Origin of the sequence: Mycobacterium pseudoshottsii JCM 15466, assembly GCF_003584745.1 — a bacterium.
Classification (GTDB): domain Bacteria; phylum Actinomycetota; class Actinomycetes; order Mycobacteriales; family Mycobacteriaceae; genus Mycobacterium; species Mycobacterium marinum.
In genome coordinates this window covers 5,990,926-6,048,596 of the sequence record NZ_AP018410.1, presented here as the reverse complement: position 1 = coordinate 6,048,596, position 57,671 = coordinate 5,990,926, and the positions used below count along the sequence as shown (strand labels likewise).

Here is a 57,671-nt window from a genome sequence, read left to right as displayed (position 1 = left end):
CCTGTCGATCCAGGGCGGTATCGAGTGCCTGCCAGAACTGCAACGGCGGGATAACGCCGTGGAAGACGAGCAGCCGGTAGCGGCCGTTGGCGATGCGGGCACCCGGGACTAGATTGACATCGTCTTGCGGCGTCGAGGGTTCCGCACTGCACTCGCGTGGAGCGTCGAACGGAATGGGTCCGCGGGTGTATCCGACGGAATCGCCGTTGGACTGATCCGAGGGGCGTTGACTCGCGCCACGGCCCCGGTCTGGGCCGGCCGGAATGTCGGGTTGAAAATCGTCGGCGACTGGCCGCGGCAGATCGATATCCGACGCGGAACTCGATGAGGCGGTGCTATCCGATGGGCGGTCGGTCACCGACGGTCCTTTCGCTATCCCGGCCCTGATCACCGGGGGTTTGCGCCGGATCAGCTCCTGGACCACATTTTCCCCCGGCAGGGACGACTTCCTTTGCTCAGGGTACGTGACGTCGTGATCGCCAGACGATGCATCCAGCACAGCTACGCTGCGTGGACCCGGTTTGCCAAGGCGCGTTCCGATCCGGTTGCGGACCACGTTGAGAGCCGCCTGTGCCTCGGGCACCTGCCCGGCGAGCAGCACCGCAATCACGATGGGCGCCATGATCACGCCCAGGATGAGTAGCCGCAGCAGCGAACCGATTCCGCCATCGAACACGGTCAACTGGCCCAGCCCGGCAAGCCGATCCACCACATAGGCCAGCAGTCCGGCCAGCAGCGACGCGGCGATGGTCACCAGGATGGTGTGCACCTCACGGGTGCCGACCAGTTGGCCGCCACCGGGGCGCAGCGCGTGTCGCAGCAGGTAGTAGCCGACGATCGCGCCGGCCAGGAATCCGAGCCCGTTGGCCAGTCCCAGATAACCGGCGACCATGTCGGGGTCATTGGTGAGGTGCGGCGCCAACACCGAGGCGCCGATCTTGACGCTGGTGATGATGATGATGATCAGGATCGGAGTCCAGGGTTGCTCGCGGGCGTAGAACACCCGCAGTCCCAGCAGCACCAGCGCATAGGGGATCAGCGTGAAGGCCGACAGTGCGATCGCCGCGCCCAGATATCCGGCGTCGACCTTGCCGAAGTTTCCGTAGGCGAACAGCGCGCTTCCCATTGCCGACCCGCCCACGGTCATGAATGCGACCGTGGGGATGAGGGTGATCATCGTCAGACGGGTGGCCAGCGACAGGTCGGCGAGCACGGCCGGGATGTCCTCGGCGGCGGCGTTGCGACTCAGCCGCGGCATCACCACCGTCAGCACGGTTACCCCGATCATGCCGAACGGCAGCATCAGCACCAGCCAGGTGTAGTTGTAGATGGCCGGCCCCGAAGCCGCGGCCCCGCTGGCGATCTGGTTGCCGACAATCAGCCCGAGCTGGCTGACCAGCACATACAGCACCATGGCGGCGGCCATGGCGCCGAACCGCTTGAGCCGGTCATCGATTCGCCACAGCGGCCGCAGGCTGATGTGCTGGCGCCCAATCGCGACCAGCAGCACCGCGGCCTGCGCGAACACGCCTAGCGTGGTGCCGACTCCAAGCACGAGCAGCTTGGCATTGCCCATCTTCACCGGATCGACGGCCAGCTCGCCGGGGACTGCCAGGTACACCAACAAGGTCGCGATGGCGACGACGTTGTTGATGACGGGCGCCCAGGCCGGCGGCCCGAACACGTTTCGGGTGTTCAGGATCGCCATGAACACCGACGACAGCCCATAGACCAGCACCTGAGGCAGCAGCAGGTAGGCAAAGGCGGTGGTCAACGGCTCGTTGACCTGTGGGTCGCGGCCCAGCATCAACCGCACCAGCAGTGGCGCGGCCAGCACCGACAGCGTGGTTGCCACGATCAGCAGCGTGGTTGTCAACGTCACGAGCCGCCGCACGAAGGCGGCCCCACCGTCGGGATCGTCCTGCTCGGCGCGAGCCAGGACCGGCACGAAGATCGCGGTGAACGTCGCCTCCAGCACTAGCGCGGCGACCAGGTTCGGCAGCTGATTGGCCACCGAGAAGGAACTCGACAGCGCCGCGCCCAAAATGGCGGCCAGCAGCACGATCCTGGCGAAACCCGTGATCCGGCTGACCAACGTCGCCAAGGCCATGCCCCACGACCGCGATACCAGCGCGGCATCGGAGAGTTCAGCGCGCTTCGGTGGCCCCGCAGCCGCCTGGCCGTAGGGCACCGGGAGCCGCTCGGGAAGCCGTCGAGGGTCCGGCGCTGAAACCGGACCCCGTGGTGCGGGCGGTCGCGCCGGAGGGCTTTCCTGCGGCGCTGGTGGGATTCGCCGCGGAGCCGGTTTCATACTCGGTGCTCTTCATCGACCCGATGGTCGGACGCGGCGTGCCGGGCGGCGGGAGGATCGGGCCGGTCCAGGTCGGCACGGTCGGGCTGACCGCGGAAGCGATGCCAAAGCCGCCGTCCCGCCAGCGCCACCAGCACAGCGGCGGCCGTCAGCGTGATCGCGAACAGCACCTTGCCGTAGGCGTTGGAATGCACGGACAACCGCACGGGTTCGCCGAGCGCCATGCCGTCGGGAGTCTTGAGCGTCACGTCGATAGCGACGCGCTGGGTGAAATTCACTTCGATCGGTACCCGAATGGGCAGGTACCCCGGCGGCAGCTCGATCTCACCGAGATCGGTGACCGTCATGCCGGGCGGCGCGTCGACCTGAAGCCTGACTCGGATGGGCACCGCCAAGCCGTTGTGCAGGGCCAGGGGCAGGGGGCTGTGTTCGGTGGCCAGGGTGTAGGAGCCACCCGGAATGACGATGGTGACCGCACCAAAGAAGTCGTTGATCGTGTTGCCGACCACCGCCAGCCGTTGCTGAGCCAAGCCGTTGCGGGTATCGGGCGGTACCGACTGGCTCAAAGCGCGCAGCATGTCCTCGCGAAGTGGTGTGGTGTACTGCGCCCCGGTCAGTCCGGTGCGGTCGTCGGTGGTCATGGCCGACGTCAGTTTCCACAGGCGACCACTCTGATCGGAGATCTGGGCGGTGACGTCATCGTCGAATCGGCCCCGTGCCGAAGGGTAGGGACCGGGCGGCTCCGGCGGCTCGGTGTGCGCCGCCGCCTCGGAGATCAGGGCCGACAGCGGCCGCGGCACCGCCAGGCCGGAGTGAATGGTGGTGGCCAATGCGGTCAGGATCAGCTGTGCGTCATCGCTGTGCAGGTCCCAGGTGGTGGGCGGGACCAGGATCTGGGTGCGTGGTGCCGCCTCCCCCCACAAGCTGCGCCACAGCATGGCACCTAGGGCGTCTTGGCGGCGTGCGGTTGGCGAGTCGTGGGCGATGTGTACCGACAGCGAGGAGTCCAGGTAGGTGGGAACGGTCGGGTTACTCCCGGCGGCCGCCAGGGCGGCGCCGACGGTCGGGTCGAACGGGGCGGCGACCACCTCAGCCGACAACCGTCGGGGTGCGGTATCGGCGGTGGCCCGGCCGCCTTCGGCGGCGACGTGCGCGGAGAAGTCGGCGGCCGCGATGGTGACCATTCCGCCGTCGGCGTTGAGGAGGTCGACCGCGCGGCTGGTCAGCGGTCCGTCCGGCAGCACCGCCGCGCCCCGTACCGACTTGACGTCGAGGATCCGATCGACGATGTCGGCGGCGCTGATGACGGCAATGTTGCTCAACCGGGGATCGTTGACGCGCTGCAAGGCGTCCAGGTCGGCCTGGGCGTAAGCCAGTGTCACCACGCATGTCCGCCGGGCCAGCGTGCGCAGGCGGTCCAGCCAGATGTTTGCGGCCGCCTGGCCGGTTCCCGGATGTGTCGGGGTGCCGGGCAATTGAGCGGGGCCGTCAGGGGAATCGGATACGACGTAGCCCGCGGTCATCGCGTTGACGGTGACGAGCAGGTCGGGGTCCACGGCCAGACAGATAGAGCGGGTGACGGTGCCCTCCGGGTCGACGTCGCGGCTGGTGGCCAGTTCGGCGGCGGAGAGCAGGGTATCCAGCCTGCCCCCGCTGGCCAGCGAGTTGGCCAGGTCGTCATCGATCAGCCGTACCGGAATGGTCCCGCCGGCAACGCCGGGGGCCAATCGAGGCCGATCGGCCAATGGCCACAGCATGGTGATCCAAACCGGCTTGTCGGTCTCGGGCGTGACGGGAGCGTCGAAGTCGGCGTCACGGTCGGGGGGCACCCCGACGACGGGCAGCAGGAAGCGCGCGTTGTCCAGACGGGCCGGCGCACCGTAGTCGGGCGTCCCGTTGACGTTGACCAGCACCGGGAAGATTCCGGGACCATCGATGGACAGCGATGGTTTGGTCAGCGAGCGCAACGGCGCCGACAGGGTGAAGCCGACTTGTTGGCCTCGCCGCAGTTCCGAGGACACCGTGAGGAAGTCCGCGGCCGGCTGGTACTGGTCCGTGCTGCCGTCCAGCGACGTGCGTAGCGCCGACGACGACGTGACCGCGGCGGCGTGTTCTAGCCGGACCATGACATCGCGAACCGGGCGGTCGCCGATGTTGGTCACCATGCCGCTGACCGTGATTACCGGGTCGCTTGTGGTGGTGACCAGGTCTGGGGTCACTTGATCGATTCGGACCTGCACGAACGGCGTCGCACCGGGCTCGCCCGCCGATGCGCGGGGCGCGGCGGGAGCAGTGAGCACTACCGCGAACCCGGCAACGATGCCGATCACGGCGGCGAGGCGCCACATCCCGGACCAAGGGAGTCGCAACGCGGTCACGGCCCCGGTCCGTGACCGTTCTTGCGTCCGGGTGGGGATCCTTCGGCTGCGTGACGAGTGCGTGAGTGAGTTTGGGGCCGTCGGCGGGGCGCGCTGGGCGGCAACGGCGGGAGCGCGGTGGGACCGTCGGTCTGCAGCTTGTCGATCAACTCGTCGGCGACTTCGGCCAGCCGACGTTCATCGGCGTAGGCCAGCCGGGACGGGAGTTCCGGAATCGGCACCCACGCGACCTCGGTGACCTCGAGATCATTGTCGGAGAGTTCTCCGCCCAAGAACCGCATCAAGTAGTGGTGCACGGTCTTGTGTACACGCCGGCCGTCGGTGACGAACCAATAGTCGATGCGACCCAGCGCGGCGAGCACGCCGCCGCGAATGCCGGTTTCCTCGGCGACCTCGCGGATCGCGGTCTGCTCGGCGGTTTCACCCATCTCGATGTGGCCCTTGGGCAGTGACCACAGCATGCGTCCGCGCCGGTCTATCCGACCGATCAGCGCCGCGACCTGCGCGTCGCGCGGTCCATCGATTCCGTCGATGACCAGGCCACCGGCCGATGTTTCGTGCACGGTCCGCAACCGGTCCGGACGGCCGCGACGGGGTAGGCGGGGTCTGCGACCCTTGGTGGGTGCTGGGTTCGGGTCGGTGGACCCGGCGTTGTCCGTATGATTCTCGGCTGAGCGTGCAGCGCCACGTCCGCGACGCCGGCCTCGGCGTCGACGTGGTTTGGCTTGTTCGCCCTCCGACACCCAAGCGATATTAGCTGGCGGGAGCGGGTCTTCAGGACGCACTCGCCGTCGCCGGCCGCATCGACGGCATTGCGGCCGGATTTCGGTGCCGGATCCGAGGGCGGCGGGCACCCGTTACCGGCCGTCTGGTCGCGCGGTGGAGTCTGGTGACTAGGCTGATCGAACGTGCCTGAAACCGTCCAGGATGCCGACCTGCTGACCGCTGCCGCGGTAGCCCTCAATCGGCACGCCGCCGTGCTTCGTGAACTCGGATCGGCCTTCGCCGATGCGGGTCACGACTTGTATCTGGTCGGTGGTTCGGTTCGCGATGCCCTGCTGGGCCGGTTGAAGTCCCCCGACCTGGACTTCACCACCGACGCCCGCCCGCAACAGATACTGAAGATCGTGCGCCCCTGGGCTGATGCCGTGTGGGACACGGGCATCGAATTCGGGACGATTGGCATCGCCAAGAACGACTACCGCCTGGAGATCACGACCTTCCGGGCCGACAGCTACGACCAGGTTTCACGGCACCCCGAGGTCCGTTTCGGCGAGCGCCTCGAAGACGACCTGGTGCGCCGCGATTTCACCGTGAATGCGATGGCCGTGCGGATCACGGCCAGTGGCCCGGGCGAGTTCCTCGATCCGTTGGGCGGTTTGTCGGTGCTGCGCGACAAGGTGCTCGACACGCCGGCCGCGCCTTCGGTGTCCTTCGGTGACGACCCGCTGCGAATGCTGCGGGCCGCGAGGTTCGTCTCCCAGCTCGGCTTCGCCGTGGCACCGCGGGTGCGGGACGCGATCGAGGAAATGGCCCCGCAACTGGCACGCATCAGCGCCGAACGGGTCGCCGCGGAGCTGGACAAGCTGCTGCTGGGCGAGGATCCGGTGGCCGGCATCGACCTGATGGTGCACACCGGAATGGGCGAGGTGGTGCTCCCCGAGATCGGTGGCATGCAGATGGCCATCGACGAACACCACCAGCACAAGGATGTCTACCAGCACTCGCTGACCGTGCTGCGCCAAGCGATCGAACTGGAAGACGAAGGACCGGACCTGGCGCTGCGGTGGGCGGCGCTGCTGCATGACATCGGCAAGCCGGCCACCCGACGCCACGAGGCCAACGGCGGCGTGAGTTTTCACCACCACGAGGTGGTGGGCGCCAAGATGGTGCGCAAACGGATGCGGGCCCTCAAGTACTCCAAGCAGATGGTCGACGACGTCTCGCAGCTGGTGTATCTACACCTGCGATTCCACGGCTACGGCGATGGGAAGTGGACGGACTCGGCGGTGCGGCGCTATGTCACCGATGCGGGACCGCTGCTGGCGCGACTACACAAGCTGGTACGCGCTGACTGCACCACGCGCAACAAGCGTCGGGCCGCGCGCCTGCAATCCAGCTATGATCGGCTCGAGGAGCGGATCACCGAACTGGCCGCCCAGGAGGACCTGGACCGGGTGCGGCCGGATCTGGATGGCAACCAGATCATGACGCTGCTCGACATTCCGGCCGGCCCTCAAGTCGGTGAGGCGTGGCGCTATCTCAAAGAGCTGCGGCTCGAGCGTGGACCGTTGACCATCGAGGAAGCCAAGGCCGAACTGCTGTCCTGGTGGCAATCGCGGGGGAACCCCTAGCGGCGGTGTGGCGTCCAAGTAGGAGTGGACTACTGCATCGGTGGCGAGGACGGAACGGCGGCCATCTGGCAGCGCCTGCCCGATCTCGACTTGGACGGTGACGGCATGCGCGATGACGCATTGGCGGACTTCGACGGTGACGGCATGGCCGACCATGGCATCTTCGACTTCGACAACGACGGAACCCCCGAAGCCGTCTTTACCGACGACGGCTCGGGGACGTGGGCGGTCGGCGCTGAGCGCGGCGGGCAACTTCGTTGGTTCGGTCTCGATGGTGTCGAGCACACCGGTGGCCCCTTGGTTGACTTCGACGGGCTCGGGCAAGCCGACGATCAGCTGATAGATACCGACGGCAACGGGGTTGCCGACCGGGCGCTGTGTCCGGAAGAGGAGGGGATCACCGGGTACGTCGATACCGATGGCGACGGCGAATGGGATGTGCGGATCACCGATTCCGACGGTGATGGGACCGCCGATGGTGCCAGCGCATTGTGAGGACTTGATCAAGGTGAATTGACCACCAAAGGTGGGCGTCACTAGCGTGGCGGCCTGGATGAGAGGGACGGCGACGCTTCGGGGACCGCGACAGGGCGTTGCCGGGCGACTTGGACGAGACAAGGCTGGCCATGTTTGTTGACACCGGACTGCTGCACCTGGGGGGCAACGAATCTCACCGAGCCGGGGGACACGCCCAAGAAGGCGCCGATCGTCTCGCGCTGGGGCCGCTCATGTCAGGAATGTTCGCCGACTTCGCCGCCGCCGATGCGTTTCACAACTCCGTGCACTCGGCGCATGCGCAACACGTGCGGAACCTGCAGGCCCATCAGGAAGCACTGACGGCGGTCGGCAGCAACGCACACTTGGCCGCCAAGGGATTCACCGCCATGGATGGGCACAACGCCCAAGCGCTGCAAGCGGTGCGGTGGGGTGCGGGTACATAGGTATCCCGAGCATCGCGAACGAACTGCAGATCCGCCGTCCAGGGACGATATCCGTTCTGGGACAAACCCTTTACCGGACCTTCGCTATTTCAGCGGCGGCCGACCCGCCCCCGGCCCTTGCGCCACTCATTGCCATAGGCCGTAGCGTCCGCAAGGTGACTTGACCGGCGATTTCTCGGTAGTAATCTTTCTGCCGGCGCGGGAGGGTTCACGATGTTGGTCGACACCGGTTTGCTGGAGAGCGATGGATGTCGCCGGACGCACGGGCATATCCAAAGTAGTGCGCCTCAGTTCGGGTGTCGAGCGCTGATGCCGGGTATCGTCCTCGATTTGCCGCCGCAGCGGGCGCGACTCAGCGCATGTCGCACGCCGCGCGCATCAACCACCTCAAGAGGCTCGAGTCACGCCACGACGCTGTGGACGGTGCGATGCAACTCCGGTACATAAGCATCCCGCTTCTGATTGCCGAGGCCGGCGGTGGCCCGTGGGCGATCAATCAGAGTCTGCAGCTTGGTCGCCCGGCCCAGATATCAGACTTAGCAACGGCATTTCACGATGCGGGCAGATCGACCACCGAGGCGGACACGGCCTTCGAGCAAGCACGACGCCGTTTCGAGACGTCCTGGAATCGGGAGAACGGCGCTCACCCGATCAACGATTCGCCCCAGGTCCAGGAGCTTACCACTTCGTTGAGATCGCAGGCTGCCAGGCTGCCGGAAATCGGGCTCCAACTGGACAACATTGCCGGCGGTCTGGCCGGGGCGCAGCGGTCAGCGACTGGCTAGATTGTGGGCCTGGAGGCGCAGCTGTGCGACATCGACAGTGAAATTGGCGAGGTGCTGGCGCTGGAACACGGCGCCCAACTGACAACTGCGGACAGGCTGGCCCTCGAGGCGATTGTTTGCGCACTTGAAGATCAAGCCGTCGGCGACACGCAATCGGCAGTGAGTAAATTGCATTCGATACGAGCGGGATACGCGGGCCTGCTGCACCAAGCCCTGACCAGTCTGAGCGCCGACGGCTTCGATCCGGCGGCTATCCAGGCCTTGGACGCCCCGCAGTCTCCGGCTGAACCCGCTGAGGTGATTGCGATCCCGGCGCCTACCGCGAGTGCCGAGGAGGTCAAGAAGTGGTGGGATTCGTTGAGTCCGCAACAGCGAGGGCGATTGATCGACGAACATCCACCAGAACTGGGCAATCTCAACGGCATCAACGCCATCACTCGTGATTTGGTGAACCAGGCCGTGATGGACGACGACATCACCCGGGTGGAAAGCGTGGCAATGCAACGCGGCGTCTCGGCTGACGACATCGTGAACAACCCGCAGAAGTATGGGCTTTCGGGCTCGGATGTCACGCGCTATCGAAATGCCATCAGGACCCGCGACGGTCTCATCTATGACCGGGAGCACGCGACCGATGACCCGAGGCCCGTCATGCTATGGGCATACGACCCGTTGGCCTTCAACGGCGAGGGCAAAGCGGCGATCGCCATCGGCAACCCGGACTATGCACGCAATACCGCCGTGATCGTGCCGGGAACCGGCAGCAGCGTGGCGCAGGGCTGGATGTCAGACCACGACGATGCAACCAACCTTTATGATCAGGCCCTCGCCGCAGACCCTGAGCACCACTACACAGCGGTGATCGCCTGGATGGGATATGACGCCCCCAACGGATTTTCCGACGTGAGAGTCACAGAGCCAGGGCTCGCGCGCAGCGGCGGTGCACTGCTGGCCAACGATGTGAACGGGCTTTGGGTTACCCACAACAGCCTGACGCCCCAACATGTCACCGTAATTGGACACTCCTACGGATCGACAACGGTAGCCGATGCGTTTGCCGGCAGCGGCATGCACGCGAACGACGCAATCCTCATAGGATGTCCTGGAACCGATCTCGCACGCAGTGCAGCCGACTTCCATCTCGACGGAGGACAGGTCTACGTCGGGTCGGCCTCTACGGACCCGGTCAGCTGGATCGGCGAATCCAGCGGTGTACCTGGCGAATTACTCAAAGGCAAACTCAGGGAGTATGGGGTGCCGATTCCGTTGGATGCCGGCTTGGGTCGTGATCCGGCCGGCGACGGCTTTGGATCAGTCCGCTTTCACGCGGAAGTACCTGGCTCTGGAACGATGGACCGACACGACCATTCGCACTACTACGTGATGGGCAGCGAGTCGCTGCGCAGCATTACCGATATCTCCAGCGGCCATCCAGACCGACTTGCGAGCGACGACCTGATTGCCGAGGGGCGGCGGCAGCCGCACGTCGGACCGTTCCGGGTCCCCGGCGTTCCGGCATACATCGATCCAGAAAGCGACCGTCCACGAGACACCGTCCATGATGACCACCACTATCCCGCTTACCAACCGCCCCGCTGATCACCGCGCCCGATACCGCACTGCACTGCGGCATATCGGGGTGGCGATGGCTGTGCTCGTCTTGGGAGGATGTTCACTGATGAGACCGCACCGTCCCGAGATCGATCAGCCGGCTCATCCGCTGTCGGACCAACAGGCCCGCGATCAAGTCATCGAACCGGCCAAACAGATCGCCAGCTTTGCAGGCCTGCAGGATCCAACCGGACGCTTCGACTTCTCGTCATGCAATGACCAAGGCGATCCGCCATATCGCGGCCTGGTCTCCATGAGCTTCGCGTGGCCCACTGACGACACCGGGGGCTATCCCGCTGCAGCCGAACCGAATACGGTCTTTCAACAGATCGCGACCGACATGGTTGCTCACGGCTGGAGTGATGGCCCTCCGCCTGATTGGCACTCCTTTGGCCGCGTCCTGAACAAGAACGGGGTGGTGGCGGTGCTGACCCAAAGCTCCGCTAGCGGAAAGGGCGGCATCCAGCTCTACGGCGAATGCCGCAATATGACCAACCATCGCCTCGAGCGCACGACGATGGGCTCCCGCATTGACGAGCAGCTCCGCGGAAAGTAACAAGCCATGTGGCATTGAGCTGGACATGGCTGTCCAGGTGCGCTGGGTGGGCCCAGGGCGGGGCGGCCAGGTGAATTGCGGACGCGCCTCCGGGTGGCTAGGTTGCCGACATGGATGCTGACGGCACGCTAGGTGCGAATGCCGCTGCGATGCTTGGCTTCGCGGAATCGCTGCATGGTGCTGCCGAACATCTTCAAGGCGAACTGGCTGAGCTCGAAGGACAGGTTGGCGACATGTTGGGCGGGTGGCGCGGCGCGGCGGGGAGTGCATTTGCCTCGGCATGGGAATTGTGGCGCCGTGGTGCCGGAGAGGTGCAGTTGGGGCTGTCGATGCTGGCGGAGTCGGTAGGCCAAGCGGGCGCGGGCTATCAGGCCAACGAGGCGGCGTCGGCGCGGGCTCTACGTGAATTGGGCCATGGCTGATCCCTTCCGGGTGGATCCCGCCTCGCTGTCCGATGCGGTAGCGCAGATGGCGGAGTTTGGTCGTCACGCGGAGGCCATGATTGCTGAAATCGAATCCCTGGTAACCAGATTGCACGTGACATGGACGGGCGAGGCCGCGGCAGCCCATGCCGAGGCGCATCGGCATTGGGCCGGTGGCGAAGCGATGATGCGCGAAGCGTTTGCTCAGTTGCGGTCCGCGGGACACAGCGCGCACACCAACTACACCGCGGTCATGTCAGCGAATCAGAGCATGTGGTCATGAGCTGATGGCGCCGCTGGCCGTGGATCCCGCGGCCCTCGATGGCGCTGGCGCCGCGGTGTTGGCTGCCGACGAGGGGCTGGAGCCGGTGATCGCATCCTCTGGTCGTGCTTCTGATGGGGCGGCAGCAAAGGTCCTGGCAGCTATGGAGCTAGCCGAAACAGGCTGTGCGGCAGTGGAGATGAGATTGGACTGTCGCTTCTACGTTTCCAACTGAATGAGAACTCACCAAGGCCGCTTCCACGGACTGTTGTGTGGTAGATGAATTGGTCGATCCGTGCAGGAATGATGAACGAACGGAGTTATCGGGTGAGTGCAGGATTTACGGGCAAGATTTTCCGCACAGCCGAGGAAGCGGAGCGTGAGGGCTTCACAGCGCCGATGGCCGATGAGATTGCACGCGCACAACGTCTTTTCGAAGAGTTTCAAGCGAAAGTAGATGCGGTAGGTCCTGATCGGGTGAAAGAAGTATCGCCCAAATTCTGGGGCGATACATCAGGTCGGGAAACCGGCATCAGCATGGATGGCTAGTTGTAGGATCCGCTGGTAACCGTGCTCAACGAACTTGTCCTCTAATCCGCGAACCGAGGTGTGGTTGGCGACTACCCAGTTGAGCACTTGGGAATTGCATAGCTGATCACAGTGCTCCTGCTGCGGGCCAGCCGGGAAATGGTGGCAGGGTGGGAAAGTCTCAGGGCTCCGGCGTTGTTGATTAGCAGGCTTGTGAGCTGGGGGATTGTGGATTGAGGAGGTCTAGGCGGCGGTTGGCGGTCAAAGCGGTGATCCGGCAGGCTTCGGCGATGTTGTCGGCGCCGTTGAGGCGGTGCAGATTGATCGCGGTGTTGCGTAGCGTTGCTAGGACCTGTGCGCCGTTTCCGGTATGTGCCCTTTGACGGTCTTCGTCGAAGGTGACGTCGCGTATCCAGTGCAGGCTGTTCTCGATTCCCCAGTGTTGACGCATCCAGGTCATGATCGCGGTAGGGCGGGCGTGCTCGAACGGCAGGCTGCAGATGGCATAGACCACCTCCACGCTGCGCTGGTCGGTGGCGGTGATCAAGCGTTCACGAGTGATCCGGATGATTTGTTTTGCGTAGGGGAAGCCGATTCCTCGTGCAGCGGTGATGATTTGCGGGGTGCGGGTCTCGACACGGCCGTGGCCGCGGGAGTCGTCGGTAGCGGCTGCGGGCACCTCGGCCCAGGGCAGCGCGGTGATACGCGCAAATATTTTGGCTTGGTTGGACTTGACGATCATCAGGTAGTGCGACTTCAAGGTGGCGCAGATCAACTTCGCGGTGACGACCTGGGTATGCATCGCATCCACGGTGACCAGCCACCGCAAGCTACCCGGCAGCAGCGTGAGCAGGGCACGTACGCAGGGAATTTCATTGCTTTTCTCGGCGACAGCGAGTTGACCGAGCACCAATCGGGCACGGTGGGCGAACACCGACACGAGATGCGTGGCTGTCGCTTTGGCGCGTAAAGCACCACGCAGCATCTTGCCGTCCAACGCGATCGGCACCAATCCACTGGGGTCGCTGCTGGCCACGTGTGCAGTGAAGTAACTGCCCATCCTGGCGTTGAGGTCGGCGGGGTCTAGCCGAGACAAAACAGCGCGGAAGGTCTTCTCACTGGGCCGCCGGAACCGGACCCCTAATTGGGCCAACACATCATCGGGAGCGGTGGCCGCCCATGTGGCAAAACCAGCATAGCCGCGCATCCCCGCGGCAGTGGCCAGAACCGCGATCGCCAACAAAGCCATCAGCGAATACCTCCGACCGCGTGGGTCCCTCGGGTCTGGCACCGAGGCCAACACATCGAGAAACTCCGATCCGATGAGCTCGCTGCGCTCACCAGGACTCCAGCGGTCGAACACCTCTGGAACCGACGACACAGGCAATACTGAAACGGTAGGCACGGGCAACTCCAGACCAACGACGAACAGTAACCAACTCGATCGTTCTCCAAATAGCCCGTGCCTACACTCCGGCCCCAATAGCGCGGCACCAAAGATCATCAACCCAGCTCACAAGCCTGCTAATCAACAACGCCGGAGCCCTGACCACGTCAGTGTCACGAGTTGTCACAACCCGGTTCAAGGTCGCTCCCGCTGCCTTCAATGCGTCGTCCTGAGAGTGCGCGTACAGCTTCATCGTGAGAGTGGCATCCTTGTGCCCAATCCACGCGGCAATCACCGCTGCTGGGACCCCTTGCAGATGCATCAAAGTCGCGCAGGTGTGCCGCGCTGCGTGCAACTTGATGTGGCGGGCACCTGCGGCTTTAACCGTGTCGCGCCAGTACCGCGACAGGACGCCCGGCGCATACGGCTCCCCGACCTCGTTGCTCACGACGTACGTCCATTCGCCAACGTTAGCGCCCAACGCCAGGCGTTCGGCTGCCTGCTGCACCTTCGCCGACCGCAGCACGTTGACGAGCCGCTCCGGCAATCGGAGGGTGCGTCGCGACGCCGCCGACTTGGGATCGTTCTCAACGGTGCGTCCAGCGGCAGACACCCAATTGTTCGTAATCGCAAGCGTTTTGGCGTCGAAGTCGATATCAGACCAGTATAGACCAACTACTTCTCCACGGCGCAAGCCGGAAAGCGCCAGCTCCCAAGCGTGAGCGAGGCGGTGACCGTCGATAGCCCCAAGAAGGTCACTGACCTCAGCTTCTGTGTACGTATCAACATCTTTGTGGGGAACCGATACACGATTCACCACCTCTGCGACGTTTCGCGGAACTATGCCCTGAACCTTAGCGTCGGCGAGTACCTGCCCGATTGTCGCGATCACCTTGTTAACCGAGTCCGGTGACCATGGCCGCCCCGTCCGTCCATTTATTGTGGTTGCGCCGCCCGCGACGAGGTCTGCGACCAGGCTGTCGACGTGGGCCTTGGCCAGGCGCTGCACAGGGACCGGCCCATAACGCTCGCGAAGGGGCGAAAGATCATAGGCCAGCTTGGCTTTCGATGATTCACGAAGGTTGTGACGGCTCGCGATGTAGTCCTCACAGAGCTCGTCGACTGTCATGTACGAGCGGGCAACAAACTCACCTTTTGCAGCGGCGCTGGAAATCTCGGCGACGGCGGTACGTGCGGCACGCTCGGTCGCGTACCGCCTGCGAGCCTGCTGCCGGCGCCCCGTCGTCGGGTTGATGCCGGCGTCAACGGTAACCTGTTATCACACAACGGCTTTGCCGGTTGTCCGGTCCTTCACCGTGATCTTCTTGATCTGCGGGGGAAGCTGCTGCCTAGTCATTGTTGTCCTCCTCGGACATTGCGGTGCGGTTCATTCCCCACAGCGACTCTTGAGCAGTGCGGATGCGGTTGCGGATAGTTGCGATCTGGTCGGCGTTGCGGTCCAACATCTGCTGAGCGGTATGCATTTCGGTCGGATCACGCTCAACCGTCCGCAGATGATGCACAAGGGAACTGCGGGTGTCCAGCGCCTGGTGAAGCAACGTGATGTTGGCGATCAGCTCCACACCGTCATTCGGCAGCGATGGCTCGCCGTCCAGCCGTCCAGCATTCATGTCGTAGACACGTGGGTTAGAGGTCTCGCCCGACACCCAGCGGATCGACTCACCGTCCGTCGTAAACACATTGGGAAGCACGCTGCTCCCGCTATCAGAAGCCACCTGCGGAAACAACAGCAACAGAGGCGGAACGTCGAGGGCCGCGGCTAGGACCAACACTTCCGCTACGTCGATTTTGCCCGAGCGCAGGTTCGATTCAATCTCCGCGATCGTCCCCCGCGTGATAGGAAAGCCCAGCTCAGCGGTCTTCCGCGACAGTTCGGCGGCGGTGAGGCCCAATGCCTTGCGCCGCCACCCCACGGCAATCCCAAACCAGCCAGCACGACCCGTCTCGTACGCCTTCGCTTGTTCATCAATGTTCGGCATATGGACGCATATACCACACTAGTTGTATCGTTCCGGAGCAGAGCACACGCTCCATGATGTAGCTTTCTGGAGGATTTCAGCTACATACAGGAACTACTATGAGAATGGACATAACACACATTGCACAGCTTCACAGCTTCATAGCTTCATAGCTTCATAGGCGCTGGGCAGAAGCTCGGACTAAGCCGCTCGACGCTCTACTTGGAAATGGAGGCCGGCCGCTTGCAGTTCGTCAAGGTTGGCAAGCGGCGGCTCATCAGTGAGGTGGCGCTGCACGCATACATTGACAGCCTCGTCGCCGAATCCGCCGCGAAGGTGGCAGTCGCTGACCCGACTCCCGAGGCCGCGGAGTGGGGGCGGTGGGGCTCCCGGAAACGATTCGGCAAGCGAAGCGTTGGGATCAGACCAAGCAGGCGTACCTCAATGAGGGGCTGTGCCACCGTTGTGCCGCCCACGCCGCGTGGGGCCACCAGAACAACGCTGGCGGCCGGACGAAGCTGCCGGCTCCTTGTGTGGGATGCGCTCCGCGACTTCGCGACTTCCCCGTGCCCACGACGAGCTCTCTGTGGCGCAAGTTCGACCGCCCGCAGGACCTGATCCGGTCGTTGCCAGCCCTGTACGAGACTCGCTTGAATTCTGTGGAGGACCGTGAAATGGCTGTCAGCGACCAGGAATCGGTGGCCTAGTGACGACGTACACGACCATGGACGACTGCGCGCTGACGCCGCTGGACTGGCGACTACTTGGCACCGCCGCGCCGAAAGACTCGCTCATTCAGGGGCTGACCGACGAGGGAGAGTCGGGCTCCCTCATTGCTCAGGCCGGTGCGGGGAAATCCCTGCTGATGCTCGAAGTGGCGATCAATCTCGCACTCGGCCGACCACTTGTTGGTGAGCCCGCTCGCGAGCCGGTCCCCGTGATGTACGTCGATATGGAGAACACGGAGACGGAACTGGCCAACCGCCTCCACGGCATGGGACACGAGGCGGCTGCGCTGGATGGCGCGCCGCTGTTCTACTTTTCGTATCCCGACCTACCACCGCTCGATACGGCGGTAGGCGGGAGGAAACTCGCCCTCGCCGCCGCACGGCATGATCCGAGCTTGATCATTCTGGACACAATTTCGCGACTGGTCGAGGGCAAGGAGGACAGCGCCGACACCTAGCGGTATTTCTATAACTTCACGATGGTGCCTCTGCGTCGGCAGGGCCGCGCTGTGCTGCGCCTCGACCACCAAGGCCACGATCTGAGTAAGGGCGCTCGCGGCTCGTCGGCTAAGCGAGACGATGTCGATGTCGATGTCGATGGATTCTGAAACGACGGGACAACAACATCACGCTCACGCTCGACAAGGGACGCGGGCTCGGGCACCCGCAGACGATCGAACTGCGGCGTTACTCCGAACCGACACGTCACCTTCTGGCATCCACGACCACGACCACCTCCAAGGTCGGCGACTGCACCGAAGCCCTTGATGCCCTTGGCGTCCCGCTCAGCGCAACCCGCGACCGTGCCGGGAAGGCCCTGCGTGAACACAACTATAAGTTCGGCCAACGACATTCTCGGCCAGGCGTTGCACCACCGAAATTCGTCCGCGTCCTGCCGGACAGACGGGCCGCGCTAGCCACATTCTCCCAGTTCTAGCCATCGTTCTGCCGTCCGTCCAATACACCCCCCTTAAGGGGGTGTGGTGGCCATGCGGACGGACTGCTCAACGAAGCCGGGTCGCGCACTCATCGAAGGGTGGGGGTACCCCCAGGCCTCCGGCGTTGTTGATTAGCAGGCTTGTGAGCTGGGTTGATGATCTTTGGTGCCGCGCTATTGGGGCCGGAGTGTAGGCACGGGCTATCTGGAGAACGATCGAGTTGGTTACTGTTCGTCGTTGGTCTGGAGTTGCCCGTGCCTACCGTTTCAGTATTGCCTGTGTCGTCGGTTCCAGAGGTGTTCGACCGCTGGAGTCCTGGTGAGCGCAGCGAGCTCATCGGATCGGAGTTTCTCGATGTGTTGGCCTCGATGCCAGACCCGAGGGACCCACGCGGTCGGAGGTATTCGCTGATGGCTTTGTTGGCGATCGCGGTTCTGGCCACTGCCGCGGGGATGCGCGGCTATGCTGGTTTTGCCACATGGGCGGCCACCGCTCCCGATGATGTGTTGGCCCAATTAGGGGTCCGGTTCCGGCGGCCCAGTGAGAAGACCTTCCGCGCTGTTTTGTCTCGGCTAGACCCCGCCGACCTCAACGCCAGGATGGGCAGTTACTTCACTGCACACGTGGCCAGCAGCGACCCCAGTGGATTGGTGCCGATCGCGTTGGACGGCAAGATGCTGCGTGGTGCTTTACGCGCCAAAGCGACAGCCACGCATCTCGTGTCGGTGTTCGCCCACCGTGCCCGATTGGTGCTCGGTCAACTCGCTGTCGCCGAGAAAAGCAATGAAATTCCCTGCGTACGTGCCCTGCTCACGCTGCTGCCGGGTAGCTTGCGGTGGCTGGTCACCGTGGATGCGATGCATACCCAGGTCGTCACCGCGAAGTTGATCTGCGCCACCTTGAAGTCGCACTACCTGATGATCGTCAAGTCCAACCAAGCCAAAATATTTGCGCGTATCACCGCGCTGCCCTGGGCCGAGGTGCCCGCAGCCGCTACCGACGACTCCCGCGGCCACGGCCGTGTCGAGACCCGCACCCTGCAAATCATCACCGCTGCACGAGGAATCGGCTTCCCCTACGCAAAACAAATCATCCGGATCACTCGTGAACGCTTGATCACCGCCACCGACCAGCGCAGCGTGGAGGTGGTCTATGCCATCTGCAGCCTGCCGTTCGAGCACGCCCGCCCTACCGCGATCATGACCTGGATGCGTCAACACTGGGGAATCGAGAACAGCCTGCACTGGATACGCGACGTCACCTTCGACGAAGACCGTCAAAGGGCACATACCGGAAACGGCGCACAGGTCCTAGCAACGCTACGCAACACCGCGATCAATCTGCACCGCCTCAACGGCGCCGACAACATCGCCGAAGCCTGCCGGATCACCGCTTTGACCGCCAACCGCCGCCTAGACCTCCTCAATCCACAATCCCCCAGCTCACAAGCCTGCTAATCAACAACGCCGGAGCCCTGGGGAAAGTCTGAACGGGGATGCACGCCGTTGCTGAGAAATAGCCGGCGCTCTAGAGGATCTGGTGCCTTTTCGACACAGGACTGGGCGTCGGCTGGCCGCGATGGCCACTCCGGAAACTCGGTGATTCGGGTTGGAGAGGCGTCGATGATGAGGGCGCCGTCGATTCGCCAGGCGCCGAAGACATCATCGACCGGTGCTGGGGCGGTTCCTTTCTGCACCGGCAGGGGTGGTCCCGTGCCACCTTGTGGGGTGGTCATCGACACCCATTGCATCCCAATCCCGCTAGAAGGAGCCGTGAATGCCGTCTCGTGCATCCAGCCATACTTCCCGTGGCCTAGATCGAGCGCTGTGGTGTAGGCCCACACACACACCACCGCGGTCACCTGCCGATCTATCTCATCAACCCGCAGGATGTGATAGCCGCGGGTACCCACGACGGGGATACCGATGGGGTGTTGGGTGTCCGGCCAGCGATCGCGGGTGCTGTGCGGGTGGCCTTCCGGAGCATTCGGTGGCACCGCCTGGGCGAATCCCGGGTACGCATAGGCGATGTCACCGCCGTAGTCCGCCAGATAGATCGACTCGAGGTAGGCGCGGACCGTGACGGCCGGTGCGGTGAGTAGATCGATGCCCGGTTCGGCACTCCATACCGCGCGCACATCGGCCAGCATTCCCGTCCAGGGCAGCTTCGCTGGCGGTGTGGATGGCTGGGGGCTGGGCGCCGGCCCGCAGCCGCCCAACAATGCAACCAGCAGCATCCCGCACGCCATCGCGAGCCGGAGCCGCCACCGTCTGAGCTTCATCTGCCTGTTCCTAGGGGTTGGGTATTTGGACCACGTCGTTGTAGTGGTTCTGCATATGCGGAATCACGGTTCCATCACCCAGCGCTCCCTGCACCGCATCCCTCAGCTTCTGGTTGTACTCGAAGGTATTCCCGCCCCCACTGATACGCCGATATTCGTCGTACGTCGCTATCCGCAGCGGACTACTCGGGTCGCCGGGAACCGTGTGCACAAAGAAGTCGCTGTCCAGTCCGCTAATCGGGGCGTGGTTTGCGATCAGCCCGTTGAGCACTTGGGAATAGGCGACGCTGTCTGGCATGTTCGCCACGATCTCCGATGTTGTCATGGCTGTCGGCGGGGCACCGATAATGTCCTGCTGCAACGCATTCCCAGCCATGGACACACCCGGACCGGAAAGCTTGCCCACGATGTTGAAGGGCGGTGGCAGCGCACCGCGCGCGATCCCGGCTCCGGTGCTGAGCCCTTTGACGACTGAGCCATACGCCGACTGCTTACGCGCGTAGGCCTCGGCTGCTAGCTGATCCCCGTTGAGCCCCTGGGCGTGGGCCGCGTTGTTGACGCCGCAGTCGACCAAGGCCTTCAAGGTCGCTGCCTGCTGCAAATCGGCATCGTGGGCGACTGCTCCCGGCGTGTGGTTGGCTACCGCTGCGGCGTAGTCGTTTTGGTCTTGCATGATCTGCCGCATCGCGGCCCCGTTGAAGATATCGGAGGTGTCGTTGTCGGTGCTAAGGACAGAGAAAATGCCTTTTGCAACAGGAAGTCTCGTCTCCACGTCCTGGTTCGTGTCCGGGGTGTGAAAGTACTGCGACAAATCATTGCTGTCACCGGCGATGTTGGCGACGTAGGGCGCCAGGCCTTTGGCGAAGTCCTGCACCAACTTCGGGTTCATCTGACCGAGAGTTTGATGTCCCGGCAGGTCGAGCAACTCGTGGGAGTTCTGCCCGAGGTATGCGGCATAGGTTTGGGCGGTCTGGCCGGCGATTCCGGCTTCCGGCCCGGTGGCGTTTTGTGTCCAACTGAACAATGATCCTGCGGCGGCACCGTCGTCTGCCCACGTTTGGTGGGTGATGTTCAGCATGAAGTCTCCGCTGGCGGCGTCGCACATGCCAAGGTCGTTGACCATCCAGTTGACGGCACCATGGTCTCGCCCGGCTGCCCAGAAAACGGCCTCGACCGTCGGGTCGAAGGTGTTGCGGGTCCAATCAAACGAGCTCATGATTTGCGCGCCCTTGTGCAGCAGGTTCTGGTCCAGTGGTGTGTTGTGCTGCAGCATGGGGTTGCCGCCTTTGACGATGTCGGCGATCGTCCTGGTCTGGTCGGCAAACAGGATCTCAGGTGCGGCCAGTGTCCGTTGCACGCTTTCGGGCAGTTGCGCGAACCCACCTTGCACCGTTTCCGACCTTTCCTTGGCACCAGGGTTCAATGGCGTCTTGGGGAAGGAGATCGTCGGCGTGCTCATCAACTGCCAGGAATCGCCGATGACATGTCGTTGGTCGTCGAGGCGTTCTTCGGCCGTCTTGAGATCGTCGATCGACATGCCGTGTTGCTGCGCCTGCATCTGACTCAACACGGACGCCTGTTCTGGCGTCAGTGGTAGATTGCCCGCTCGCTGGTCGGCGGTGATCGAATCCAGCACCGCCGCTACCCGGGCGGCAGCGGCTTTGTCGCCGGCCAGGGCCTTGTGCACATCCTCTTCGGCCTGCTGCGGAGTCTCGGGAGTATGACCGTCGAGGCCGGCTACCAATGTGGTGTCGTAGCCGTCGGTGTGCAAGTTGGACTCGGCCTGCTGCAGTTTGCCCGAGTAATCGTCACGGATGCGTTCGAGGTCGCCTATCGCGGCTCTGGTCTTGTCGATGGCCTCTTGCTCACAACCGGTGATGTACTCCTCGAGCAGGTCACGTTCCACTCGGGTCAGGTTCGGATCCCGCTCCAGCTGAAGGGCTTCGTCGAGCTGATCGTCAATACGATGTAGTTCGTCCTCGAGCGCGGCGAGAGCTGATTTGCCTGAGCGCTGCGCCTCGGCCAGGGTGGCCGCGACATTTTGCAGGTCGGCGGCGATCTTCGGCAGCTGAGCCGCTTGCACGCCCAGCGTGGTGACGGTGCGCCGTACCTCGGCCGAGTCGTTGATCGGATTCTCGCCGTTTTCGTGGGTCCAGGATTTCTCGAAGCGCTCGCGGGCCTGACGGAAGGCGGTGTCGGCCTCGGCCGTGGATTGCCCCGCATCGTGAAACGCCTGTGCAAGATCGGAAATCTGCGCCGGTCGCCCGCTTTGCAGGGTGGCGTTGATCTTCCACGGATCGCCGCCAGCGAAGGTAATCAGCGCAGCCTGGCTTATATGTCGAAGGTGCACTGGGCTATCCGACGAGTGCTACCAGCTGCGTTCGGGGTGTTGTCCAACGCGCTCTCCAGCAGCTACGGCCCTGCAATGTGACGTTGTAGCCAAGCGCACCTGCTTCCTGGCACGACATCATGCTACGAACGGCCCTTCACCCCCCTTCACCCCCTTGTCGATCGGCGGCAACATTACTACCGTGCGTCGGCGCGTCAATTCACTCTCAGCGCTGACCGCCCGTCTGCGCCCCCACTTGTCGAGCCTTCGATACACCGCGGTGGCGATGGCCATCCGATGAAGGGCGGGGTGTATTGCCTTATGAGGCCCGTCGCCGGGGCATCCGGGAGCATCCAAATAAACGGACGCGAATTCGCGCAACTTTGAACGCATTCATTAGTTGGTAGCCGCCGAGGACTAGTGACAATAGCTCGGCGGACATCGATTCTGGCCGATTCATGAAGCCGACTACGCCCAGATATCGGAAGGTGCGCGCCGGCATGAGTTCATGCTTGCCCAGTTGGGAGCAACGCGCGGGATGGTCCGCCCACCCCGCGGCAGCGCACCCAGGAAAACGTGCGTTCCGCGAAATGACCTCTCTCAAGTGTCGCCGGCGACCTCTTAGCTACCTGGTCAGTCGTCGCCAACCGTGTGGTTAGGTGACTAGTCGGCTCCTCCGAGCCGAAGTAATCTCGTCACGGGTGTCGCCATTACCGATGGTGGCCCGGCAATCGAAATGCGCGCGCAAATTCGCTGCAGCTACCCTGTGATGGGCGGGCGACGGTGTCCGCGCCCATGGTGCGCCGTGTTTCGCTGACCCGGAGGTACGGGAGTAGTGGCTTGGGTGTTTGTTTCCAGGCGGAGTGGTCTGCTGACAGACGTGGGCCGGTTTCGGCACGGCGGCGGAGGAATTCTTGACTGATCCGCTGATCCTTCAGACGCTGGCGACCTTGTCCCGCGGGCACGGGCTGTTCGCCGGTCGCTTAGTCGACGAAAGAAGCCGCCACGAGCCGCAGCTTCAGGCACTGGCCGACTCCGTATCGCAGACAGGAGGGGACCGGCTTCCCGATCGGGCCGCAGCGCGATCGCACGCCGTCGTCCAGGCCGTACGACGGTCCATCGACACCGACCGGGAACTCGCGCAGATCATGTCGATAGCCCAGGCCGATCACGCGCTCGCGAGAAGGGCCACGCGCGCCATCCTGCAGGCAGCCCACGCCGATAGCGCGCTTGCGGCCGATACGCCGCTTGGCCGGCGCGAAGCCATGGTCCGCATGGCGGCAAGACTGCGAGCCCAGCGCCGCCACATCGTGCGGTCGCGTGCACGGGCGCGACAACTGGTGTTGCGGCTGCGCCGGCTGCGGTACCTACAGGCAGCCGCTAGGCGACAGCATCATCACGTTTCACCCACGGGCCGGCCCGCTGTGTTGGCGGCGATCCGTAAAGCCCTCGATATCAAGGGTATTCACGACCCTGCAGCACGAGCGCGCTGGACACGCGGGATGGATTTGGTGGCCCGCCGAGAGTCGGGCTACAACGCCAGCGCGGTGAACGACTGGGACGCTAATGCGGCCCAGGGCACGTCGAGTAGGGGAGCGTGGCAGTTCATCGCACCGACCTTCGCGGCCTACCACCAGCCGGGCACCTCGACCAACATCACCAACCTGGTGGCCCAGGCATGCGCGTTCATCAACTACGCGCAGGGCCGCTACGGGGTTGCCGCTGATGCATCGAACCTGGCTGATCGGATCCAGCAAGCCGATCCACGTCGTTCCCCAAGGGGGTACTGAGCAATGCCGTTGAGCTTGTCCAACCGGGACCAAAACTCCGGGCACCTCTTCTACAACCGCAGGCTGCGTGCGGCGACCACCCGCTTCTCGGTGCGGATGAAACATGAGTTCTACTCCCTGGTGGAACGTCACCAGGACGGAACACCGGACATGATTGGCATGGAGGCGGTCAACCAGCTCCTGGTCAAGTTGGAGACCCACCGATTCGATTTCTGTTTCATCGGTGCGGGCTATGAGGATCAGGTCGACGAATTCCTCAGCGTGAATCCGGGTTTGGCCGGACGATTCAATCGCAAGCTGCGCTTTGAGTCCTATTCGCCGACGGAAATCGTCGAGATCGGGCAGCGCTATGCCGCGCCGCGCGCCAGCCTGCTCGATGAGGCGGCGCGCGAGATCTTTTTGGACGCGGCCACCACCATCCGCAACTACGCCACCCCGGGTGGGCAACACGGGATCGATGCCATGCAGAACGGGCGGTTCGCGCGCAACGTCATCGAGCGCGCCGAGGGATATCGGGACACTCGAGTGGTCGCCCAGAAGCGAGCGGGGCGAGCGGTGTCGGTCGAGGATCTTCAGATGATGGCCGCTGGTGATGTCGAAGCCGCGGTGCGCAGCGTGTGCGCGGACAACCGTGACATGGCCGCCATCGTTTGGTGACGGATCGCGCCGGTTGGCGAGGGCAAGCCCCGGCGCGTGGAATGGCATGTGTTCGTGCATCTTTGAATGACACCCGGACCGGTACGGCACTGTGTGCGGAGTCAGTTGCCGACGCCGCTTGGTCACAGTTCAGGATGGACAGGCTGGCACCGGGTTGAATAGCGTCGTTTACGCGCCCGTTACGTCTAAAATGCAGGCAGGACTGACACGAGCGTGCCAGAGCCTCACTGCGGCTAAAGAACGGAGTGATTCCGGGGTGCACCGGACCTTGCTGACGATGGTCGCGCTGGCGTTGCTGACCGCACCGCCGGCTTTTGCAATCGATCCTCCCTCGATTGATCCCGGCGCGGTACCACCGGATGTAACCGGTCCCGACCAACCCACCGAGCAGCGAGTGCTCTGTACCAGTCCCACGACGCTGCCCGATTCCAGCTTTCACGATCCGCCGTGGAGCAACGCCTACATGGGTGTCGGAGAGGCCCACAAGTTTGCGACCGGGGCCGGCGTGACGGTGGCGGTGATCGATACCGGCGTGGACGCCTCACCACGGGTCCCGGCCGAGCCGGGCGGGGACTTCGTCGATCAGGCCGGCGACGGACTGTCGGACTGTGATGCGCACGGCACGCTCACGGCCTCGATTATCGGCGGGCGCCCCGCACCGACCGACGGTTTCGTCGGGGTTGCCCCCGACGTGCGACTGCTTTCGTTGCGCCAGACATCGGAGGCCTTCGAACCGGTTGGCTCGCAACCCAACCCCAATGATCCCAACGCGACGCCGGCGGCCGGGTCCATTCGCAGTCTTGCCCGTGCGGTGGTGCATGCGGCCAACTTCGGGGCGGGAGTGATCAACATCAGCGAGGCGGCGTGTTACAAGGTGAGCAGGCCGATCGACGAAATAAGTCTGGGCGCGGCCATCGACTATGCGGTCAACGCCAAGAACGCCGTGGTCGTCGTCGCCGCGGGTAACACCGGCGGCGACTGCTCGCAGAATCCGATGCCCGACGCGTCGACACCCAATGATCCCCGGGGCTGGAACAAGGTGCAGACCGTGGTCACACCGGCTTGGTATGCGCCCTTGGTGCTGACTGTCGGGGGCATCGGCCAGAACGGGGTGCCGAGTTCGTTTTCCATGCACGGACCGTGGGTGGGGGTAGCGGCACCCGCGGAGAACATCATCGCGCTCGGTGATCACGGCGAACCGGTCAACGCCCTGCAAGGTCGAGAAGGACCCGTGCCCATCGCCGGCACCTCGTTTGCGGCGGCCTATGTCTCCGGTCTGGCCGCGCTGGTCCGGCAACGGTTTCCGGAACTGACGCCGGTGCAGGTGATGAACCGGATCACCGCCACCGCGCGACATCCCGGAGGCGGTATCGACAATCTCGTCGGCTCCGGCGTGGTCAATGCCGTCGCGGCGCTGACCTGGGACATCCCGCCGGGCCCGGCCTCGGTGCCCCCCAGCGTCAGACGACTACCGCCCCCACGCATCGAACCCGGCCCGGATCACCGCCCGATCACCATGGTGGCGGTGTCGCTACTGGGGCTGACGCTGGTGCTCGGATTGGGCACGTTGGCCGCCCGGGCGCTGAGGCGCCGATGAGGAACCCCTTCAGTTCAATACGGTTCCGGGTCAGCACCGGCCACACACTTGTCGTTGCGGTGCTGGCGCCGCCCTGCATCATGATGTTCCTGCACATGCGCTACTGGTGGGTGGGCATCGCGCTGGTAGCGCTGGGCGTCATCGTGGCGACGGTGACTTTTTCCGGTCGTCGGGTCACCGGGTGGGTGGCCACCGTGTTCGCCTGGCTGCGTCGGCGTCGCCGACCGCCGGATGTGCCGTCCGAACCGGTGGTCGGTGCCACCGTGAAGCCGGGTGATCACGTCGCGGTGCGTTGGCGACGCGACCACCTGATTGCGGTGATCGAGCTCAAGCCCCGCCCGTTTACCCCGACGGTCATCGTCGACGGCAAGGCTCACACCGACGACGTGCTGGACACCCGCCTACTCGAGGACCTGCTGTCGGTGCATTGCCCGGACCTGGAAGCAGATGTGGTCTCGGCGGGCTACCGCGTTGGCAACACCGCCTCCGAAGAGGTGGTGAGCCTTTACCAGCGGGTGATCGGCGCCGATCCGGCTCCGGCAAACCGGCGGACGTGGATCATGCTGCGAGCCGACCCGGAACAAACCCGCAAGTCTGCGCAGCGTCGCGAGGCCGGCCTCGCCGGTTTGGCTCGCTATCTGGTGGCGTCGGCGACTCGCATCGCCGATGGCCTGGCCAGCAACGGCGTCGACGCAGTATGCGGGCGCAGCTTCGACGACTACGACCGCGCCACCGACATCGGTTATGTGCGGGAGAAATGGTCGATGATCAAGGGCGCTGACAGCTACACCGCCGCCTACACCGCGCCCGGCGGCCCGGATTTGTGGTGGTCCGCACGAGCGGACCACACCATTACCAGGGTCCGGATTGCTCCCGGGATGCCGCCGCGGTCCACGGTGTTGTTGACCACAGTGAGAAAGCCCAAGACTCCTCGGGGCTTCTCGCGCCTGTTCGGCAGTCAGCGGCCGGCGTTGGAAGGGCAGAGCCTGGTGGCCAATCACCACTGCCAACTGCCAATCGGATCAGCGGGTGTGTTAATCGGTGAGACCGTGAACCGCTGCCCGGTGTACATGCCGTTCGATGACGTGGATGCGACCGTCAACCTGGGGGACGCCCAGACCTTCACCCAGTTCGCCGTGCGTTCGGCGGCTGCCGGGGGCGCCGTCACCGTGGGACCACACTTCGAACAATTCGCCAGGCTCATCGGTGCCCATGTCGGCGCGGAGGCCAAGGTGGTGTGGCCGAACGCGACGACCTATCTGGGCGCGCACCCTGGTATCGACCGGGTGATCCTGCGTCACAACTTGGTCGGCACCCCACGACACCGCAAGCTGCCGATCCGGCGGGTCTCTCCACCGGAGGAAAGTCGCTTCCAGATGGCCCTGCCCAAGTAGGTCCAAGTGAGCTGGAAGAGGCGGCGAAATTTTTTGGTGCAGCAAGCGGTCGTTTCAGCGACGATAATGGCATGGAGCACTAAGGAGGACGATCCGACATGAGCCAGCCGCAGACCGTAACGGTGGATCAGCAGGAAATCTTGAACAGGGCAGACGAGGTGGAGGCGCCGATGGCGACTCCGCCCACTGATGTGCCCCAGGCACCGTCCGGCCTCACGGCAGCCAACAACGCGGCCGAGCAACTGGCGATCTCCGCCGACAACGTCCGCCTATACCTGCAGGCAGGCGAGCGGGAACGGCAACGTCTGGCGACGTCGCTGCGCAACGCCGCCGCGGCGTATGGCGAGGTCGAGGACGAGTCCGCAACCGCGCTCGATAACGACGGTAATGGCGAGGTCGACGCCCAATCTGCGGGCGGCGCCGGCGCCGGCCAGACCGATTCGCTGGAGGAAACCCCGAAGGTGGCGGCCGCGGGTGAATCAGACTTCACCGACCTCAAGACCGCGGCGACAAAGCTCGAATCCGGTGACCAGGGCACGTCGATGGTCAACTTCGCCGACGGGTGGAACAACTTCAACCTGGCTCTGCAACGGGACATCAAGCGGTTCCGGATCTTCGAGAACTGGGAGGGAGACGCCGCTACCGCCTGCGAGGCCTCGCTGGACCAGCAGAAGGACTGGATACTCCACATGGCCAAGCTGAGTGCATCGCTGGCCAAGCAGGCCAATTTCATGGCGCAACTGCAGCTGTGGGCCCGGCGAGGGCACCCCACCCTGGCCGACATCATCGAACTCGAGAGACTGGCGAAAGACCCGGACTATCAAGAGCAAGCCATCAAGCTCTACGCCGAGTATCAAGAGACCTCGGAGAAGGTGTTGAGCGAATACAACACCAAGGCAGATCTCGAGCCGGTGAATCCGCCGAAGCCTCCGGAGGCGATCAAGATCGACCCACCGCCACCCGCGCAACCTCAGGGCCTGATCCCCGGCTTCTTGATGCCGCCCAGCGACGGTTCCACCGGGCTGGCGTCGGGAATGACGCCGCCGATGATTCCGCCCACCGGTGGAGCGGGCGGTACACCGGACGTCAACACCGCCGAGCTCACCTCGGCGGGTCGCGAGGCGGCGTCCAACCTGTCCAAGGGCCTCGGCGTCAAACCGATGTCTTTGGGCGGCGGCGGTGGTGGTCTCGGCGGCGTGTCCATGGGTGATGCGCCTCTGGCTGGCGGCGAGTCCGTACGACCGGCCGCGGCAGGCGACGTCGCCGGTGCCGGCCAGGGTGCTGGCGCCGCAGGTCGCGGAATGGCCGGGGGTGGCATGGGAATGCCGATGGGCGGCGCCGACCAGGGCCAGGGCGGCGCCAAGTCCAAGGGCGCTCGACAAGACGAGGAAGCGCTCTACACCGAGGACCGCGAGTGGACCGAGGCCGTAATCGGTAACCGCCGCCGTCAGGACAACAAGTAGCCGTTAGGACAGTCGTCAGGACAGTAAGGAGTCAAGGTGACCAGCATGGAGATGGACCCCCAAGTCGCGCAGGTGTTGGCGTTGGCAGCACGGTTCCAGTCGGCCTTGGACGGAACGCTGAACCAAATGAATACCGGCAATTTCCGTGGCAAAGACGACACCGAGACGGTCGAGGTCACGATCAATGGGCACCAGTGGCTCACCGCTGTGCGCATCGACGACGGCCTGCTGAAGGAAGTTGGTCCGGAGGTCGTTAGTGCGCGGGTCAACCAGGCGTTGAAGAACGCCCAGGACGCCGCATCCAAGTACAACGACGCGGCGGGAGAAAAACTAACCGCAGTGTTGTCCTCAATGTCTCAAACAATGAACAACGGGATGGTCTGATCCGTCCCTGCGCCGGGGTGGAAACAGTCCCCTCGGCGCGCCTGTCAGCGGCTTTTGGTTCGCGCTAGCGGACCATTGACGCGACCGCCGTGGTGCCTCCCTGTCGCGGCGTCTGCGTCGTTCTGCGCGCGGCTCAAGCCTGCGCGAAATCTCTCCGATACGGCGGTCTGCCGTGCTGTGGTGTCATTTTCGTCGGCCCGTCCCGATCCCCAAATTGGCGCATCTAGCTGGTCTTAAGCTCGGTTAGGCTTGTTAACCATGACGTCCGGTACCACTGACCAGCTGACGCGGCCCGCAAGCCAGCGCAACGGCGGTGCGGTGTGCGCGCCGGTCCAACGATCCACTGCGGGTACCTACCTGACAGGTCTGGTCGCTGCGGCCTGGATGCTGCGGGGAGGAGAGTAGGCGATGGGTATTCCGAGGCCGACGGGGGAGTACGCCGGGCGGATGCTCGAGGCGGGTGGGTGGCCCGACGCCGACGAGGACATCCACTACGACCGGGCTCGCGAGTACAACCGGGTCCTGCACCTGTTTACCGACGTGATGGACGCCTGCCGGCACCAGCAGGTCGAGGTGTTCGACGGTGGTGTCTGGTCCGGTGGTGCTGCCAGTGCGGCCAACGGTGCGCTGGGCGGGAATCTCAAGCAAATGGGCACGCTGCAGGACTATCTCGCCACGGTTATTACCTGGCACCAGCATGTGGCCGGGTTGATCGCCGAGGCGAAGGCAAACATTGACAACAACGTGGACGGTGCTCATCGCGAAATACGGGTTCTGGAGGGCAACGCCGACCTTGATCCCGAGGAGCGCAAGGCGGCGATCGCATCCCTGATCCGTTCAGCTCACGAGGCCAACTCAGGTCTGGTGGCCGAAGCCGCTGAGCAGGTTCTGGCATCCAGAAACTGGAAGCCGCCGCACAATGCGCTCAAGGATCTGCTGCACCAGGTGACGCACCCGGCACCGGGCATTCCGTCCGTGACCGTGCCGACACCAGGACAGCCAACCCCCGGGGCACCCGGACCCAAGCCATTCGAACCCACGCCGGTCAACCCGCACAAGCCGGTTACCCCTGGCGGCCCGGGCACGCCGGTGAACCCGACGCCGGGTACTCCGGTGGTTCCGACACCCGGCGGGCCACCGCACCCGGTTACCCCGGGCATCCCGGTTACTCCGATCACCCCGGGTACTCCGATCACCCCGGGCACCCCGGTGACGCCGATCACCCCGGTCACCCCCGGCAAGTCGAAGCCAGGGAAACCCGACACCCCGGTCTTGCCGGTCGAGCCAACCCCGGCCCCGGCGCCGGCACCAGCGCCGGCACCGCAGCCCGCGCCCGCTCCGGGGCCCGGTCCGCAGCCGGCGCCCGCCGACCCGGGTGCGAGTCCGCAGCCCGCGCCGTCGCAGCCGGGGTCGCCGTCCACGCCGGGGCAGCCCTCAACCGACCCGGCTCACGTGAAGCCGGCAGCGGCAACGGAGACGTCCACGGCACCGTCAACCCAGCCGTCGGGACCTTCGGGCCCTGCGCACGGCGACGACTCCTCGGGAGGGGCCGCGGCCGCACCTGCCGCCAGCGCGATGCCGGGCGGCGGTCGGGGAGTGTCCGCTGGATCAAGCTCGGGTCTGTCCTCGGCCGGAGCGAGTTCGAGCACAAGCCAGTCAGCGGCCTCGGGCGCCGGCTCGCGTGCCGCCGCGGGGCGCGCACCGGTGGAGTCGGGCGGCCGGGGCCCCAATACGGCCGCGCCGCGCCCGGTAGCGGCTCGCACCGCATCGCCGACCCGTCCGGCTCCGGAGCGACCCAAGCCGGACGAAAAAGAGAAGTCCGAAGCGCCCGATGCCGTTACGCCATCGCCGATGGTTCCGGTCTCGGCGGCGCGCGCCGCGCGCGATGCCATCGCTTCGGCGTCTCGTCGCAGTCAAAAGAAGGACCCCTTGCGCCTGGCGCGACGCATCGCGGCCGCGTTGAACGCGCCCGACACCTACAACAAGGGCGACTACGGGTTCTTCTGGATCACCGCGGTGACCACCGACGGCGACATCGTGGTGGCCAACAGTTATGGGCTGGCCTACATACCCGAGAATGTCGAGCTACCGCACAAGGTCTACATGGCCAGCGCTGACCATGCGATCCCAGCAGATGAGCAGGCCCGGTTCGCCACCTACCCGGTGTTGGCCGTGCAGGGTTGGGCGGCGTTTCACGACTTGAAGCTGCGCGCGGTGATCGGGACGGCCGAACAATTGGCCAACTCGGACGCGGGCGCGGCCAAGATCATCCTGGAAGCCGACGACATTCCGGAGAGCGGCAAGATGACCGGACGTCCGCGGCTCGAGGTGGTAGACCCCTCGGCGGCGGCCCAGCTGGCAGAGACCGAAGATCTGAGGCTGCTGGAGTTGCTGCCGCCGGCGCCGGCCGACGCCAATCCGCCAGACGACGAGCGGCACATGTTCTGGTTCGACCTGATGAAGCCGATGACGAGTAACGCCACCGGCCGTGAGGTCGCGCACCTGCGGGCATTCCGCGCCTATGCCGAACACTGGCAGGAGATCGCGCTGCACCAGGCCTACAGCGCGGCAGACGCTGAAGCCCAGCGGCCGGCGGTCGCCGACTGGCTGTACTGGCGTTATGTCGCCGGGCTGCTTGCCAACGCTTTGGCGGACGCATCCTGAATTCGGAGTGATCCCAGGGCTCCGGCGTTGTTGATTAGCAGGCTTGTGAGCTGGGTTGATGATCTTTGGTGCCGCGCTATTGGGGCCGGAGTGTAGGCACGGGCTATCTGGAGAACGATCGAGTTGGTTACTGTTCGTCGTTGGTCTGGAGTTGCCCGTGCCTACCGTTTCAGTATTGCCTGTGTCGTCGGTTCCAGAGGTGTTCGACCGCTGGAGTCCTGGTGAGCGCAGCGAGCTCATCGGATCGGAGTTTCTCGATGTGTTGGCCTCGGTGCCAGACCCGAGGGACCCACGCGGTCGGAGGTATTCGCTGATGGCTTTGTTGGCGATCGCGGTTCTGGCCACTGCCGCGGGGATGCGCGGCTATGCTGGTTTTGCCACATGGGCGGCCACCGCTCCCGATGATGTGTTGGCCCAATTAGGGGTCCGGTTCCGGCGGCCCAGTGAGAAGACCTTCCGCGCTGTTTTGTCTCGGCTAGACCCCGCCGACCTCAACGCCAGGATGGGCAGTTACTTCACTGCACACGTGGCCAGCAGCGACCCCAGTGGATTGGTGCCGATCGCGTTGGACGGCAAGATGCTGCGTGGTGCTTTACGCGCCAAAGCGACAGCCACGCATCTCGTGTCGGTGTTCGCCCACCGTGCCCGATTGGTGCTCGGTCAACTCGCTGTCGCCGAGAAAAGCAATGAAATTCCCTGCGTACGTGCCCTGCTCACGCTGCTGCCGGGTAGCTTGCGGTGGCTGGTCACCGTGGATGCGATGCATACCCAGGTCGTCACCGCGAAGTTGATCTGCGCCACCTTGAAGTCGCACTACCTGATGATCGTCAAGTCCAACCAAGCCAAAATATTTGCGCGTATCACCGCGCTGCCCTGGGCCGAGGTGCCCGCAGCCGCTACCGACGACTCCCGCGGCCACGGCCGTGTCGAGACCCGCACCCCGCAAATCATCACCGCTGCACGAGGAATCGGCTTCCCCTACGCAAAACAAATCATCCGGATCACTCGTGAACGCTTGATCACCGCCACCGACCAGCGCAGCGTGGAGGTGGTCTATGCCATCTGCAGCCTGCCGTTCGAGCACGCCCGCCCTACCGCGATCATGACCTGGATGCGTCAACACTGGGGAATCGAGAACAGCCTGCACTGGATACGCGACGTCACCTTCGACGAAGACCGTCAAAGGGCACATACCGGAAACGGCGCACAGGTCCTAGCAACGCTACGCAACACCGCGATCAATCTGCACCGCCTCAACGGCGCCGACAACATCGCCGAAGCCTGCCGGATCACCGCTTTGACCGCCAACCGCCGCCTAGACCTCCTCAATCCACAATCCCCCAGCTCACAAGCCTGCTAATCAACAACGCCGGAGCCCTGGGAGTGATCCGATCCCACGCCAGGGCCTCGCGGGAGACGACACTGCTGTGCGCGTGCCTGAACAAGGCCGCTGCCAGTGCGTTTTTCGAAAGTAAGTTATAGTTGATTCCGCAATTCATACACGATTCTTCTGCGATCAATTTCAGAAGTCAGTTCTGATTTATATCAGAAGTTTATTCTGAAATATCCAGGCCTGAATTTCGTGTGAGGCCCGGCGAATTCGGTGGCAATAATTGCTGGTGCCTTACGGGGCGGCTCGGCGCGGCAGAGCAGATGCGAACACCCGATGTTCGCTCTCGAGTGCGTCGGCGTGCGGACAGGCGTGCGGCCGGCCTAGCAGCATTTTCGACATGACGATGCGGGACAGCCGTGCTGGGCGGCACAACGATAGCTCGAAAGGAATCTTCGTCTCATGCACCCGGATGAAGCGGCGACCCATAACCGAAGCTTTGAAGATTTGCTCGCCCACTTAGAGCCGGACGCAGGATTGTTTGAACCTGACGGATTCGAATCGGACGCATGGGAGATCCAATTTGACGGATTCGAATCGGACGTAGGGGAGATTGAGCGAGAAGCGGAAGCGGGGGCGGCCGATAATCCCCACGAGCTATGCCCAGGAACCGTTGTTTGCGGGGCGACCCTGACCATCCTTGGTGTCATGTGGGGATGGCTTGGAGATGAGTCGCCCGAGCAGGGTGATCGCTTGGCGAGCAGTGGGTCATTGTTCGACGACGTCGGCGCCCAGGTCGCCGCCCTTGGTCCGGACGGCGGTTGGCGGGGCAATGCGGCGCAGGCCTATTGGGTTCAGAACGTCGCACAGTCGCGGCGCGCCACGCTGATGGCCGACCTGGACCGGCTCACCGCCGGGCTGGTGTCCTCCCAAGCCGATGCCGTCAAGCAAGCCCGCGAGCGGCTGTCGGTACTGATCGCGGTAGTCCTGGGTGTGCTGGTGGTTTGTGCCGGCCTGGAACTAGGGGGGCCCGAGGGCCAGCTCCCGTCCTTCCACATTGCGGTCGCCGCATGCGGTGTTGTGCAGGTTGCCGCCGCCACCACCCTGATCGGGTTGGCGAACAAGACCTCCTCGAACGCCAGTAGCCTGCGGGCGGCGACACAGCGAGCGACCGAAATGTTGGCGGCACGGTCGGCACGGTCGGCACGCTCGGACGCGATCCCCGGGTCGGCCGGTATGACGGCGCCCGATGTGGGCACGCCCCCATCCGGCGCCCGGCCGCGGTTGGATGTCGCCGGTGACACCGCGCGTATCCGCCGTACGCCCGATCGGGGTGCGGCTTACGCCGAATTATCAGATCGGAGCTGAGACCGAACCCGTCGACGTCTCGCCACCGCCGGCGCTTTCGACGGGAGCGCTCACCAGTGTGGCGTGGCCAGCCGCGGCGCCTTCTGCACCGGCCGCTGCCAGGGCGTCTTCCTCGCCCTCTTTGGTCTCGTCAGCCAGCTCCGCGTCTTCGTCGGGTTTGGTGTCCGAGACGAGCTGTGCCGGCGCTGCGCCGCCCTGCGAGGAACCCTGTTGGGCCGACTGACTGATGGTCTGCGCGATCGGTGAGGCCTGCTGCGCCATCTGACCGGCTTGCGGGGCCAGTTGCACCAGCTGGGGAATTGTGGCGGCCACTCGGGGCGACAGGGCTTCCGCCTGAGCGCTGACCGCCTCGCCGATCTGTGTCGCCGCCGCCGCGGGTACGCCCAGCAGCCCGGTCGCGGGCGCGGCCAATGCTTGCGCCACGGGCGCGCCCAATAGCCCAGCGGCGGGCGCGGCCAACGATTGCACGGTCTGTCCGGCCTGGCTCTGTGCCACAGCGTTTGTACCGCTTGCGCCTAGCGCTTGGCCGTCGCCGCCGAATTGGTACTGCGTCAGTGCATCGCCAAGGGCTTGGTCGGCCTTCGCGTAGATGTCTGCGGCAGTCGACATGCTGGAAGCGGTTCGTTTCAAGGCGGCGGTTACACCGGGCATCCCGTCGGATACCAAGGACTCGATGCCAGGCATTGTGTCGTTAATTGCAGCCGAAACCGGATCCCCTCCAGTTGCTGCTATCGGCGCTGGTGGCGCCGGAAAAACCAGCTCGGCGACCTTGCTTCCCGCAGCAATCAGACGGGCGGGATCGACGGCCAGAGGCTCAGCCATCGCAGAATCCCTCCTGTACGTAATGGGTTGAGCAAATTTTACCCGACCTGAAACAAGCCCGATTGCGCCAATTTCGGTGCGGGCCGATCCGTTGCCACGCCCGCCCTGACGTAGCCCTCCGGTGACTCAGAATCGGATGTTTCGAACCAGGTCATAGACGCCGGTAATCCACAGCAGCAGCGGGACAATTGATGCGACCATCGCGCCATCGAACAATTCCAGGGCCCGTTTCATGACTGGCGAAACGCGACGTACCTGGTTCATCGCGCCGACCGAGATGAGCGTAACGAGGGCCGCCGCGAGGTAGATCGTCAACAACAGCCAGGCATAGTGGGGATACCAAAGGCTCAGCTTCACGGCAAGCCCGGTCGGGATGGCAACCGTCGCCGCCAGCAGCGCCCATGCGCACCACGGATCCGCGTACAGCCGCGATCGGAACGAACAGATCACCGTGATCAGACCCGCCACAATCATGCTGTGTAGGAAGAAGTGGCCGCGTACCACCACGGCTATCGAACCGACCGCAAGAATCAGCGTTCCCGCGGTGACGTAGCCGACGAGCAGCTGCTTAGCCAATTTGCTGCGCTCAGTGAGCCGGGCTGCCGACGCCGGCGCGGAGGCGATGATGGCTTGCCAGGTCGGTGTCTCTTCGTTGGTCGCGTCTTGGGCGGTGATGGGATCGAGCAATTCCTCGTTGTCCACGGTCTCTCCGGGAACGGGGATGGGCGGCAGCGCGATCCGCGCGACGGCGACAGTCAGTTTGGCCGCGTTCGTCACGATGAACAACCCGAACGCAATCGCCCCGGCCGGCACCCATTGCTGATATCCGTATCCGAAGGCGACCGCCGCCGAAATGACCGCGATCGATGTAATCACCACAAACGCCGCGATGTCGTGGCGTTTGTACGGCCCGCCGCGCATCATCAAAGTGATGAACAACACCGCTGTGGCGGCGGCGGCGAGCTGGGGCGCCCCCAGCGAATGGAACCCGCGCGGCAGGGGAACGGCGATCGCTGCCGCCGCGGCGATGACGCCGTACGACGTAACCAGCAGGCTCTCGGCGAGCCGCGAGTTTTGGTAGAACCGTTTTGCGACGAAGGAACCGGCCAAGGCGGCGAGCCCAATTAGGCCGATCGCCAGCGGCCAGAACACGCTGCGCCCGGTTTGCCACCAGGCCCGCATGGCAACGGCGGTGATCGGCAGGGCGAAGAGGGGGATTGCCACGGCGAGGAAGCGTTCCAGAGCGGTGCGGTTGAACTCGGGCGACTCGTCGAGCAGCGCGATCGCGTCGATGACGTCCTCGACGAGGGGCCGATACCGCTCCGTGCGACTGGCCAAGACCAAGGTCAGCAGCGATCCGTCGACAACGCCGGCCTCATCGAGGGACTGGTCGAGCTTCAGCGGCGGGAATCCGGGCCGAGCGAACGTCCAAACGCCCTGAGCTTCGAAGTCGAAGCCGGCCAGCACCTCCGCGGGAGTGTCTTCGAGCAGATCGGCCAAGATCGCGACGGTCTCGTCGACATAGCTCTCCATGGGTGCCGCCGCGGGCAGCACCAGATCTGTCAGCCGTCTGCCGGTAAGGACGGTGACCCGGGTGGTTGCCGGCTTGGGTGGGGTTGTTCCCGTGGCGGCGGAGGGTGCGGCAACTGCAGGTGCGCTCAACGACGCCCAGCCCTTTCAAAATCGTCGGACAGAGCCGCGGCCAGCTCGAGAACCCGTCGTCGGTAGACGGGGCCAAGCTGGTCGAGATGAATTTCGGTGCCGGCCGCGATGTGCCGGTCCCATGGCAAGACCACTACGCGCCCGGGTTGGAGCTGCTGTTCAAAGTCCCGGACCAACTGCTGTTCCGACACGTTGGTTTCGCCAACGGCGACATGGTTTATCGCTACGCATGCGCGGCTCGCCAAATCCTGGTAACCGCGTTTGCGCAACCAGTCCAGCGCGATTGCGGCTTGGCGCGCACTGTCGATGGAAACGTTAGTCAAGATCACGATCGCTGAGGCGGTATCGAGCACACCCAGTGTCACCGGATCGAATAGCCCTGCCCCGCAATCGGCCAGGACCAGGTTGTAGAACTTCGACACGGTATCGACGGCCGATCGCAAGTCTTCGCCGCTGAGCCCGCGCTGCGCGGAGGTGTATTCCGCGGTGGGGAGAATCTCGAGATTGGCGGCATTGACGCTGGTGTGTGCGCGGACATCGTTGTAGTGCGGCAGCCGCGGATCCGCCAGCAGATCGGCAATCGATGATGGCGACGAACGTCCCGAACGTTCGGCGAGATTTCCGGCGCCCGGATCGGCGTCAAGCACCAGGATCCGATCCCCGCGCACGTGCGTCAGTGTGGTGCCAAGAGTGACCGTCGTGGTCGTCTTCCCGGCGCCGCCCTTCAGGCCCAAGATCGCGATCTGATACGAGCCGCGGGGCTTTCGACCGATCCGCGTGCGCAGGTCCAATTCATACTTCTCATCGGGAGAAAGGCCGAAGTTGATCCGCGTGACCGCGTGAACCCACCGCCGCCAACCCCGTTGTGGCACCGGCTTCTTCGGCTTCTTCGGCTGCTTGGCCGGGGCACCGGCGTCCGGCAGGGGCTCAGTAGCCTCAGTAGCGGGTTGAGCCGCGGCGGCGGTGCGCGGCGGCTGAGCCCTGGTGGGGCCCGGCGGTTGAGCCCTGGTTGGCACCAGCGGAGATGGTGTCGAAGCGGCCGAAGTCCGGGATTCGGCGCGCCGCCTGGCCCTACGACCATCAGGGCGCCCCGGCGCGGACTCGACGGGGGCCCCAGGGGCGGCGGGCATGGGTCCGGAAGGCCGATCGAGCGTTGGTTGGCTCTGCTGCAGCCACGCGAAGGACGCGGTTGAGCTTTCGTCCGCCGCGGGTCCGTTTCGCCTCATTGGCTCGCGCGTCGGAAGCGGCCGTACCGCGGTGGCCTCGAGGTCATCGGTTTCGGGCTCGGGCCGATAACGATGCGCCCGTCGGGCATGCCGCGAGTGCCGAGGAGCCTCGGATTTAGCCTCCGGTGGCCCTGGAGGCTGAGGCGGGCCACCGATCCGGACCCGGCGCGGTGGCGGAGGTTCGGCCGATTCATGCCGGTTTGGCGTGGCGCCGCGTGCTGGGGGTGTGAACGCCGCTGGCCTTGGTGGGGGCGGCGGGTGTCCGCTGATGGGCTTCGGTTGCCCGGGCTGGTTGGGTGGCGCCGTTGGCGGTTGAGCGCGGCGACGCGGGGGGCCCGGTGGTAACGGTGGCTCGGGCCGGGTGGGTGCCGGCCCGTTGACCGGCATGGGGGGTCGCGGTGATTTCGGTGGTGCCGCTGGGGTTTCGGCGGCCGCCGGTTTCGGTTCGTCTTCTATGTCCTGGTGCGGGTGCGGCGCGCCCTGTTGTGGTTCCGGTGCGGGTGGGGGCCCGCCGATGGGCATGGGGGGACGCGGCGGTTTTGGTGCCGCGGGGGGTTCGGCGGTTGCGTGGGCCCGTTCCTCGACGGCCTGCGGCGATTGTGCAGCAGCCTCCGGCGGCTGCGGTGGCTCTGCTGGCGCCGTCGGTTCCGGTGGAGCCGCGGGTGGCTCCGGAGATGCCGGTGGCGGCCCACCGATAGGCATCGGAGGCATCGGCGACTTGCCGCCAGGCGGGGGCCCGCTAACGGGCATTGCCTCGTCCGGAGGTTCAGCCTCGGCTGTCGGCGATTGCGGAGGTGCCTCCGGACGAGCCGGTGGCGGTCCCGGGGGTGCCGGTGGTAGCTCCGGGGGGCCGGTGGTGGCTCTGGGGGTATCGGCGCAGGCCCGCCGATGGGCATGGGGGGCAACGGCGACTTGGCGGGGCCAGCTGCCGGCTCTGCGGAGTCTGACGGCGACTCATCTTCCGCCGGCGGAAATGCGCGCGACCAGTCCTTAGGCGCCGAGTGCCCGTCGCCGTTGGGTTTTACGGGCGGCGGATACGCGGTACCAGGATCAAAGAAGGTTTGCCCAGTTTCATCATCTGGAGGTCCGGAACCCTCGGCGGGCCGAAATAGCTCGTCGTAGTCCGCCGGCATCGGAACCTCTCAGAAGCTCGCCAATAGAACGAAGCACGAGAAGGGGCGAGATTCCGAAAGGTTGAAACTCGCCCCGATCTCGTGCTTCGGTATTCTACGCGAACGAGAGGGGGGATTAAGCAAACATCCCCGTGACGTTGCCCTCGGTGGAGGACATTGCCTGACCGGCCTCGCTGATGGTGCGAGCCAGGTTCTGCAGCGCGTTGTTGAGCTCCTGGGCGGTGGAGTCCCACTTCTGCTGCACACCCTGGTAGGCCTCCGAACCGCTACCACCCCAGGCTGCGGCCAGCTTGTGCAGCGACTGCTTGCCCTCATCCAGAAGGGAATGAATGCTGCCGGCATTTCCCCCGATTGAGCTGGATGCGGCCTCAATGGCGGCGAAATTCCACTGCTGTTCTGTCATGTCGTATTGCTCCGTTTCTTTCTCGTTCTAGGGGAATCAGAAGCCCATTTGCGAGGACAGCGCCTGCTGCTGCTCGTCGTCGGCCCGGGAGTACTGGACACCGGCCTGACGGATGTTCGTCGAAATCTCGTCGAGTTCGGCCTTCTGCTTGTTGGCGGCTTCCTGGAAACGGACCACCGCAGCCTGAGCGGCGGTACCAGCCGCACCGCGCCACTGGGCCTGCAGCGAACCGGCGGTCGACTCAACCTGGTCGATCTGGGTCTTCAGGTCACCGGAGATCCGCTCGAAATTACCTGCCTCCTGCGCGAGGGTAGCGGCATCGGTCTTCATCTCTGCCATGCTGGACTACTTTCTCTCTTTCTTTCCTCGCCAAATTGTTGGCAAGTCTTCCGGCCCGGGTGGCCGGGAAGTCTGTTCGTGTTGACGACGCTCACCAGTCGTCCTCGTCATCCCAGTCGTCTTCGTCGGCCTCGTCCCGCTCCTGGGTCAGCGTCGCCGGGGCGGCCATGCCTGGCCGCGACGAACCGCCAGCACCGGCGCCAGCTCCTGCCCCCATTCCGCCGGCGCCCACCGGGGCGGCGCCACTGCTTGCCGACGATCCGGCAGCCGCGGCCGGCTGCACTGACGGACCCATCGGCTTTTCGACGAGTTCGCTGATCAGTGGCGTGCGGGTCAGGGTCCCGCCGGCGCCGGGTAGTGATTCACCGCGCAGCAGGCCCGCGCCGGTGGTCGGGCCTGACCCACCTGCCAGCGGGTGATTGGACAGCGCGCCGGCCCCGAGCAGGCCCATCCGGAAGCCTTCTTCGTCCGCGCCGTTGCCCGAGCTGCCGGTGTTGCTGAACGCCGACGTCATCTGTTGCGCCGGTTGTGCCAGCTGCTGCATCGGGCCACTCGCCTCGGCGACCTGCGTGGCGGTCTGCTGAAGCTCACTGCTCGGTATGCCGGTGACCTGTGACGCCATGTCCAGCAGCGGAGTCGACGAAGTCAGCATGCTCTGTGCCGTGGCGGGATCGAGGATCGACGTCATCGGCTCAAGCTGTTCGAACAGCGTGTTGGCCGTCGTCTCGGCCTGGTAGACATCCATCGCCAGCGCCGCCTGATTCCACATGCGGACGAAGTAATCCATCTCGTTGAAGGCGATGGGAACCGTGTTGATGCCGAAGAAGTTGGTCGCGTTGAGGATCACGTTGGTGATCTGGCTGGCAAAGATCTCGGGTAGCGAAGGCGTTGTGGCCATGGCCTGCATGTATGCGGCGGCCTGCGCACCGGCTTGTAGGCCACGCGTCTTGGCCTGGGTCGAGGCGGTCTGCAACCAGGTCACCATCGGCAGAGCGGCCGCTAGGGCTTTCTCGCTGCCACCTCCGGTCCACGCTTCGCCGAGCGAGTTCAAGCGCGCGGTCAATTCGACGGCCTGAGCGTCCAAGGCGGCTGCCAGAGCCTCCCATCCGGCGGCCGCGGCCAGCATCGGGGCCGGGCCCGCGCCGGCCATCAGGCGAGCGGTATTCAGCTCCGGTGGCATTGTGTGCCACAGCATGGTGATCACTCCTTCTTGTTGCGCCGTGTCTGGTGACTGATTTTCTACACGATGACGCTGGTTGCGCCGTCGCTGACTTCTGCAGGGTTAGGGGCGATACGGTGGGGCGATTCGCCGGCTCGGTGGATCTCCCGCTGAGCCGCCGAGCTCGAAGCCAGCAACTGGGCGCCCTCGGCGGCGAAGGCTGCGGCCGCTTGCGTCGACACCTCGTCTGCCCCAGCTGGAACCACCCCGGTCACCGACGCCAACGCTGCCGCATCGGAGGTCACACCAATGCGAGCGTTGCCGCTCAATAGTGTGCCGATGTCGGCGATCGCCGCGCCGTGTGACTTTTGTTCCATTTGCCTGCTTCTTCTCCTTTATTTGCGCTTCGGACAAATCCTCATTTGGTTGTCGCCGAAACGGCCTGCCGGTGATCGCCTCCCGGGCTTGATTTCCGTCAGCTCGGGTGATGCGTCGCTGGCAATGAAATAATCCTAACCGGGGCTTGGGGGTGCTGCGAACACTTCTTCTGGCGGCTCGATGTAAGGGGCCTGGATGACCTCTTTGCCGTCGGGCGAGACCAGAAACGCCTGGCCGGGGGGGCGCCGCTTGACCTTGAACTCGCTGGAGGGGAATTCCTGCTTGTCGCCGGAAAGGAACATTGTTGGAGCGCCCGAACCGAATGCGGCACCGACGAAGTTGTCCATGGTCGCCTTGTAGGCCTGGCTCATCTGGCAGGTCACAATGATGTGCAAGCCGATATCGGTCGCCGCCGGCAATAAGGGCGCAAATGGCGCCATCGGGGGCATGCCGCCGGCAGCGCCGACAATCATGTGCCAGTCGTCGACGAGCAGCAAAACGTCGAATCCGCTCCACCACGAACGCGAGCGCAGTTGAGCCGTCGTGAGGTCGGCTGGGGGCAGCCGATTCTTCAAGTTAGCGGCCAGGGCTTTGACGGCCTCGTCCAACGTCGCGCTGTTGCGGTTGATGGCTCCGGCCGAGAGCAGGTGTGTGTCGGGCACCGCATCGAGGAGTCCGGAGCGATAGTCGGCGAGCATGAACCGCACCTGGTCGGGACTGTTTCGAGCGCAGATGGCGCGTGCGATCGCGTGGGCAATGGTCGTCTTGCCCGACTTGGCGGCACCGAAGATGAGCAGGTGCGGGTTGGTGTGCATGTGGCTGTAAGCCACTTCCATGTCGGATTCGCGCAATCCGATCGGGATCTCCCAGCGGGTGCGGTAGTCGGATTCGGGCCCGGGAGGGTTGGGATCCAGCTCGTGGAGGTGGATGCGTTCCGGCAGAGTTCGTACCGGAGGCGCCTTGTCCGTGTGCTGGGCTGCGATTTGAGCTACGCCCGCCGTTATCGCCTCCACCAGGTTGTCGGCGCTGTGCACACCGTCGAGCCTGGGCACCCCGATCATCAGGTGGTGCTTTTCCATGGACACCGCCCGACCCGGGCGGTTCGCCGGGATCTCCCGGGTGATGCGGTCGATCTGGGTTTCGTTGACGTCGCCGAGCCGGAATTCGATCTTGGTGCCCAGGTAGTCGCGGACACGTGATTTCAACTCCGTCCACCGCGGCGTGGACAGAATCGTGTGCACACCAAAGGACAGCCCCTGTGCGGCCAGGTCCTGGACCTGACCTTCGAGGTCGGGAAACTCACTGACGAAGGCGGGCCATCCATCGATGATCAGGAATACATCGCCGTAGGGGTCTGAGGCGACGGGCTGGTTGGGGTCGTCACGCAGCTGGCGATACATCGCGATCGAGCCGACCCGGTGTTCCTTGAAGGTGGCCTCTCGTTGTCGCATCACGGCCTGCATCTCCGCGACCACCCGGTGGACTTTGTCGGGTTCGGACCGGCCCGCGACCCCGCCCACATGGGGCAGGTTCTCCAGATAGATCAGGCCGCCACCACCGAGGTCAATGCAATAGAACTGGACCTTGCGCGGCGAGTGCGTGGCAGCGGCCGACATGACCAACGTCTGCAGCAGTGTCGACTTGCCGGTCTGGGGGGCACCGCCGATACCGATGTGTCCGCCAGCGCCCGCCACGTCGACGCCCCAGACGTCCTGCAGGTGGCGGCGCGGCTCGTCCATGATTCCCAGCGCGAAGCGAAGTGGTTGTCGCCGATCGCGGGCGACCAGCTCGTCGAGCGGGGTCGGATCAACCAGCGGCGGCAACCACATCTTGTAGGCGCGCGACTCGACGGTGCTGAGCTGGTCAAGGATGACCTCACGCAACGTCCGTACTTCAGGTTCGGCAGTCATGAGCGCCGCTCCCTTTCGTTGCTTCCTGCTGCAGCATCGCCGGCGTGGATCATGGTGTCAGCGCTTCCTCGAGAACCGGAGCCGCGGTGAACTCGCGGATCTGCAAGGCTCGCTTGGCGAACTGGGTACTGGGTCCGCTGCCATCGCCGTTGGTTTCAGCGGTCGCCGGCGGAACGTATGGCCCACTGATATAGAGCGTGCTGAACTTAATGGGGTCCTCCATGCCGACCCGGAGAAAGCCGACACCGCTTTCCTTGTTGGTGATGTACTGGGCCTCCGGGGTTCCGATCACCGCTTTGGATTCATGAGAGCTGGTGGTACGCAACGCGATGCGATACGTCAGGTTGGGTTCGAGCTTGTCGATGCGGACACCGCCGGTTTGTAGTGACTGGGTGGCCAGTAGCAGGTGCACCCGCAATGATCGCCCGACTCGGCAAATTCGGTCGAACAGGCCGATGAAATCCGGGTGACTCTGCAGAAGTTCGGCAAACTCGTCCACCACAACGAAAAGTGTCGGCAGCGGCGGAAGGTCAGCGCCGCGTTCGCGGTACTTCTCGTACTCGGCCACGCCGGACAGCGCGCCGGCCGCGCCGACCTTCATCCCCGCCTGACGCAGGATCGACTGGCGGCGGTCCAGTTCACCGGTCAGCACCTCGCCCATCCGGCTTACCAGCTCGGCTTCCTCGGCCATGTTGGTGATGACAGCCGCGGTGTGTGGGAGCTTCTCCATCCCAAGAAATGTCGAGCCGCCCTTGAAGTCGGTAAGCAGCAGGTTCACCTGATCGGGGTGGGTCATCGCCACCAACGACAAGATCATGGTGCGCAGGAACTCGGATTTGCCGGAACCGGTGGTGCCGATGAGCATGCCGTGCGGCCCGCCGCCGAACTCCGCACCTTCCTTGATGTCCAGGTACATGACATTGCCGGTCTTGAGTTCGTGACCGAACGGGATCTTGAGCCGGTCTCGATCGGTGTCGGTGTACATGCGCCAACGGCCCGGGGTGATGTCCTCGACGCTCTTGGCGTTGACCAACTGATGGAACTCGGTCGCGACCTTCTTCTGGATACGTTGGGTCTTGTCGAGGATGGTTCCGGTGATCGACCATCCGGCCAACTTGCGGGCGAGGCGGGTGGCCTCCTGCGGCGTCATGCTGTCGGCGGCCGAGGTCACCAGCCGGAACTGCTGCCCAGGCAGCCGGTCGTCTGCGGTGCCGTTCTCGGCCACTCTGATGCGATAGGCGGACCCGCGATGGTTGCCCAGCGTGATTACCGTCACCCCGGCCCTGCCGTCTGGCGGGAAGCCCGCCTTGCCGCCGGTCAGGTCGAGGACCACGACGTAGGGACCGGTGGGGAGAGTGTCGGGAGCGTGGGGTCCCCGGGCGGCCAGGTCGGCCAGGCCGTCCGGGCGCGTGGAGATCATCCGGACCGGCCCGGCCCCGTCGGTTTCGGTCTGGTGCTGGACATGTGGCAGCCATTTCAACCAGGACCAGTCGGGATCCTCGGGGTCCTCGGTGAGGACGCGGATCTGCAACAGGTCGGGCGGATGGAAGACCGCCAGGTGGCAGATCATCGCGGTCAACAGTCGATCGGCTCCCGGTCGATCACCGCCGATCGCGATCGTTGGAAAACTGCGCAGCTGCACGAGTTTCGGGCAATCGTGGATCAACCCATGGGTACGCAGGAACTTGACCACCCACATGTGGCTTACCGGCTCGAGATAGGGCTGGGGGGCGGCGCTGCTGGCCGCCAGCTCGCCGCCGACCGCCGGCTTCAATAGCCGGTCCACCGCTGGCTGGTCGCCGATCCCGATGCGGGCTGCCGCATAGAAGTCGCTGTTGGCCGGCCTCGACCACTGCCGCTGGGTGCCGACGATGGACAGAAGATCGTCGGGATGGGGCGCGTGGTAGCCGAAGAACGAAACCTGGGAGGTGGCCGACGTCGTTACGCGGCCGCGCAGGCCGGCGAGATACCGCAAGTACTCCTTGCGGTTCGCATTGATCTCGGGGACCTTCTTGCTGCCGCCGCCGCTGCCCCCGGCGAGTGTGCCCACCATCATCACGATCATCATCAGGGGCATCATCAGCATGTATGGCGATAGCTGTCTGGTGCCGCCGGCCACCATGATCACGATCATGCCCAGCATCGCGCCGCCCATGACGTAGGGCAGGATCTTCTGCACGCCCGACGGCGGGATGTCGATACCGAGATCATCCGGTGGCGTGAGGCTGATCTCGCCCGGGGTGAGCCGGGGGCCACGGGTGATCGTTGGGGTGAATTTCTTTGTCGTCATTGAGGTGCTCCGGGTGTCCCAGCTGGAACTTTTCGAGGATTGGGGTCGGAGGGCAACGTTTCGTGTTCGAGCAGAGCGGCGTCTTTGGATAACACCGGACCGTCCACCAGGAGGCGAACGATCTCCCACGGTGCCGTCTTCGGTATACCCAGGCCCTGCGCCTTGGCCGAGTCGGCGTCGGGCACCCCGTAGCGCACCCCTTCCGGGTCGATGTAGTACATCGATTCGCCGTATCGGGGATCGGGTGACTGCAACTGAACAAATTTCCCGCCGTCGATATAGACGGTTGACCTGCCCTGAATCTGTTTGAGGCCGGTCTTCATGGCCGAGGGCGGGATGGGCAAGTGCCGTCCGGTGAGAACCGTCGTGTTGGGGGCCTGGTCCCCAGCGCTACGCTCCCATTCCCAACACAAGACCGGGTCGTCCGGCCGGGACATGAGGTTGAGGGTCTCGTCTGGCAGCGGTGATGCGTAAACCCGTTCGGGGATCCTGACGACCAGGCTCGGCACCACCGCGGGCGGCGCCACCAGCCCATGAGACTGAGTGGCGCGCAGTGCCGCGGCAGTGGTGCCATTTACCGCGGCGATGCCGTCGGTCAGCACTACGTAATATTGCGGCCCCTTGTCGGTGTGGATTTGAAACACCGATCCGATTACCAAATCTTCCGGAAGCCCGAGGGTGTTTGGCTCTCCGGCGGCGGGGATGGGTGGCAATTGCCAGGGGCCCCTGGCCGGAAGCGCATTGAACATTCCCTCGGAAATGGGGACCGTCTGGGCGGTGATGGGGATGCCCACGGCCGATGTGAGCGCACGATCGTTGAGGTCGATCGAGTGGCGTCCCTTTGATGTGACGATCCAGGTCTGGCCGTGATAGTCCGCCAGCATCGCCTCGTTGGGCTCGATCGGATCGATCGCGGCATCGATCCGCAGCGGCATCACCAGCAGCGATGTCTCGACCGAGGCGGAGGCGGTACCCGCCCGGCTGACGGTGTCGCAAAGGGTCCAGGTTGAAGTGGTGTCCCCGGAAACCGGGGTGGCGTAGGGGGCGCCGGGGATTCCAATGGTTTGGCCCAAGGGCAACTGGCTCAATTCGGAGGACTTGACGGTGACGGGGGCGGCAGGGCTGCCCAACACGAGGCGCGCCGAGGTCAAGTTGTAGACAGGGTGCAACTGCCCGGACAGCAGTACATAGAGCTGGTTAGTCGCGCGGTCGGTCAGCAGGTTGCTGCCACCAAGTTTTCCAGCTGGTTTGAAGTAGGCCAGCAGGCCGGCACCGGCCAAGATCAATACGGCGACAACGATGCCCAGCGCTATCGAGCGGCTGTAGAACTGCAGCGGATCATCGAACATGCGGGTGTCGCGCCGCACGATGGCATGCTCGACTCGGCGAAGCAGGAAGCGCCAGCCGCTTACCTGAACCTTGGTGGTCAGGCGAAGCCCCATGTTTCACTCTCTCATATTGAGGTGTGCATGCACCGTGGCAATTGCCTCGGCCATGTCCGCGCCGTTGATCTCTTGCAGTCTGTCCACATCGAGGGCCTCGATGTCGAGGCCCTGTGCTAGCCGCATGTCACGGTACTGCTCAGAGGCCTCGACCAATTGTCGCGCATATCGGCCGTTGCCGGCGATGTCGAGAGCCGGACGGCCCCGCAACGTACGTTCGTGCAGCGTTTTGGCTGCCTGCAGGAGTTCATCCGCGGCCGCCGTGCTCAGCGTCGAGTCATTGCCAGCCGCAATGACTTTCGCGATCTCGAGGAGCTCTTCCGGGCTGTAGGTGTCGAATTCGATACGGGTGGCAAATCGCGAGCGTAGACCCTCGTTGGTTTCCAGCAGCCGATCGATATCGGAGCTGTAACCGGCGATGATGACCACCAAGCGATCGCGGTCGTTCTCCATCCGGGCCAGCAGGGTATCCATCGCTTCCTGGCCGAACGGGTCGGTGCGTCCGTCGCGCTCCTGCACCAGGGCGTAAGCCTCGTCGATGAACAGCACGCCCCCTAGAGCCTGATCGATCGTCTTGGCGGTCTTGGCTGCTGACTGGCCCTCGTACTCGGCAACGAAGTCTTTACGTGACGTCTCGACCAGCTTGGGTTCGGCGATAACGCCTAGTCCGGCGAGCATGTTGGCGACCACCCGCGCGATCGTGGTCTTCCCGGTGCCAGGGGGCCCGGTAAAGATCATGTGCTTGCTGGGCTGTGCGACTTTCATGCCTTTGGCCTCGCGGATGCGAGCCATCATGGTCGCCGCGCGGTACCGCTCGAGCTGGCTTTTTACCCGGGATAGTCCGATTTGGCGGTCGAGTTCTCCTTGGGCTTCGGCCAACAACTTTTCGCGACCGGAATTGTCGGTCACCACGCTGGTCGGATCCCATGGATCCGAACGGGACGCAATCTGCTCGGCGTTGGTTGTCTTGAGCCGGTAGGACGGATCCTTCAACGCAGCAGAGACTTTTGGAGCCGGATGCGTGGTCTGCAACCATTCCAGCAGTGCCACCGCGGCTTCCTCGTTGCCTTGGCCCCGCCGGGCCATGGCCAGATACCACGCGATGGCCTGCGCGCAAGCTTCGCCGGCCGGTGAGTCATTGGCTTCGGTCAGTCTGCGTTCGGCTTCGGTGAACAGGCCAAGGCTGGCCGCCGCAACCCCATGGGCGACGCTGGCGGCTCCGGCCAGGAACTTGTCTGGCCACTTCCCGGCACCCTTGACTTCATCGATCACGTCGGTCCAGCGCTCGGCAGCGCCGAAGATGACCGCCTTGAGCCACGACACCAGATGCTCCGAACCGGTGACCGCACCAGCGTCGATGGCCTCCATCGCGTCCGCGTAGTTTCCTTGCGCCGCTTCGGATGCGGCGAAGCCCATGGTGATGGCCAGGGGGGAGGTAACGGGGTAGGTGATGTCTCCGTACAAACCACCTATGGGGACCCTGGCGTTGAGGGTGCTCATCGAGATCTGCGCCGTGCCTGCCAGCTGGCCGAAGTTGCGGCGCGAGTACCAGGCGCGGAACAAAGTCACCCGGTCGACATCGCCACATCGGATCCGGCCGACCCAAGCATCGCACGCTGATTCGTCATAGTTTGTGATCTCGGTGAATAGGTCCATGGACCTTGACTCCGACAGCGGAAGCATGCTGACGGCACTTTCGAACAAACCGGCCAGGCGATCAGTCATGTATCACCGTTCGTTGTAACGAGAGGTGTAGTCGACCTCGTAGCGGGTGGCGAATACCTCGGCTTCGGCCGCTTCTGCTTCTTCCGGCGTCGGCAAGTTGAGTGTCATACCGACGAACTCGCGCAACAGCGCACCTTCTTCTTCGGTCTCGTCGCTCAGTTCGCTGGCCATGGCTTCCACCATGAACGTGTGTTGTGCGGCGCGCGCCTTTTGGCGGGCCAGATCAGCGATGACAAAGATCTCTTCGGTCAGAGCGGATTCCGACATGTTCGCAGCCTTGTCGGTCACCGTAACTCGCTGGACGATGCCACCCATCATGGTCGTGACCGACACGCTCCCTTGCGGGTTGGTCACGGTGAACATCGCGATGTCGGGCTCGTCTTCCTTCTCGGTCAGCCCGTGAAGTGCATCCAGGTCGGCTCCGGCTTGCTCGGTTTCCTGGGGCTCGGGGGGCGCGTACTCGTCGAGTGCACCGAGTCCAGAGTCCTCAGACGTACCGCCGCCGGAGAAATCTAGGGCGCCGAGATCTTGGTTGTAGTCGTCGTTCCCGGGCAGGTCCACTGTGGCGTCCCTTTCTGAACTCGTAACGGAGAGGATTAAGTCAACCTCGGGTGGTGGCGTCGGCGCGATCCAACCACGAGCCTGACGGAAGCAGTTCGAGCAGACTGTCCAGCGCCCGCTGGAGATTCTGCTCGGTACCGGGGAGGAAGCTGCCGTACAGTTCCCCGTCGACTTGGCGGGGAAGTGAGACAAGCCTGCCATGTACTGAATCCAAGACCCCCGCGGCAGCCTTGGTGTGGGTGGTAGTGCCGCCCGGATGGCGTTCGCTGGCGACGATTTCCACCCAGCTCTTCGGATTGGTGACGATTTCGGTGTACAGGCGGGCGGTGGTCGGCGTGAGCCCATATCGGGTCAGCTGTGCGGCATTGGTGCACTCACCCAGTTCGCTGGCAATGCCGGTCAGCGGTTCGACATTGGCGGGTTCCGCGGTGCCCAGCACGGCAGTCACCATGCCTGCCAGGCCGACCCGCGGAGCCACCAGCTGCAGTACCAACATGTCGCCATCGCGAGCTGCGATGACATGTCTTTCGCCCTTGCGGCATACCAAGAACCGCACCATCACGCCGCCAACGTCGCGGCGCCACCAGCGGCCTTCCAAGGTGCGGTCCGCCCTGCTGAGCGTGTCGACCATCGCCGCAACCGCCGGATGCGGTTGTTCGTTGTGGTCCAACACGCCCTGCGCAGTAAGGTCGCGCGCCACCTGGTCCCAGACGATCTCTCGCAGATCCTCTTGCGGGATGTTCGGCCGGATCCCAAGCGTGACAGGGAAATCGACCAGGTGTAACCGGTCCGCGATCACCAGCATGCCGTCGATGGTTACCTCGACTCCGACGACATCGTCACCGGTGCCCGCGCGACCGGTAGCGAGCGGACCGGTCATATCAGCCAAAAATCTTGTCGATGATGCCAGCGAGCCCTTCGTCGGAGTTCAGATAGGCGCCAGCGGCCGAGATCAGATTGTTGGCCAACTTGCCCGTGACGCCCTGCAGGCCTGTCCCGGCGCTGTTGCGGGTGGTTTCGAACTCGACCAGCGTGTCGTTGAAATTCGAGGTGAATGAGCCGTGGGTCAGCTGGACCCGCGAGCCGATTCCGCTCACGACGTTGGTCGCCGATTTGAGTTCGCCGACTATCTCGTTGTGCATGCCCGCCAGCACCTTCAAGAATGAAGGCACGACGTTCAGTAGTCCTGTCATGGGGGTAGACCTTTCCTCTACGTCTAACTTTCTACTCGCTATGGGTTTGGCTCGCTATGGCTTTGGTAGGCCAGTGAGCCGCCGCCGGTTGCCCGGACTAGAGGAGGGTCCCCTCGTTACCTTGCCCTGTGTTGGTTCCCGTGTCGATGGGGGCGCGTTCCGCACCGGCGCTGCCCACGGCCGCACCGCCTTCGTCGTCTTCCTTCTTGTCGCTCACCAGGGTGGCCTGTTGACCGCCTTGGGAAGCCTGCGACGAGATCATGCTGGCCTGCTGGCCCGCCATGCTGCCCAGTTGGCCAGGTCCGCCAGCGGCCGCGACCAGGTGTTGCAGCTGGCCCATCGTCGCGGTCAGCGAACTGACGTTGGGCAATTGGGCGAAGCCGAGCAGGTTGGAGAAGCTCAGGCTGGGTAGCCCGGCGAAGCCACCCAAGAAGTCGGGTAGGGCCGCCAAGTCGGTCCAGGTGGGCAACGTGCCCCATTTGCCGATCCCGGAGAACAGGTCACCCAGGCCGGGCAAGCCGGGGAACAGGTCCGGGATGCTCGGCAACCCAGGAAGGCTGGGGAAGCTGGGCAAGCCCGGGATGTTGGGGAACGGGAAGTCGATGCCGGGGATTCCCGAGGTCGGCGGGAATTCGAAACCGGGGAGCCCCGGGATCGGCAAGTTCCAGTCCGGAATGTCGATCTTGGGTGGCCAGGTGAAATCGGGCAGGCCCGGGATGTTCGGTAGACCCGGGATGGGAATGTCGGGCAACTTGGGTGGCCACAGGTCGTCGATGATGCCCGGGATGTTCGGGAGTAGGCCGCCGATCAGCGATGGCAGGCTGGCCAACATTTCGACCAACCTGCCGAGCAGGCCCTTCAGGTTGGTCAGGTTCATCAACGTCATGATGGTCAGGTACAGCAGCGCGCCGCCGACGGCGGCCATCGCAATGCCCGACATCGGCAGGGCGAGCTCCCACGACCACAACCAGCCGAGTATCGGCACCTTTTCGAGGCCTTTGCAGACCTTGTAGACGCCGTCGATCATCTTCTTCATCGCGCGCAGCACGTCGCGGGTGTTCGACACATATTCGGCCTGATTCGAAATCAGGTTGCCGGTCAGATAGTCGACGTCACCCATCACCTTCGCGCGAAGTTCTTGAGCGATGTTCTGGTTCAAATAGGCGTCTGCCGCCTGGCCGAGCCAGTTGGTGCCCGGAATTGCCAGACCCATCTTGTCGGCGATTCCTTTGAAGAGCGTCGAACCGGTGTTGAAGATATCGCCCGGGTCGGGGATGCCTTCTCCGAGTAAAAGCAACTGACCCCAAATGAAATTACTTGTTGTCTTGCAAAGACCGCTTCCCTTTGGCGCCATTCGCGGGATTCCTTACACTCGGTGTTTCGTGCACTGTCTTTTTGTGTGTACCTTTGGTCTGTACATTGAGCTTAGCGGTGCTCCGGCCGTGGTCGACGCACGAATTTCTTGGTAGTGCGGGCATTTTCGCGCGCACAACACCAAGGTCCGCATGCTCGAATACCGGGGTAACGCGAAGGTCCTCGGTCGTTCGGACTCGAGCGATTCAAGGTGAGTTGCCACTGGGCGCCAACCTCAATTGATTTGACGGATGAGCGCTTCAATAGCCTCGGCGGCTTCGGCATGCAAAGTTTCCTCGGCTTCCGCGCGGACGATCAATTCTTCGGTCACTCCGGCGGCTTGCGCGGTTTCCGAAGTGGACAGATTCGCCCGCCGCCGGGCGGCATACAAACGCTGCGCCAGTGTGGCTCCTGGTGCGGTTGCGCTGAGCGTCATCAATTTGTCGTGATAGCGCCGAACAGCACCAAGCGCCTTGATCAGCTCCGGTGTGATGCGGCTGATGCGGGTCGCCTGGACGGCGATGCCCTCGAGCTGGCGCAAATCGGCAAGGATCGGTGCGGCCCGCTCGGTGAAGTCGGCTTCCTCGGGTGCGGGCAATGCGGCGATTGCGAGGCTGCAGGTGTCGACCGCGGCGGCAACCGCCTGCGCGATCAGCGACGCTGGGCCGTCGGAGGTCGGCGCTTCCACGCTGGCTTCGGGAGCGGGCTCTGGCGCAACGGACTCGCCCTGGCGGATCCGCGCGATGGTTCCCGCGGGCCACTGCAGGACTTCTTCGAGCTTGGCGCGGGTGCGTTCGCGTGGCCAGCTGCGGCCCTTCTCGAACGCGATCAGTGCGCCGGCATTGATGATCCCGTCGGCTGCCAGGCTGCGCTGACTGATGTCGAGCTCCCGGCGTCGTGCCGCCGCGGCGGCCCCGGCGCGAACCACACCAGGATCGGCCTCGTTGGTCTGAGAGTCCGATTGCTCGGCCGGTCGCTGTTCACGGCTGTCTTCTTCAGGCGAATTCGAGGGCCTGACGACTTCGAACGTCAACGCCTTGCCTCCAGTGGGATCGCCGAACCGGACAATGGTCTTGTCGCTGACAGCCACAGAACTTTTCCCTGTTCCGTCGACGACATTACCGTTTGGGCTGTTGGTGACGATCCGCCGTTGCCCACCATCGGAAACCGCTCGCACATGTGTCTGCGTTAACACGGGATCATCCAGTCGTGCGTTGGTCAGCGCGCCGCGGCCGACGGGTCGGTGACCGGGCGTTACCAGGCCCGGTGAGTCGCCGCCACGGGCGACTCGCAGGGCCGGCCGAGCAGTCGATTCGGCGTCGGGCATGTACGTCGATTCCTCGCTCGCGGCTACTGAGGCGGGTGGCAAGGCGCGCGTTCCGCTGACCAACATCCTAACCGTTGCACCCTTCCATTGGTATGCCTTCGCTACGTTTCTCGAACGACAGCCGGCGGGGTTCCGAAGCGACCGTTGTCTGGTTAAACCGGGCCACCGCTACGTTTGATCCTACCCCGAAGCATTGCGCAGTGGAACAGTTTCTGTCCGGAAGGGTGTGCGTCGGGGTGGGTGGAGCGCCGTGTCACCCAGCCGATTGACAGCTAATTACCGCAGGTTATGCCAGGTTGGATGCTGATGATGGCCCATCGCGCAGCGAAGTTGTAGCAGGAGGGTGTGCGGCCCTGCATCGAGAACTGTTGCATTGCGACAGTTAGTGCTATACAATCCTCGGGCAGAGGTTACGAACCTGCAACGCTTTTGCTTTATGGAGGAACGCTTAGATATGACTGCAACTGCTCTGTACGAGATTCCGCTGGGCGTTTGCACGCAGGACCCCGACCGTTGGACGACAACGCCCGACGAGGAAGCCAAGACGCTGTGTCGCGCGTGCCCGCGTCGGTGGGCGTGTGCGCGGGACGCGGTTGAGTCGCCGGGTGCGGAAGGACTTTGGGCGGGTGTTGTGATTCCGGAAGCAGGCCGGGCGCGGGCGTTCGCGTTGGGCCAACTTCGGTCGCTGGCAGAGCGCAACGGTTTCCCGGCGCGCGAGCGGATCACCGCCCAATCGGCATGATGCCCGGCCGCGTCCGCCGCTGCTGCGAGGGGTCTGCGGCGACGCCGGGGTGAATTGCCACGTAGGCAAACAGCGCGAGAAATCCAACGATTTCTCGCGCTGTTTTGCATTCGAGCATCCAGCGGACCAGAAGCTCTAGGTCTCAGACGCTACGTTTTCGGTGGGACGGGGGTCTTCATCGGCAGCGGACCGCGCGGCGAAGTGTCCGGTAATCGTTGCGGCGATTTGCAGAAACTTCAGTCGCGTTCCCGGCTCCAACTCATGGCTCACATCGATAACACCGCCGGGGCGCAGATGCGGATCAAAAGGCACCTCGACAACCTGCTGTCCATGGTCGACGAACTCGCGCGCAAGCACCGAACGCGTGCGCTTGTCGGAATGCCCGTCCGAATCGTTGAGCACCACGACGCTGCGCCGCAGCAAGCCGCTGAGTTTGCGGTCCGCGAGCCATTCCATTGTCTTGGCGGCCGCCGAGGCACCGTCCGCCCAGGGGGAGGACACCACGATAAGCGCGTCCAGGTCGCGCAACACTTCCTGAGTTAGGGGCGCGTCCATCGTGGAGCCGCAGTCAATGATCGAGATGGCGAAATGGCGGTCGAGTCGTAGCGCCGCTTCGCGATAAATCGCGGGGTCAAGTAACCGGCGACCACCGACGGCCGCCTCGCCGGGCAAAACGTGCAGGCCCGCAGCGTTTCGGCCCAAGCGGGCAACCACGTCGGCGAACGACGCCAGATTCCTATCGGCGGTCAGGTCCCAGAACGAGCCACGCGCCGTGGGATCGATCCTGCTGCTCAACCGGCCAAAAGCGGTATCGGCGTCGACTGCCACGATGCGGTCCTGCTGTCGCAATTCGGCCAGGAGTGACCCGATGCTGGCAGCGACTGACGTCTTGCCGACGCCGCCCTTGCCCAGCACACCAACCTTGTGGGTGCCGCGCAACGGGGCTCGAATGGCCGCTTCGAATTCGGCGGCATCGCGCTGCGCCGCCGATGGGCGTGGGTTGATCAGCCCAAACGACGCGACTCGAATGATGTGGCGCCAGCCGTGGCCGGTGGATGGAGGCTCGCCGGGGGTACGCGCCGGTGTGGGCTCGGCCCAAAGGCTTGGCGGTGGAACCTCCGGCATCGGTTCGTGTGGGGCAGCTTGTGGCGGGGAGTGCGGCACGGGTGCAGCGGGGCTTGCCGCCGGTGACTGTGGGGTGAGGCCCGCGGTCACCGGGGGTGGCGGCGAGTTGTGCCCGGTGGGTGGATGCGCCACCGGTGGGGGCGGCAGCTCCGGGACCGAAGGTGGCGCCGGTGGCGGCGGGGGATGCGGGTTGGCCCCCCGCGGTGGGACGGGTGAAGGCTGCGGAGTCGGCGGACGGGGCGGGGCGGGCCGAGGTGGGTGAGTGGGCGCTACCGGAGGGCCTGACGCGTCCGTCGCCGTCCGGTGCATACCGGAACGCTGACGAGACCGACTCGCGTCGGGAACGCTGGGCTGGTCCGGCCGGACCCGGTCTCGCAGAAACTCCTCGCGTTCGTTCATGGGCTCCTCGGTCGCATCAGACTGCCAATGCCAAACACCGACCAGTATCCAAGCATCGACTGGCACTCTCGCCGGCCGGCCGGTTTGGCCCGACACCCCCGTGAACCGCTGTGTTGCCCGGTTCGGGGGCTTGTGGGGGGCTTGTGCCCAGGGCTCCGGCGTTGTTGATTAGCAGGCTTGTGAGCTGGGTTGATGATCTTTGGTGCCGCGCTATTGGGGCCGGAGTGTAGGCACGGGCTATCTGGAGAACGATCGAGTTGGTTACTGTTCGTCGTTGGTCTGGAGTTGCCCGTGCCTACCGTTTCAGTATTGCCTGTGTCGTCGGTTCCAGAGGTGTTCGACCGCTGGAGTCCTGGTGAGCGCAGCGAGCTCATCGGAACGGAGTTTCTCGATGTGTTGGCCTCGGTGCCAGACCCGAGGGACCCACGCGGTCGGAGCCCTGGGCTTGTGCCCTGGGGTGGCCGATTGGCCTAGTTGGGTCCGGGCCCAGGGCTCCGGCGTTGTTGATTAGCAGGCTTGTGAGCTGGGGGATTGTGGATTGAGGAGGTCTAGGCGGCGGTTGGCGGTCAAAGCGGTGATCCGGCAGGCTTCGGCGATGTTGTCGGCGCCGTTGAGGCGGTGCAGATTGATCGCGGTGTTGCGTAGCGTTGCTAGGACCTGTGCGCCGTTTCCGGTATGTGCCCTTTGACGGTCTTCGTCGAAGGTGACGTCGCGTATCCAGTGCAGGCTGTTCTCGATTCCCCAGTGTTGACGCATCCAGGTCATGATCGCGGTAGGGCGGGCGTGCTCGAACGGCAGGCTGCAGATGGCATAGACCACCTCCACGCTGCGCTGGTCGGTGGCGGTGATCAAGCGTTCACGAGTGATCCGGATGATTTGTTTTGCGTAGGGGAAGCCGATTCCTCGTGCAGCGGTGATGATTTGCAGGGTGCGGGTCTCGACACGGCCGTGGCCGCGGGAGTCGTCGGTAGCGGCTGTGGGCACCTCGGCCCAGGGCAGCGCGGTGATACGCGCAAGTATTTTGGCTTGGTTGGACTTGACGATCATCAGGTAGTGCGACTTCAAGGTGGCGCAGATCAACTTCGCGGTGACGACCTGGGTATGCATCGCATCCACGGTGACCAGCCACCGCAAGCTACCCGGCAGCAGCGTGAGCAGGGCACGTACGCAGGGAATTTCATTGCTTTTCTCGGCGACAGCGAGTTGACCGAGCACCAATCGGGCACGGTGGGCGAACACCGACACGAGATGCGTGGCTGTCGCTTTGGCGCGTAAAGCACCACGCAGCATCTTGCCGTCCAACGCGATCGGCACCAATCCACTGGGGTCGCTGCTGGCCACGTGTGCAGTGAAGTAACTGCCCATCCTGGCGTTGAGGTCGGCGGGGTCTAGCCGAGACAAAACAGCGCGGAAGGTCTTCTCACTGGGCCGCCGGAACCGGACCCCTAATTGGGCCAACACATCATCGGGAGCGGTGGCCGCCCATGTGGCAAAACCAGCATAGCCGCGCATCCCCGCGGCAGTGGCCAGAACCGCGATCGCCAACAAAGCCATCAGCGAATACCTCCGACCGCGTGGGTCCCTCGGGTCTGGCACCGAGGCCAACACATCGAGAAACTCCGATCCGATGAGCTCGCTGCGCTCACCAGGACTCCAGCGGTCGAACACCTCTGGAACCGACGACACAGGCAATACTGAAACGGTAGGCACGGGCAACTCCAGACCAACGACGAACAGTAACCAACTCGATCGTTCTCCAGATAGCCCGTGCCTACACTCCGGCCCCAATAGCGCGGCACCAAAGATCATCAACCCAGCTCACAAGCCTGCTAATCAACAACGCCGGAGCCCTGGGTCCGGGCCCGGCGCCGGACCTGCCGGATTGCGCCATCAAGTCCTGCGTGCGTGCAATTACAAGTTGACGATTCGCCGTATATCTGCGGTCCGGAACGTTCCTGCCGGATGCCCCCGAAAAAGTGGGCAATGATTTAGCGCGTCGGGAGGGCGCAGAGCACCTGGTGGCCCATTTCAGAAGCCAATTCGGG

Annotated in this window: 47 protein-coding genes and 5 pseudogenes (1 of these 52 running past the window's edge); 25 read left to right on the top strand and 27 right to left on the bottom strand. The window is 64.3% G+C overall.

Annotated elements, in window-relative coordinates; translation table 11 throughout:
• The 3 genes in view from murJ to MPSD_RS27720 are tightly spaced (each overlapping or abutting the next) and all read right to left on the bottom strand, a layout consistent with a single transcriptional unit that may run on beyond the window.
• A protein-coding gene (gene murJ, locus MPSD_RS27730; protein ID WP_262491501.1) for a murein biosynthesis integral membrane protein MurJ crosses the window boundary here: on the bottom strand, window positions 1-2,311 show its 5' portion. The gene continues 1,352 nt to the left of window position 1, outside the view; only the first 2,311 of its 3,663 coding nucleotides appear in the window; its start codon is at window positions 2,309-2,311; its stop codon lies off the left edge, out of view.
• Window positions 2,308-4,689: a hypothetical protein gene (locus MPSD_RS27725; RefSeq protein WP_086085129.1), complete on the bottom strand. Its 2,382-nt coding sequence runs from the start codon at window positions 4,687-4,689 to the stop codon at window positions 2,308-2,310. The genes murJ and MPSD_RS27725 overlap by 4 nt, the downstream gene beginning before the upstream one ends.
• Window positions 4,686-5,432, bottom strand: a complete 747-nt coding sequence (locus tag MPSD_RS27720) for an NUDIX hydrolase (protein WP_036426077.1) — start codon at window positions 5,430-5,432, stop codon at window positions 4,686-4,688. Before MPSD_RS27720 ends, MPSD_RS27725 begins: the two co-directional genes overlap by 4 nt.
• A gap of 165 nt (window positions 5,433-5,597) precedes the next feature.
• On the opposite strand from MPSD_RS27720, the gene MPSD_RS27715 reads away from it, so the two are divergent.
• The 9 genes and pseudogenes from MPSD_RS27715 (at window position 5,598) to MPSD_RS27675 (ending at window position 12,169) form a co-directional block, all read left to right on the top strand.
• Complete coding sequence (locus MPSD_RS27715; protein WP_020727081.1) at window positions 5,598-7,043, top strand: CCA tRNA nucleotidyltransferase; 1,446 nt, start codon at window positions 5,598-5,600, stop codon at window positions 7,041-7,043.
• Window positions 7,044-7,067: 24 nt separating this feature from the next.
• Entirely contained in the window at window positions 7,068-7,538 is a 471-nt protein-coding gene (locus MPSD_RS27710; protein ID WP_015357719.1) for a hypothetical protein, read from the top strand.
• Between the two features lie 131 nt (window positions 7,539-7,669).
• Entirely contained in the window at window positions 7,670-7,984 is a 315-nt protein-coding gene (locus MPSD_RS27705) for a DUF2563 family protein (protein WP_015357718.1), read from the top strand.
• Window positions 7,985-8,412: 428 nt separating this feature from the next.
• A pseudogene (locus MPSD_RS27700) lies at window positions 8,413-10,368 on the top strand (putative alpha/beta hydrolase).
• Between the two features lie 46 nt (window positions 10,369-10,414).
• Window positions 10,415-10,936, top strand: a complete 522-nt coding sequence (locus MPSD_RS27695) for a hypothetical protein (protein WP_232022700.1) — start codon at window positions 10,415-10,417, stop codon at window positions 10,934-10,936.
• Window positions 10,937-11,046: 110 nt separating this feature from the next.
• Window positions 11,047-11,358 (top strand): WXG100 family type VII secretion target, encoded by a 312-nt coding sequence (locus MPSD_RS27690; RefSeq protein WP_020785473.1) that lies wholly within the window; start codon window positions 11,047-11,049, stop codon window positions 11,356-11,358.
• Complete coding sequence (locus MPSD_RS27685) at window positions 11,351-11,641, top strand: WXG100 family type VII secretion target (protein WP_086085130.1); 291 nt, start codon at window positions 11,351-11,353, stop codon at window positions 11,639-11,641. The genes MPSD_RS27690 and MPSD_RS27685 overlap by 8 nt, the downstream gene beginning before the upstream one ends.
• A 4-nt stretch (window positions 11,642-11,645) precedes the next feature.
• Entirely contained in the window at window positions 11,646-11,855 is a 210-nt protein-coding gene (locus tag MPSD_RS27680; protein ID WP_020785475.1) for a hypothetical protein, read from the top strand.
• Between the two features lie 44 nt (window positions 11,856-11,899).
• Window positions 11,900-12,169 carry a hypothetical protein gene (locus tag MPSD_RS27675; protein WP_232022699.1) on the top strand — a complete coding sequence of 90 codons (270 nt, stop codon included), beginning with the start codon at window positions 11,900-11,902 and terminating at the stop codon, window positions 12,167-12,169.
• 181 nt (window positions 12,170-12,350) lie between these two features.
• Here MPSD_RS27675 and MPSD_RS27670 read toward each other — a convergent pair whose 3' ends face one another.
• From MPSD_RS27670 to MPSD_RS27655, 3 genes are all read right to left on the bottom strand, one after another.
• Window positions 12,351-13,553 (bottom strand): ISAs1-like element IS2404/ISMul1 family transposase, encoded by a 1,203-nt coding sequence (locus MPSD_RS27670; protein WP_420811988.1) that lies wholly within the window; start codon window positions 13,551-13,553, stop codon window positions 12,351-12,353.
• Window positions 13,554-13,614: 61 nt separating this feature from the next.
• Window positions 13,615-14,664, bottom strand: coding sequence for a tyrosine-type recombinase/integrase (locus MPSD_RS27660; RefSeq protein ID WP_232022697.1), 1,050 nt, complete (start codon window positions 14,662-14,664; stop codon window positions 13,615-13,617).
• Between the two features lie 220 nt (window positions 14,665-14,884).
• Window positions 14,885-15,535, bottom strand: coding sequence for a helix-turn-helix domain-containing protein (locus MPSD_RS27655; protein WP_020785478.1), 651 nt, complete (start codon window positions 15,533-15,535; stop codon window positions 14,885-14,887).
• A gap of 207 nt (window positions 15,536-15,742) precedes the next feature.
• Between MPSD_RS27655 and MPSD_RS27650 the strand changes: the two genes are divergently transcribed.
• The 3 genes from MPSD_RS27650 (at window position 15,743) to MPSD_RS27635 (ending at window position 18,637) form a co-directional block, all read left to right on the top strand.
• Window positions 15,743-16,132 (top strand): hypothetical protein, encoded by a 390-nt coding sequence (locus MPSD_RS27650; RefSeq protein WP_119571751.1) that lies wholly within the window; start codon window positions 15,743-15,745, stop codon window positions 16,130-16,132.
• Between the two features lie 88 nt (window positions 16,133-16,220).
• The gene (locus MPSD_RS27645; RefSeq protein WP_131807407.1) at window positions 16,221-16,700 is read left to right on the top strand and encodes an ATP-binding protein; all 480 of its coding nucleotides are present in this window, start codon (window positions 16,221-16,223) and stop codon (window positions 16,698-16,700) included.
• A gap of 734 nt (window positions 16,701-17,434) precedes the next feature.
• Window positions 17,435-18,637 (top strand): ISAs1-like element IS2404/ISMul1 family transposase, encoded by a 1,203-nt coding sequence (locus MPSD_RS27635; RefSeq protein WP_420811989.1) that lies wholly within the window; start codon window positions 17,435-17,437, stop codon window positions 18,635-18,637.
• On the opposite strand, the gene MPSD_RS27630 is transcribed toward MPSD_RS27635, so the two are convergent.
• Together MPSD_RS27630 and MPSD_RS27625 are read right to left on the bottom strand one after the other, a co-directional pair.
• Window positions 18,634-19,461, bottom strand: coding sequence for a hypothetical protein (locus MPSD_RS27630; RefSeq protein WP_232022695.1), 828 nt, complete (start codon window positions 19,459-19,461; stop codon window positions 18,634-18,636). The genes MPSD_RS27635 and MPSD_RS27630 overlap by 4 nt on opposite strands.
• A 10-nt stretch (window positions 19,462-19,471) precedes the next feature.
• The gene (locus MPSD_RS27625; RefSeq protein ID WP_086085813.1) at window positions 19,472-21,811 is read right to left on the bottom strand and encodes a putative alpha/beta hydrolase; all 2,340 of its coding nucleotides are present in this window, start codon (window positions 21,809-21,811) and stop codon (window positions 19,472-19,474) included.
• Between the two features lie 893 nt (window positions 21,812-22,704).
• On the opposite strand from MPSD_RS27625, the gene MPSD_RS27620 reads away from it, so the two are divergent.
• The 11 genes and pseudogenes from MPSD_RS27620 to MPSD_RS27560 all read left to right on the top strand — a co-directional run bounded on the left by MPSD_RS27620 (window position 22,705) and on the right by MPSD_RS27560 (window position 34,437).
• The gene (locus tag MPSD_RS27620; RefSeq protein ID WP_086085812.1) at window positions 22,705-23,580 is read left to right on the top strand and encodes a transglycosylase SLT domain-containing protein; all 876 of its coding nucleotides are present in this window, start codon (window positions 22,705-22,707) and stop codon (window positions 23,578-23,580) included.
• A gap of 3 nt (window positions 23,581-23,583) precedes the next feature.
• Window positions 23,584-23,688, top strand: a pseudogene (locus MPSD_RS28530) (hypothetical protein); the annotation flags it as partial.
• Window positions 23,686-24,237 (top strand): annotated as a pseudogene (locus MPSD_RS27615) (type VII secretion AAA-ATPase EccA); the annotation flags it as partial. The pseudogenes MPSD_RS28530 and MPSD_RS27615, both read left to right, overlap by 3 nt.
• 256 nt (window positions 24,238-24,493) lie before the next feature.
• A complete protein-coding gene (gene mycP1, locus MPSD_RS27610) occupies window positions 24,494-25,834 on the top strand; it encodes a type VII secretion system ESX-1 serine protease mycosin MycP1 (protein ID WP_020785484.1) in 1,341 nt (446 codons plus the stop codon).
• On the top strand, window positions 25,831-27,228 hold the full coding sequence (eccE, locus tag MPSD_RS27605) for a type VII secretion protein EccE (protein WP_020785485.1): 1,398 nt from the start codon (window positions 25,831-25,833) through the stop codon (window positions 27,226-27,228). The genes mycP1 and eccE overlap by 4 nt, the downstream gene beginning before the upstream one ends.
• 98 nt (window positions 27,229-27,326) lie before the next feature.
• Window positions 27,327-28,691 (top strand): EspB family ESX-1 secretion system-associated protein, encoded by a 1,365-nt coding sequence (espB, locus tag MPSD_RS27600; RefSeq protein WP_020785486.1) that lies wholly within the window; start codon window positions 27,327-27,329, stop codon window positions 28,689-28,691.
• Between the two features lie 45 nt (window positions 28,692-28,736).
• Window positions 28,737-29,075 carry a YbaB/EbfC family nucleoid-associated protein gene (locus MPSD_RS27595; RefSeq protein WP_036426087.1) on the top strand — a complete coding sequence of 113 codons (339 nt, stop codon included), beginning with the start codon at window positions 28,737-28,739 and terminating at the stop codon, window positions 29,073-29,075.
• Window positions 29,076-29,333: 258 nt separating this feature from the next.
• Entirely contained in the window at window positions 29,334-29,480 is a 147-nt protein-coding gene (locus MPSD_RS28335) for a hypothetical protein (protein ID WP_153234315.1), read from the top strand.
• Window positions 29,481-29,483: 3 nt separating this feature from the next.
• A complete protein-coding gene (locus MPSD_RS28330) occupies window positions 29,484-31,739 on the top strand; it encodes a secretion protein EspK (protein ID WP_165601486.1) in 2,256 nt (751 codons plus the stop codon).
• A gap of 157 nt (window positions 31,740-31,896) precedes the next feature.
• Window positions 31,897-33,099, top strand: a complete 1,203-nt coding sequence (locus tag MPSD_RS27565) for an ISAs1-like element IS2404/ISMul1 family transposase (protein ID WP_420811988.1) — start codon at window positions 31,897-31,899, stop codon at window positions 33,097-33,099.
• Window positions 33,100-33,822: 723 nt separating this feature from the next.
• Window positions 33,823-34,437 carry an EspA/EspE family type VII secretion system effector gene (locus MPSD_RS27560; RefSeq protein WP_232022693.1) on the top strand — a complete coding sequence of 205 codons (615 nt, stop codon included), beginning with the start codon at window positions 33,823-33,825 and terminating at the stop codon, window positions 34,435-34,437.
• Here MPSD_RS27560 and MPSD_RS27555 read toward each other — a convergent pair.
• From MPSD_RS27555 to espM, 17 genes and pseudogenes are all read right to left on the bottom strand, one after another.
• Entirely contained in the window at window positions 34,423-35,259 is an 837-nt protein-coding gene (locus tag MPSD_RS27555; protein ID WP_020785490.1) for a hypothetical protein, read from the bottom strand. The genes MPSD_RS27560 and MPSD_RS27555 overlap by 15 nt on opposite strands.
• 126 nt (window positions 35,260-35,385) lie before the next feature.
• Complete coding sequence (gene eccD / locus MPSD_RS27550) at window positions 35,386-36,921, bottom strand: type VII secretion integral membrane protein EccD (RefSeq protein ID WP_086085679.1); 1,536 nt, start codon at window positions 36,919-36,921, stop codon at window positions 35,386-35,388.
• Complete coding sequence (locus MPSD_RS30975; protein ID WP_476703745.1) at window positions 36,918-38,849, bottom strand: MinD/ParA family ATP-binding protein; 1,932 nt, start codon at window positions 38,847-38,849, stop codon at window positions 36,918-36,920. The genes eccD and MPSD_RS30975 overlap by 4 nt, the downstream gene beginning before the upstream one ends.
• Window positions 38,850-39,232: 383 nt before the next feature.
• Window positions 39,233-39,280: pseudogene (locus tag MPSD_RS31120) on the bottom strand (ESX-1 associated ATP-binding protein EpsI N-terminal domain-containing protein); the annotation flags it as partial.
• Window positions 39,281-39,395: 115 nt separating this feature from the next.
• The gene (locus MPSD_RS27540) at window positions 39,396-39,683 is read right to left on the bottom strand and encodes a WXG100 family type VII secretion target (RefSeq protein ID WP_020785495.1); all 288 of its coding nucleotides are present in this window, start codon (window positions 39,681-39,683) and stop codon (window positions 39,396-39,398) included.
• Window positions 39,684-39,719: 36 nt separating this feature from the next.
• Window positions 39,720-40,022, bottom strand: a complete 303-nt coding sequence (gene esxB / locus MPSD_RS27535) for a type VII secretion system ESX-1 WXG100 family target CFP-10 (RefSeq protein ID WP_012392185.1) — start codon at window positions 40,020-40,022, stop codon at window positions 39,720-39,722.
• A 91-nt stretch (window positions 40,023-40,113) separates the two neighbouring features.
• Window positions 40,114-41,217, bottom strand: a complete 1,104-nt coding sequence (locus tag MPSD_RS27530; protein ID WP_036427073.1) for a PPE family protein — start codon at window positions 41,215-41,217, stop codon at window positions 40,114-40,116.
• 44 nt (window positions 41,218-41,261) lie between these two features.
• Entirely contained in the window at window positions 41,262-41,558 is a 297-nt protein-coding gene (locus tag MPSD_RS27525) for a PE domain-containing protein (protein ID WP_015357695.1), read from the bottom strand.
• A gap of 135 nt (window positions 41,559-41,693) precedes the next feature.
• Complete coding sequence (gene eccCb / locus MPSD_RS27520; RefSeq protein ID WP_086085678.1) at window positions 41,694-43,469, bottom strand: type VII secretion protein EccCb; 1,776 nt, start codon at window positions 43,467-43,469, stop codon at window positions 41,694-41,696.
• Window positions 43,470-43,518: 49 nt separating this feature from the next.
• Window positions 43,519-45,759, bottom strand: coding sequence for a type VII secretion protein EccCa (gene eccCa, locus MPSD_RS27515; RefSeq protein WP_020785499.1), 2,241 nt, complete (start codon window positions 45,757-45,759; stop codon window positions 43,519-43,521).
• Entirely contained in the window at window positions 45,756-47,201 is a 1,446-nt protein-coding gene (eccB, locus tag MPSD_RS27510) for a type VII secretion protein EccB (protein ID WP_015357690.1), read from the bottom strand. Before eccB ends, eccCa begins: the two co-directional genes overlap by 4 nt.
• A gap of 3 nt (window positions 47,202-47,204) precedes the next feature.
• On the bottom strand, window positions 47,205-48,926 hold the full coding sequence (eccA1, locus tag MPSD_RS27505) for a type VII secretion system ESX-1 AAA family ATPase EccA1 (protein ID WP_020785500.1): 1,722 nt from the start codon (window positions 48,924-48,926) through the stop codon (window positions 47,205-47,207).
• Window positions 48,927-48,929: 3 nt separating this feature from the next.
• Entirely contained in the window at window positions 48,930-49,487 is a 558-nt protein-coding gene (locus MPSD_RS27500; protein WP_020785501.1) for a hypothetical protein, read from the bottom strand.
• Between the two features lie 40 nt (window positions 49,488-49,527).
• The gene (locus tag MPSD_RS27495; protein ID WP_086085677.1) at window positions 49,528-50,367 is read right to left on the bottom strand and encodes an ESX secretion-associated protein EspG; all 840 of its coding nucleotides are present in this window, start codon (window positions 50,365-50,367) and stop codon (window positions 49,528-49,530) included.
• Between the two features lies 1 nt (window position 50,368).
• The gene (locus tag MPSD_RS27490) at window positions 50,369-50,680 is read right to left on the bottom strand and encodes an ESX-1 secretion-associated protein (RefSeq protein ID WP_012396940.1); all 312 of its coding nucleotides are present in this window, start codon (window positions 50,678-50,680) and stop codon (window positions 50,369-50,371) included.
• A gap of 97 nt (window positions 50,681-50,777) precedes the next feature.
• Window positions 50,778-52,034, bottom strand: coding sequence for a type VII secretion system ESX-1 associated protein EspE (gene espE, locus MPSD_RS27485; RefSeq protein ID WP_020785504.1), 1,257 nt, complete (start codon window positions 52,032-52,034; stop codon window positions 50,778-50,780).
• Window positions 52,035-52,268: 234 nt separating this feature from the next.
• On the bottom strand, window positions 52,269-53,360 hold the full coding sequence (gene espM / locus MPSD_RS30070; protein WP_020785505.1) for an ESX-1 type VII secretion system transcriptional regulator EspM: 1,092 nt from the start codon (window positions 53,358-53,360) through the stop codon (window positions 52,269-52,271).
• Between the two features lie 454 nt (window positions 53,361-53,814).
• Between espM and MPSD_RS27475 the strand changes: the two genes are divergently transcribed.
• Entirely contained in the window at window positions 53,815-54,102 is a 288-nt protein-coding gene (locus MPSD_RS27475; RefSeq protein ID WP_012396937.1) for a WhiB family transcriptional regulator, read from the top strand.
• A 135-nt stretch (window positions 54,103-54,237) separates the two neighbouring features.
• Here the strand turns inward: MPSD_RS27475 and MPSD_RS27470 are convergent, their stop codons facing one another.
• A complete protein-coding gene (locus MPSD_RS27470) occupies window positions 54,238-55,626 on the bottom strand; it encodes a MinD/ParA family ATP-binding protein (protein ID WP_232022691.1) in 1,389 nt (462 codons plus the stop codon).
• A gap of 291 nt (window positions 55,627-55,917) precedes the next feature.
• Between MPSD_RS27470 and MPSD_RS30970 the strand changes: the two are divergent.
• Window positions 55,918-56,076, top strand: a pseudogene (locus MPSD_RS30970) (transposase); the annotation flags it as partial.
• 57 nt (window positions 56,077-56,133) lie between these two features.
• On the opposite strand, the gene MPSD_RS27460 reads toward MPSD_RS30970, so the two are convergent.
• A complete protein-coding gene (locus MPSD_RS27460) occupies window positions 56,134-57,336 on the bottom strand; it encodes an ISAs1-like element IS2404/ISMul1 family transposase (RefSeq protein WP_420811852.1) in 1,203 nt (400 codons plus the stop codon).
• Window positions 57,337-57,671: the final 335 nt, after the last annotated feature.

What these genes read in the sequence shown, in the direction of transcription:
- espM (WP_020785505.1), bottom strand. Translation starts at nt 53,360, where the DNA reads ATGCCCGACGCCGAATCGACTGCTCGGCCGGCCCTGCGAGTCGCCCGT.
- espE (WP_020785504.1), bottom strand. Translation starts at nt 52,034, where the DNA reads ATGGCGCCAAAGGGAAGCGGTCTTTGCAAGACAACAAGTAATTTCATT.
- eccCa (WP_020785499.1), bottom strand. Translation starts at nt 45,759, where the DNA reads ATGACGACAAAGAAATTCACCCCAACGATCACCCGTGGCCCCCGGCTC.
- esxB (WP_012392185.1), bottom strand. Translation starts at nt 40,022, where the DNA reads ATGGCAGAGATGAAGACCGATGCCGCTACCCTCGCGCAGGAGGCAGGT.
- MPSD_RS27675 (WP_232022699.1), top strand. Translation starts at nt 11,900, where the DNA reads ATGAATTGGTCGATCCGTGCAGGAATGATGAACGAACGGAGTTATCGG.
- MPSD_RS27490 (WP_012396940.1), bottom strand. Translation starts at nt 50,680, where the DNA reads ATGACAGGACTACTGAACGTCGTGCCTTCATTCTTGAAGGTGCTGGCG.
- MPSD_RS27690 (WP_020785473.1), top strand. Translation starts at nt 11,047, where the DNA reads ATGGATGCTGACGGCACGCTAGGTGCGAATGCCGCTGCGATGCTTGGC.
- MPSD_RS27695 (WP_232022700.1), top strand. Translation starts at nt 10,415, where the DNA reads ATGGCTGTGCTCGTCTTGGGAGGATGTTCACTGATGAGACCGCACCGT.
- eccB (WP_015357690.1), bottom strand. Translation starts at nt 47,201, where the DNA reads ATGGGGCTTCGCCTGACCACCAAGGTTCAGGTAAGCGGCTGGCGCTTC.
- MPSD_RS27660 (WP_232022697.1), bottom strand. Translation starts at nt 14,664, where the DNA reads ATGACAGTCGACGAGCTCTGTGAGGACTACATCGCGAGCCGTCACAAC.
- espB (WP_020785486.1), top strand. Translation starts at nt 27,327, where the DNA reads ATGAGCCAGCCGCAGACCGTAACGGTGGATCAGCAGGAAATCTTGAAC.
- MPSD_RS27555 (WP_020785490.1), bottom strand. Translation starts at nt 35,259, where the DNA reads ATGGCTGAGCCTCTGGCCGTCGATCCCGCCCGTCTGATTGCTGCGGGA.
- MPSD_RS27495 (WP_086085677.1), bottom strand. Translation starts at nt 50,367, where the DNA reads ATGACCGGTCCGCTCGCTACCGGTCGCGCGGGCACCGGTGACGATGTC.
- MPSD_RS30975 (WP_476703745.1), bottom strand. Translation starts at nt 38,849, where the DNA reads ATGCCTATCGGTGGGCCGCCACCGGCATCTCCGGAGCCACCCGCGGCT.
- MPSD_RS27470 (WP_232022691.1), bottom strand. Translation starts at nt 55,626, where the DNA reads ATGAACGAACGCGAGGAGTTTCTGCGAGACCGGGTCCGGCCGGACCAG.
- MPSD_RS27595 (WP_036426087.1), top strand. Translation starts at nt 28,737, where the DNA reads ATGGAGATGGACCCCCAAGTCGCGCAGGTGTTGGCGTTGGCAGCACGG.
- eccA1 (WP_020785500.1), bottom strand. Translation starts at nt 48,926, where the DNA reads ATGACTGATCGCCTGGCCGGTTTGTTCGAAAGTGCCGTCAGCATGCTT.
- MPSD_RS27525 (WP_015357695.1), bottom strand. Translation starts at nt 41,558, where the DNA reads ATGGAACAAAAGTCACACGGCGCGGCGATCGCCGACATCGGCACACTA.
- MPSD_RS27630 (WP_232022695.1), bottom strand. Translation starts at nt 19,461, where the DNA reads ATGAAGCTCAGACGGTGGCGGCTCCGGCTCGCGATGGCGTGCGGGATG.
- MPSD_RS28335 (WP_153234315.1), top strand. Translation starts at nt 29,334, where the DNA reads ATGACGTCCGGTACCACTGACCAGCTGACGCGGCCCGCAAGCCAGCGC.
- eccCb (WP_086085678.1), bottom strand. Translation starts at nt 43,469, where the DNA reads ATGACTGCCGAACCTGAAGTACGGACGTTGCGTGAGGTCATCCTTGAC.
- MPSD_RS27540 (WP_020785495.1), bottom strand. Translation starts at nt 39,683, where the DNA reads ATGACAGAACAGCAGTGGAATTTCGCCGCCATTGAGGCCGCATCCAGC.
- MPSD_RS27655 (WP_020785478.1), bottom strand. Translation starts at nt 15,535, where the DNA reads ATGCCGAACATTGATGAACAAGCGAAGGCGTACGAGACGGGTCGTGCT.
- eccE (WP_020785485.1), top strand. Translation starts at nt 25,831, where the DNA reads ATGAGGAACCCCTTCAGTTCAATACGGTTCCGGGTCAGCACCGGCCAC.
- MPSD_RS27685 (WP_086085130.1), top strand. Translation starts at nt 11,351, where the DNA reads ATGGCTGATCCCTTCCGGGTGGATCCCGCCTCGCTGTCCGATGCGGTA.
- MPSD_RS27705 (WP_015357718.1), top strand. Translation starts at nt 7,670, where the DNA reads ATGTTTGTTGACACCGGACTGCTGCACCTGGGGGGCAACGAATCTCAC.
- MPSD_RS27650 (WP_119571751.1), top strand. Translation starts at nt 15,743, where the DNA reads ATGGAGGCCGGCCGCTTGCAGTTCGTCAAGGTTGGCAAGCGGCGGCTC.
- MPSD_RS27475 (WP_012396937.1), top strand. Translation starts at nt 53,815, where the DNA reads ATGACTGCAACTGCTCTGTACGAGATTCCGCTGGGCGTTTGCACGCAG.
- MPSD_RS27530 (WP_036427073.1), bottom strand. Translation starts at nt 41,217, where the DNA reads ATGCTGTGGCACACAATGCCACCGGAGCTGAATACCGCTCGCCTGATG.
- MPSD_RS27680 (WP_020785475.1), top strand. Translation starts at nt 11,646, where the DNA reads ATGGCGCCGCTGGCCGTGGATCCCGCGGCCCTCGATGGCGCTGGCGCC.
- MPSD_RS28330 (WP_165601486.1), top strand. Translation starts at nt 29,484, where the DNA reads ATGGGTATTCCGAGGCCGACGGGGGAGTACGCCGGGCGGATGCTCGAG.